Source organism: Clostridium sp. (genome assembly GCF_026168755.1).
In the GTDB taxonomy this organism is placed as follows: domain Bacteria; phylum Bacillota; class Clostridia; order Clostridiales; family Clostridiaceae; genus Clostridium.
Genome location: NZ_JAPFDR010000022.1, coordinates 1 through 46645, shown reverse-complemented (window position 1 = coordinate 46645; position 46645 = coordinate 1). Strand labels below are relative to the sequence as shown.

43 protein-coding genes and 1 pseudogene are annotated in these 46645 nt (G+C 27.3%); 14 read left to right on the top strand and 30 right to left on the bottom strand.

The window, feature by feature from the left end; translation table 11 throughout:
- Positions 1-134 precede the first annotated feature (134 nt).
- From cls to Q0Y03_RS09485, 7 genes are all read right to left on the bottom strand, one after another.
- Positions 135-1568, bottom strand: a complete 1434-nt coding sequence (gene cls, locus Q0Y03_RS09515; protein WP_297713589.1) for a cardiolipin synthase — start codon at positions 1566-1568, stop codon at positions 135-137.
- Between the two features lie 83 nt (positions 1569-1651).
- The gene (locus tag Q0Y03_RS09510) at positions 1652-2026 is read right to left on the bottom strand and encodes a DUF6262 family protein (RefSeq protein ID WP_133017094.1); all 375 of its coding nucleotides are present in this window, start codon (positions 2024-2026) and stop codon (positions 1652-1654) included.
- The gene (locus Q0Y03_RS09505) at positions 2026-4011 is read right to left on the bottom strand and encodes a tyrosine-type recombinase/integrase (RefSeq protein WP_133017093.1); all 1986 of its coding nucleotides are present in this window, start codon (positions 4009-4011) and stop codon (positions 2026-2028) included. The genes Q0Y03_RS09510 and Q0Y03_RS09505 overlap by 1 nt, the downstream gene beginning before the upstream one ends.
- Positions 4004-5131, bottom strand: a complete 1128-nt coding sequence (locus tag Q0Y03_RS09500; RefSeq protein WP_133017095.1) for a tyrosine-type recombinase/integrase — start codon at positions 5129-5131, stop codon at positions 4004-4006. The genes Q0Y03_RS09505 and Q0Y03_RS09500 overlap by 8 nt, the downstream gene beginning before the upstream one ends.
- Before the next feature lie 322 nt (positions 5132-5453).
- Positions 5454-6338 (bottom strand): carbohydrate ABC transporter permease, encoded by an 885-nt coding sequence (locus tag Q0Y03_RS09495; RefSeq protein ID WP_297713587.1) that lies wholly within the window; start codon positions 6336-6338, stop codon positions 5454-5456.
- Entirely contained in the window at positions 6338-7201 is an 864-nt protein-coding gene (locus Q0Y03_RS09490; RefSeq protein ID WP_297713586.1) for a sugar ABC transporter permease, read from the bottom strand. The genes Q0Y03_RS09495 and Q0Y03_RS09490 overlap by 1 nt, the downstream gene beginning before the upstream one ends.
- 19 nt (positions 7202-7220) lie before the next feature.
- On the bottom strand, positions 7221-8474 hold the full coding sequence (locus Q0Y03_RS09485; protein WP_297713585.1) for an extracellular solute-binding protein: 1254 nt from the start codon (positions 8472-8474) through the stop codon (positions 7221-7223).
- A 399-nt stretch (positions 8475-8873) separates the two neighbouring features.
- On the opposite strand from Q0Y03_RS09485, the gene Q0Y03_RS09480 reads away from it, so the two are divergent.
- Positions 8874-9731, top strand: coding sequence for an AraC family transcriptional regulator (locus Q0Y03_RS09480; protein ID WP_297713584.1), 858 nt, complete (start codon positions 8874-8876; stop codon positions 9729-9731).
- A 75-nt stretch (positions 9732-9806) separates the two neighbouring features.
- Here Q0Y03_RS09480 and Q0Y03_RS09475 read toward each other — a convergent pair whose 3' ends face one another.
- The 6 genes from Q0Y03_RS09475 to Q0Y03_RS09450 form a co-directional block, all read right to left on the bottom strand.
- Entirely contained in the window at positions 9807-12002 is a 2196-nt protein-coding gene (locus Q0Y03_RS09475) for an alpha-galactosidase (protein ID WP_297713583.1), read from the bottom strand.
- Positions 12003-12229: 227 nt separating this feature from the next.
- The gene (locus tag Q0Y03_RS09470) at positions 12230-12775 is read right to left on the bottom strand and encodes a nitroreductase family protein (RefSeq protein WP_297713582.1); all 546 of its coding nucleotides are present in this window, start codon (positions 12773-12775) and stop codon (positions 12230-12232) included.
- Between the two features lie 31 nt (positions 12776-12806).
- The gene (locus Q0Y03_RS09465; RefSeq protein WP_297713581.1) at positions 12807-13823 is read right to left on the bottom strand and encodes a phosphotransferase; all 1017 of its coding nucleotides are present in this window, start codon (positions 13821-13823) and stop codon (positions 12807-12809) included.
- Positions 13824-13848: 25 nt separating this feature from the next.
- Entirely contained in the window at positions 13849-14139 is a 291-nt protein-coding gene (locus tag Q0Y03_RS09460) for a Dabb family protein (RefSeq protein WP_297713580.1), read from the bottom strand.
- Between the two features lie 171 nt (positions 14140-14310).
- Positions 14311-16461 (bottom strand): ferrous iron transport protein B, encoded by a 2151-nt coding sequence (gene feoB, locus Q0Y03_RS09455; RefSeq protein WP_297713579.1) that lies wholly within the window; start codon positions 16459-16461, stop codon positions 14311-14313.
- A gap of 75 nt (positions 16462-16536) precedes the next feature.
- Positions 16537-16785: a FeoA family protein gene (locus Q0Y03_RS09450; protein WP_291679776.1), complete on the bottom strand. Its 249-nt coding sequence runs from the start codon at positions 16783-16785 to the stop codon at positions 16537-16539.
- 141 nt (positions 16786-16926) lie between these two features.
- On the opposite strand from Q0Y03_RS09450, the gene Q0Y03_RS09445 reads away from it, so the two are divergent.
- Entirely contained in the window at positions 16927-17403 is a 477-nt protein-coding gene (locus tag Q0Y03_RS09445; protein WP_297713590.1) for a metal-dependent transcriptional regulator, read from the top strand.
- 74 nt (positions 17404-17477) lie between these two features.
- Here Q0Y03_RS09445 and Q0Y03_RS09440 read toward each other — a convergent pair whose 3' ends face one another.
- The 3 genes from Q0Y03_RS09440 to Q0Y03_RS09430 form a co-directional block, all read right to left on the bottom strand.
- Entirely contained in the window at positions 17478-18350 is an 873-nt protein-coding gene (locus Q0Y03_RS09440; RefSeq protein ID WP_297713578.1) for an MBL fold metallo-hydrolase, read from the bottom strand.
- Between the two features lie 262 nt (positions 18351-18612).
- Entirely contained in the window at positions 18613-20424 is a 1812-nt protein-coding gene (locus Q0Y03_RS09435; RefSeq protein WP_297713577.1) for an FUSC family protein, read from the bottom strand.
- 138 nt (positions 20425-20562) lie between these two features.
- Positions 20563-21168 (bottom strand): hypothetical protein, encoded by a 606-nt coding sequence (locus tag Q0Y03_RS09430; protein WP_297713576.1) that lies wholly within the window; start codon positions 21166-21168, stop codon positions 20563-20565.
- Positions 21169-21347: 179 nt separating this feature from the next.
- On the opposite strand from Q0Y03_RS09430, the gene Q0Y03_RS09425 reads away from it, so the two are divergent.
- Genes Q0Y03_RS09425 through Q0Y03_RS09415 form a run of 3 tightly spaced genes read left to right on the top strand, consistent with a single transcriptional unit; the run spans position 21348 to position 22335 of the window.
- Positions 21348-21497, top strand: a complete 150-nt coding sequence (locus Q0Y03_RS09425) for a spore coat associated protein CotJA (protein WP_297713575.1) — start codon at positions 21348-21350, stop codon at positions 21495-21497.
- Between the two features lie 13 nt (positions 21498-21510).
- Complete coding sequence (locus tag Q0Y03_RS09420; RefSeq protein ID WP_297713574.1) at positions 21511-21759, top strand: spore coat protein CotJB; 249 nt, start codon at positions 21511-21513, stop codon at positions 21757-21759.
- 15 nt (positions 21760-21774) lie between these two features.
- Positions 21775-22335, top strand: coding sequence for a manganese catalase family protein (locus tag Q0Y03_RS09415; RefSeq protein WP_297713573.1), 561 nt, complete (start codon positions 21775-21777; stop codon positions 22333-22335).
- 90 nt (positions 22336-22425) lie between these two features.
- Here Q0Y03_RS09415 and Q0Y03_RS09410 read toward each other — a convergent pair whose 3' ends face one another.
- The gene (locus Q0Y03_RS09410; RefSeq protein ID WP_297713572.1) at positions 22426-23631 is read right to left on the bottom strand and encodes an NAD(P)/FAD-dependent oxidoreductase; all 1206 of its coding nucleotides are present in this window, start codon (positions 23629-23631) and stop codon (positions 22426-22428) included.
- Between the two features lie 295 nt (positions 23632-23926).
- On the opposite strand from Q0Y03_RS09410, the gene Q0Y03_RS09405 reads away from it, so the two are divergent.
- Positions 23927-25183, top strand: a complete 1257-nt coding sequence (locus Q0Y03_RS09405; protein ID WP_297713571.1) for a DUF1002 domain-containing protein — start codon at positions 23927-23929, stop codon at positions 25181-25183.
- A 211-nt stretch (positions 25184-25394) separates the two neighbouring features.
- On the opposite strand, the gene Q0Y03_RS09400 is transcribed toward Q0Y03_RS09405, so the two are convergent.
- Positions 25395-27032 (bottom strand): exosporium protein, encoded by a 1638-nt coding sequence (locus Q0Y03_RS09400; protein ID WP_297713570.1) that lies wholly within the window; start codon positions 27030-27032, stop codon positions 25395-25397.
- 191 nt (positions 27033-27223) lie between these two features.
- On the opposite strand from Q0Y03_RS09400, the gene Q0Y03_RS09395 reads away from it, so the two are divergent.
- On the top strand, positions 27224-27742 hold the full coding sequence (locus Q0Y03_RS09395) for an NUDIX hydrolase (protein WP_297713569.1): 519 nt from the start codon (positions 27224-27226) through the stop codon (positions 27740-27742).
- Between the two features lie 64 nt (positions 27743-27806).
- On the opposite strand, the gene Q0Y03_RS09390 is transcribed toward Q0Y03_RS09395, so the two are convergent.
- The gene (locus tag Q0Y03_RS09390) at positions 27807-28910 is read right to left on the bottom strand and encodes a DHHW family protein (RefSeq protein WP_297713568.1); all 1104 of its coding nucleotides are present in this window, start codon (positions 28908-28910) and stop codon (positions 27807-27809) included.
- A gap of 14 nt (positions 28911-28924) precedes the next feature.
- Entirely contained in the window at positions 28925-30301 is a 1377-nt protein-coding gene (locus Q0Y03_RS09385) for an MBOAT family O-acyltransferase (protein WP_297713567.1), read from the bottom strand.
- A gap of 266 nt (positions 30302-30567) precedes the next feature.
- Between Q0Y03_RS09385 and nadA the strand changes: the two genes are divergently transcribed.
- Genes nadA through nadC form a run of 3 tightly spaced genes read left to right on the top strand, consistent with a single transcriptional unit; the run spans position 30568 to position 33578 of the window.
- The gene (nadA, locus tag Q0Y03_RS09380) at positions 30568-31473 is read left to right on the top strand and encodes a quinolinate synthase NadA (protein WP_297713566.1); all 906 of its coding nucleotides are present in this window, start codon (positions 30568-30570) and stop codon (positions 31471-31473) included.
- A gap of 4 nt (positions 31474-31477) precedes the next feature.
- On the top strand, positions 31478-32761 hold the full coding sequence (locus Q0Y03_RS09375) for an L-aspartate oxidase (protein WP_297713565.1): 1284 nt from the start codon (positions 31478-31480) through the stop codon (positions 32759-32761).
- On the top strand, positions 32739-33578 hold the full coding sequence (gene nadC / locus Q0Y03_RS09370; protein ID WP_297713564.1) for a carboxylating nicotinate-nucleotide diphosphorylase: 840 nt from the start codon (positions 32739-32741) through the stop codon (positions 33576-33578). Before Q0Y03_RS09375 ends, nadC begins: the two co-directional genes overlap by 23 nt.
- Before the next feature lie 108 nt (positions 33579-33686).
- On the opposite strand, the gene Q0Y03_RS09365 is transcribed toward nadC, so the two are convergent.
- The 4 genes from Q0Y03_RS09365 to Q0Y03_RS09350 all read right to left on the bottom strand — a co-directional run bounded on the left by Q0Y03_RS09365 (position 33687) and on the right by Q0Y03_RS09350 (position 36913).
- On the bottom strand, positions 33687-34832 hold the full coding sequence (locus Q0Y03_RS09365; RefSeq protein ID WP_297713563.1) for a glycosyltransferase family 2 protein: 1146 nt from the start codon (positions 34830-34832) through the stop codon (positions 33687-33689).
- A gap of 133 nt (positions 34833-34965) precedes the next feature.
- The gene (locus Q0Y03_RS09360) at positions 34966-35658 is read right to left on the bottom strand and encodes a TIGR01906 family membrane protein (RefSeq protein WP_297713562.1); all 693 of its coding nucleotides are present in this window, start codon (positions 35656-35658) and stop codon (positions 34966-34968) included.
- 123 nt (positions 35659-35781) lie between these two features.
- On the bottom strand, positions 35782-36546 hold the full coding sequence (locus Q0Y03_RS09355; protein WP_297713561.1) for a hypothetical protein: 765 nt from the start codon (positions 36544-36546) through the stop codon (positions 35782-35784).
- Between the two features lie 214 nt (positions 36547-36760).
- Entirely contained in the window at positions 36761-36913 is a 153-nt protein-coding gene (locus Q0Y03_RS09350) for a hypothetical protein (protein ID WP_297713560.1), read from the bottom strand.
- Positions 36914-37250: 337 nt separating this feature from the next.
- Here Q0Y03_RS09350 and Q0Y03_RS09345 point away from each other — a divergent pair, with 337 nt between their 5' ends.
- Positions 37251-38435: an AI-2E family transporter gene (locus Q0Y03_RS09345; RefSeq protein WP_297713559.1), complete on the top strand. Its 1185-nt coding sequence runs from the start codon at positions 37251-37253 to the stop codon at positions 38433-38435.
- Positions 38436-38513: 78 nt separating this feature from the next.
- Here the strand turns inward: Q0Y03_RS09345 and Q0Y03_RS09340 are convergent, their stop codons facing one another.
- Positions 38514-38762 (bottom strand): hypothetical protein, encoded by a 249-nt coding sequence (locus Q0Y03_RS09340; protein ID WP_297713558.1) that lies wholly within the window; start codon positions 38760-38762, stop codon positions 38514-38516.
- 172 nt (positions 38763-38934) lie between these two features.
- Complete coding sequence (locus Q0Y03_RS09335) at positions 38935-39084, bottom strand: hypothetical protein (protein ID WP_297713557.1); 150 nt, start codon at positions 39082-39084, stop codon at positions 38935-38937.
- 334 nt (positions 39085-39418) lie between these two features.
- Between Q0Y03_RS09335 and Q0Y03_RS09330 the strand changes: the two genes are divergently transcribed.
- Positions 39419-41320, top strand: coding sequence for a glutamine synthetase (locus Q0Y03_RS09330; RefSeq protein WP_297713556.1), 1902 nt, complete (start codon positions 39419-39421; stop codon positions 41318-41320).
- 47 nt (positions 41321-41367) lie between these two features.
- On the opposite strand, the gene Q0Y03_RS09325 is transcribed toward Q0Y03_RS09330, so the two are convergent.
- Genes Q0Y03_RS09325 through Q0Y03_RS09315 form a run of 3 tightly spaced genes read right to left on the bottom strand, consistent with a single transcriptional unit; the run spans position 41368 to position 43501 of the window.
- The gene (locus Q0Y03_RS09325; RefSeq protein ID WP_297713555.1) at positions 41368-41910 is read right to left on the bottom strand and encodes a hypothetical protein; all 543 of its coding nucleotides are present in this window, start codon (positions 41908-41910) and stop codon (positions 41368-41370) included.
- 13 nt (positions 41911-41923) lie between these two features.
- Positions 41924-42544 (bottom strand): J domain-containing protein, encoded by a 621-nt coding sequence (locus Q0Y03_RS09320; RefSeq protein WP_297713554.1) that lies wholly within the window; start codon positions 42542-42544, stop codon positions 41924-41926.
- Between the two features lie 57 nt (positions 42545-42601).
- Positions 42602-43501: a DUF5685 family protein gene (locus tag Q0Y03_RS09315; RefSeq protein ID WP_297713553.1), complete on the bottom strand. Its 900-nt coding sequence runs from the start codon at positions 43499-43501 to the stop codon at positions 42602-42604.
- A 980-nt stretch (positions 43502-44481) separates the two neighbouring features.
- On the opposite strand from Q0Y03_RS09315, the pseudogene Q0Y03_RS09310 reads away from it, so the two are divergent.
- Positions 44482-44760: pseudogene (locus tag Q0Y03_RS09310) on the top strand (3D domain-containing protein); the annotation flags it as partial.
- 123 nt (positions 44761-44883) lie between these two features.
- Here the strand turns inward: Q0Y03_RS09310 and Q0Y03_RS09305 are convergent.
- Positions 44884-45387, bottom strand: coding sequence for a DUF4358 domain-containing protein (locus Q0Y03_RS09305; RefSeq protein WP_297713552.1), 504 nt, complete (start codon positions 45385-45387; stop codon positions 44884-44886).
- 277 nt (positions 45388-45664) lie between these two features.
- On the opposite strand from Q0Y03_RS09305, the gene Q0Y03_RS09300 reads away from it, so the two are divergent.
- Positions 45665-46459 (top strand): N-acetylmuramoyl-L-alanine amidase, encoded by a 795-nt coding sequence (locus Q0Y03_RS09300; protein ID WP_297713551.1) that lies wholly within the window; start codon positions 45665-45667, stop codon positions 46457-46459.
- Positions 46460-46645: the final 186 nt, after the last annotated feature.

Genomic DNA, 46645 nt, shown 5'->3' with positions numbered 1-46645 from the left:
TTAGGAGCTTCGAAGCTTTAGTAGATTTTATGGAAATAATAATATAAATTCTTAGTGAAATTATATTCCTTCCTGGAGATTATATAATCAATTTTTTCGGCATCACGGCATTCAAGCTCTAACGAACAATTTAGTTATAATATGTCGGAGAATAGTCTAGATAGTGATTCTTTGATCTTTACTACTCTACTTCTATTTTGATATTTTTCTAATGTTAATTCTTCACATTTTGATATATCTTTTTCGAATTCATTCTTTTGCTGTTTTGATATAGCTTCTGAATAAATAAAAGCATTAACTTCAAAGTTTAATTCAAAGCTTCTAGTATCCATATTAGCCGTTCCTATTGAACAAATTTCATCATCGATAACTATAGTCTTAGCATGAAGAAAAGCGTTTTTATCGTAATGATATATTTTAATTCCGTATTCTAATAATTCTCCAGCATAAACTAAATTTGCCCAATATACAAAGGGATGATCGCCCTTTCCTGGTATCATTATTCTTACATCAACTCCTGATGCTGAAGCTAATTTTAAACTATCTGCTATGCTTTTATCAATAATTAAATAAGGTGATTGAATATATAAATATTCTTTAGCTCTTTGAATCATTTTTAGATATGCTAACTTAATTTCATATCTATCACTTAAATTCGGCCCGCTTGATACTATTTGCATTCCTGTATTAGGTTCTCCAATATTTTCATCACTAACTTCCAATACATAACTTAAATCTACTTCTTCTTTGGTTGCATATCTCCAATCGGCTAAAAATCTTAAGTTTAAATCTTTTACTGCACTTCCCTTAAACTTAATATGAGTATCTCTCCAATATCCAAACTTTTCACTATTTCCTAAATATTCATCTCCAACATTGAATCCACCAATAAATCCAACTTTATTATCTATAACAACTATTTTTCTATGATTTCTAAAGTTCATGTTAAGATTAATAAACTTTAACCAAGACGGAAAGAACTCCCCAGTTTTTCCACCAACCGCTTTTAATTTCTTTAATACATCTCTGTTCAACAATCTACTTCCAACAGAATCATATAATAATCTGACTTCAACTCCATTTTTAGCTTTTTCTTCTAATATATCTAATATCTTTGTTCCTATTTCATCATTTTTAAATATATAAAACTCTATATTTATGCTTTTTTTAGCTTTATTAAGACTTTTAAGTAATTCATCAAAAAATTCTTTTCCATCTGAATACATGCAAACTTCATTATCATTTCTATATGGTGAATAATCTATAGTTTCTAAAGCCATTATCATATCAATATTTTCTACTGGTATTTGGCTTCTTTCTTTTACTTGTCTATTATATTTCTCTAGAACTTTTGCTTCTGCATTTTTAATTCCAAACATATTTGATTTATTCATTTTTCTTCCAACAAGTAAAAATACTATAAATCCTATAAAAGGTGCTATGTATAAAATTAATGTCCAAGCTATAATATTATTAGGAGAACGTCTTTCCTTAAATATCATATAAACTATGGTTAATAAGTTTATAATATGTATTAACACAGTTAAAAATTTAAACACTTTATTCATCTCCTTTGTATATCTCGTGTACATGCTTGTACACAGACGTAATTTACTTATTTTATACGTAGACTACATATAAACAATGTAGTCTACATTTTTTCATACAATTTACCTCTAAGAACTTCTAATTGTTCTTTGAGCTTTTTATTTTCTTGTTCTAATTCTTTTATTTTTTTATCTTTAGCTAATATAATAATATCCTTTGATTTAGAAGTTTTATCATACTTAGCTCTTTTGTTCATAGTTTTACTTAGTTGCTTCTGACGAAGCTCCTCGATTCTATTTTTAACTTCTTCATTGTTATAAAGATAAGTTTTAGATACTCCACTTAACTGAGAAACACTATTAAAGTTAATTTTTTGTTCCGATAACGAAAGTTCTCTAATAGCTTTATCAACTTTTTCTAAAGTTATTTTACTTTTCTGTTTTGCATACTCTCTTAATCCTTTAGTGCTTCCAGGCATCATGAATCCTCTCTTGACTTACCGTTTTTATGAACTAACTTTTGTTCCTTTATCTTTTGTAGGGTTTCTTCCAATACACGTAAATATTGACTATTCTTTTCAGCCCAAAGTTCTCTACCACATCTATTACTTATTTCAATTTGTTGCTTAACCTTTTCAATTTCTTCTTCATATTCAGGTATATTTTCAATCGTAGTACAGAAACTTGCACAAGTTAGGCAATGGTTCATCTGTTGCTTACAAGGCAATTTAGAGGCTTTAAAGCATACTCCAAAAGGCACTCTTACTGCATCTAAATTCTTTTTAACATATTCATATCTAATAAGATTTTCACCTTCAGTAGAAGATGTATCTACTTCTATAAGTTCATTATTCGTAGTGTCAACTTTAAACAGTTCTAAATCCTCTGTATTCTTCCATTTTTCATATAATACATTTTCCGAAACAGTAGCATAATGAACTGTCATTTGTAAACTTTGATGTCCTAAAATCTGTTGTATAACACTTATTCCCATACCTTGCTCTACATACTCTTTAGCTCTTGTATGTCTTAGAGAATGAAGTCTGAAATGATATAATTCACCATTAGCATCTCTAATATCTTTTTGAACAATTAACCTTTTAATTGTATTTAGTAAAGTTTGCTTCGCTAACGGTTTTCCTTTTAATTTACCTTCATAAGTGTTAAACAAATACTTCTTAGGATTATTTTCTTCTGTGCTTAATTCTTTTGCTTTATCAATAGATTTTTGAACCATTTCCGCAACTTTATCTCTTATAGGAATTTTAAGTTGTGCTATACCCGTTTTAGTTATTTCTCCGCAAAGATAGTAGTTATATTTTTCTTCTTTGTTATTCCATATTTGTTCTAAACAATTATCATATCTAAGATTTAATATATCAGTTCCACGCCAACCCGTTTCACGAAGTAAAATATAAATAGGTATAAACTGTGGTCTATCTAAATCCATAATATTACTATCTAATTGCTTTAAGATAGGCTCTGGAACAAACTTTGCCTTTTTTACTTCATCTTTATTTAGTTCTCTTTTAGGAATATCATCTTGAAATATAATAAATGATACTTCTTTTTGAGGAGCTTTGTCATATTGAGCTATTTGAATATATTCCAAAAACGTTCTGATATAAGATATAAACTTACTTTTATAAGTAGCATTTTTATCTTTATAATCATTATTAACCCAATATATATAGTTTTCTATATCTTGTCTTGATAGGCTTTCTATAAACCCATCTGTATATCCATTTGAATAAAATTTTTCAAAGAAATAATTCAAATTATTTAATATTTGAAAACAATGATTCCAACTTTTTTTAGTTATAATTGTTTTAAAATATCTTTTTACAGTTCCTCTATAATAGGCTGGTATTTTAGTAAAGTTAATAGAATTGTACGTTCCTGTAACCGCTCCACTTGCAGGAATTTTAGCACCTACAATGTTCTTTGAATACCATATATCTTTTTCAGTTTCTTCTCTATCATCGTAGAAATCTTTGATAAAATCTAAAACATATATGATATTATTCATTTCATAAGCGTTGATTTTGCCTTTGTCTGATATCTTAAATCCTACTTCTACAAGGTAATCTTTAAACTTAAATTTAAAATTATTTGTATCTACATCATTAAAACTTTTATATTTTGAATAATTCTTATTTAAGAAACTATTGAAATGTTTCAATGATGAAGATAAACAAGCTATATAAGAACTTTTAAGTAAATTATTTTTAAAACTATAAATAAAATAGAACTTTAATTCATTTTTTACCACTTCATTACTTATATTTGAAAAATTTATATATCTAATATTTCTTATTACTTTCCCAATAAAGAAATCTTTCGTAACATCCCACTTATCATTATTTAACCAATACCCATTATCTTGGCTAAGATATTCTATTATTTCATCATATTTACTTTGTTGATTACTCTTTATCTCTTGTAAATTTTTCACTTTATTCATCCCCTTCGTTATAAATATCCAAATCTAAATTAGGTCGAGTTCTATTGAACTCTTCGGTTATTTCTTCATCAGAAGGGTGTATATAAGTGTTTAAAGTAGTATAAATATTTTTATGTCCTGCTCTTATTCTTAATAGTTCAGGTTGCCATCCAGCCATTCTTAATAATGTCAAAGAACTGTGTCTAAACATATGTGGAGTAGCGTATATACCTGTTACTTTTTTTAACGTTCTAAATAAATTATCTACGTCAGTATAATTCATAGGTTTATATCTATTACTTCCACTAAGTTTGATAAATATATGGTTAGTTTCAACTTCTTCTGTGTGATATTCTGCTATATATTCCATAAACATATCTGCTAAATTTTGAGATATATCTATTCTTCTTGGACTTGATACTGTTTTTATTTCAGCATTATTTTCAAGTTCACCTCGGTCTTGTAAATCTATAACCATATCACTTATATCGAAGTCCTCTATCCATAAAGATAAGCCTTCGCCTATTCTCATACCAGTTTCATATAATAATGTTAATAGAAACTTATCCCTAAGGTTATTACAGGCTCTTATAAGCGTTCCTATTTCTTCTTTAGATAATGTCTTTGGCTTAGATTTAGGAACTTTCAGTTTTAATATATTACTTGTTACTTTCTTTTTCTCATGTGCTATTCCATATAAAAAACCTTTAAAGTTTCTACTTGGAGTAGATACAAAATTTTTAAGCCTATCTGATATATTATTGTTATATTCCTCATGTCTTAAAATATAATCATAGAAAGTTAACACAGTATTTATAACAATATTTACTGTTCGTGGACTTCTTGCTGTATCAGTAGGTCGTACTGGTATAACTTTTAAACTCTTATAAGGATTTTGTAACCAATTAACAAATAAAGCTAAATCATCTATTGTAACATCTTGAAAATTAATTTCTCGTTGTTCCAAATATTCAAAGTATAACTTTAAATGTTGACAGTACATTCTTAAAGTATTTCTTGAGTAGTTTGTATTATCTTTAAATCTAATAAATTTCAATACTGCTTCAATAGGTAATCCGTCACTATCTGCAAGATAATATCTTTCTTTACCTTCATCAGTTTTTACCTTTACTACTTCCATACTCATTCTTCACTCCTATAGCTATTTCTTTTCTAACCATAGTGTTTACTATCTTAACTACTTTTATTACAACTATTTATTCTGTACTCTTCGTTATTTTTCTCTATGAAAGTATTATTTAAATTTACTATAAATACGGTTTAGTTTCCTACACTATATTTCTTTATAAATTATTTTTAACTAAATATTATGTATTTATAATTTTATTACAGTATATATTAATTCATAGACTTTTATCAAATTTATAATAAAATAAACCTTTATTATCCAATATACTTAAATTCAATAAATATATTTTCTAACAAAGGTTTCATTTTAAAATTTACTTTATTGCACCCTTAGTTACCCCATTTATAATCCACTTTTGAGCGAATAAATAGAATACTAATAGTGGTAATAATGCTAAAAGATATGATGCAAATGCTACATTATAATTTGTCCCAAACTTAGATTGGAATATATATTGAGCTAATGGTAAAGTTGCTGCACTTTGATCACTTAATATTACAAGTGGCATCATTACATCATTCCAAGCCCAAAGAGCTGTCATAATTCCCACAGTTGCATGCATTGGTTTTAATAATGGGAATATAATTTTCCAGAAAACAGTCCATTGTTTAGCACCATCAACATATGCTGCTTCTTCTAACTCAAGTGGAATATTTTTTAAATAACCAACATAAAGCAAGGTATTCATAGATATCCCAAATACAATATAAAGAATTATCATACCAATTTTATTATCTAAATTGAAGAAACTTACTTGTTTAACTAAAGGTAACATTAACATTGAAAAAGGTACAAACATTGCACTTACAAAGTAGAAGTATACAAATTTATAAAACTTCTTATGCATGTTTCTTGCAATAGCATATGCAACTAATGAATTAGTAACTATAGTTACTATTACAGCACCTGCTGTTATAATTAAACTATTCATTATTGTATGAAAGAAATTAGTCATCTCAATTGCTTGTCCAAAATTACTAAAGCTCCATGTCTTAGGTAATGACAAAACATTCCCCATCATTTCTGATGGTTGTTTAAATGCAATAACAATAGTTATATAAAGTGGAAATAATATTGTTAATGAACAAACAATAAGTAATATTGTAATTGGCCAATTAATTTTTCCATAATCCTTTTTTATAAAAGATTTTCTCTTTATTTTTGTTGCATTACCAGATTTTAAACTTAATTCTGCCATTATAGTTGAACCTCCCTTTTTTCTAATATCTTAATTTGGAATAATGATATAGCTACAATAACTATAAAATATACTACTGAATTTGCTGATTGATATCCAAATTGACTTCCACCAAATCCAGCCTTATATATAAACATAGAAATTGATTCTGTTGACTGTGCAGGTCCACCACCTGTTAATGACATAATTTGATCAAATACCATTAAGAAGTTTTTCATACATAAAACCATATTTATTGTAAAGAATGGTGCAATTAACGGGAATGTAATCTTTCTAAATTGAAGCCATTTACCAGCACCATCAATTCCACTTGCTTCATAAACATCATCCGGAATAGTTTGAAGTCCTGAAATATAAATTATAGTATTAAAAGCTATTGATTGCCATGCAACTACAATTACTACACCTACCCATGCTAAACTTGTACTTCCAAGTATACTCTTACTAAGAACTTCACTTCCCATAACCTCTCCTAGTTTAGGAATTATAAATGTAAAAATATAATTAAATATATATCCTACAATTAGTCCACCTAAAATATTCGGTAAGAAATATAATCCCCTTAAAGTAGTTTTGAACTTTATCTTTGAATTTAAAGCTAATGCTAATGCTAAACTTATTATATTTACTATTATTGTTGTAACTATAGCAAATTTAAAAGTAAACATATATGAATTTAATACTCTTGAATCCGTAAATAAATCCTTAAAGTTCATTAATCCAACAAAATCAAAATCTCCAAATCCTCTAAAATTTGTGAAACTATACATTACCCCTTTTAATAATGGGAATGTGTGGAACAAGAAAAATACAATTATCATTGGTATTACTGTTCCTAAGAAAAACATATCTCTTTTCTTCATTTCTAATCACCCTTCCATACTATTCTTTAATATACTGTCTATTAGCCTTTAACCATTCCTTTTGGAAGTTATTTAAAAACTTTTCTTTATCTCCATCTAAAAGATATGTTTGTATCATATCAGATGCTGGTAATTCTGCTGGATAAAAATGATCTTGGAAATCTACAACTCTTGAATTTTCAAAGAACTCATCAAAAGCTTCAAATTTTGAATCTTCTTGTTTTACACCCTTAACTGCTGAAAATGCACTTTGTTCATCTATATAAGTTTTAGCATTTTCTTCTTCTAATAAGAAGTTTATAAATCTTATACTTTCTTCTTTATTCTTAGAATCTTTAGGAATGGCAAAATATACATCTACTCCAGAAACTAATTTATTTTCATCTTCATTGTTAGATGCAGGCATAGTAAACATTCCTAAATTTATATCTGGATTTACAGTTAAAATTGATGGTATTGCATAATTTCCTATAATATACATTGCAGCTTTACCTTGAGCAAATGCTGTATTACCATCATTATACCCAACACCAAAGTTATCTGAATGACCATAATCCATTAATTGAAGTATTTTATCTGCTGTTTCCGAATAAACCTCATTAAATGTTGTTTCATTATTGTTAACTCTTTTAAAACAATCAGCATCAGCCAATGTTCCTGATATATTATTCCATGCTGGAAGTGAAGTCCAACTATCTTTTAAAGTAAAATAAAAAGGTGTTATGCCATTATCTTGAACAGTTTGTGCTAATTCTAAAAATTCATCCCATGTTTTAGGAATTAATAATCCTAAGTCTTCAAAAATATCCTTGTTATATATAACTCCACTTGCATTTAATGCATAAGGTACTCCATAAACACCATCTACACTTTCAATCTCTAAATCCTTTAACATCTGATTATAAACTGGATCAATAACACTAAAATCTATTTTTCCACTTAAATCTTCTAATATGTTTGCATCTACAAAGTCTGCAAAACTTCTATCTGCAGATAATGATATAATGTCTGGGACATCCCCTTTTACTAATCTAGTTTTTAATACTGTTGTTGCATCCGGAGGTGCAGTAACAACAACATCTATATCTGGATTTTCAGCTTCAAATTTCTCTACAAGTTTATTATAAGTATCCACAGCTTCTATTTTATTACTAAAAAATACTATTTGTTTTTTAGACTTATTAGTTGCAGTATTGCTTGAGCATCCTGTAAATATCATTGTGAATATTGAAGTTACAACTAAAATTGTTGCTATCAATTTTTTCTTTCTCATTATTCTATCCCCTCACACTTTATATCGTTTACATATTTATATTTTAAAACTTTTTCTATCACTTCTAAATAGATTAATGTAACAAAAACATGTCTAAATGTTAGATTTGACATTATAATCAACTCTTTGCTTCCTATTTCTTTCTTATACTTATTATTTTCTAGCTATATTAATATAAAAGTTATTTAATAAATTATCAATCTTCTAAAAACACTAAAACATTTTCATTAAAAGTTTTATTTAAAATATTGAGCTTTTTTAATAACTATGCTGTAATTAACTTATTTTAAATACAATATATTACTTTCATTTGATATATTGCATTATATATTTTTTTAATTTAAAATTTATATAATATTATAAGCAAAATATGTTTAGATGTTATATTTAGGAGGCTTTATGTTAGATGTATACTTTTTAGAAAATACAAATAGAAATTTTAATGACTTATATCTTTGTTATTGTGGCTTAGAAAAATGTGCTCCCTTATATTCATTTGGTCCAGCAGTCAGACCAACCTATCTACTTCATTATGTTTTAGATGGACAAGGGTATTATTATGTAAATGATACAAAATATACAGTAAGTAAAAATCAAGGATTTTTAATTGAACCAAATGTTGTTACATTTTATCAAGCTGATAAGGATAACCCTTGGACATATCTTTGGATTGGAATTGATGGGGATAAAGCAAAACTTTATTTAAACTCTGCTGGATTAAATGAAAATCACTTAATTTTTACTTATGAAAAAGATGATTCATTAAAAGAATATGTATTAGAGATGCTAAAACATCATACAATGTCTGATTCTGATGCTTTTAAAATAGAAGGATTATTATATTTGTTTTTTTCTAAACTATGTGAAGATTGCAAAGAAATTTCTTCTATGAATAAAGAAGAAAATACTAACAATTACATAAACAAAGCTATTGAATTTATTCAAAATAATTATCATAACTCTATTAAGGTAACCGATATTGCTAATTATATTTGTTTAAATAGAAGTTATTTAACATCTATTTTTCAAAATAACTTAAATATGTCTCCTCAAAAATTTCTAATGAAATTTAGAATAACTAAAGCTGCTGAACTATTATATAACACCAATTTACCAATAACTAATATAGCTTATTCTTGTGGATATAGTGACCCTTTAGCCTTTTCTAAAGCTTTTAAAAAGATTAAAGGAGTAAGCCCTAAAGAGTATAGAAGTACCAAAAAAGAAACTACAGAAAAATTTCTATTATCTGAATAGAAAATAAAATGCTAATATAGCAATTTATTCTTTATCAATTTGCTATACTAGCATTTATATTTATTTCTTTAGTTACTAATTTTCTTGAATTTTTCTTAAAGCCCAGCTTTTTGCTTGATAATCACCATTAAGCTCTCCAATATCAAGTCCTATATACATAAGCTCATCTCCACCGAAAACTTCTCCAGTTTCACTAACTTCATATAATGAATTTTCATCTAAAGCCTTTAACTTTAGACTCTTTGGTAATACATTAGCTTCTGCATATTTCTTAACATAACTTACTACAAGATTATTTCCATCCTTAGATATATTCATCCAAGCAGTTTCATTACTATCAAAGGCACTCTTTAATCTATATAAATCTCCAAATTGAATAGTTTTTCTAATATTCTTATAGAACTCAACTTGTGATTTTACTTCTTGCTTTTCTTCATCTGTCATTTTTGTTACATCCAGTTCGTATCCAAAACTTCCTGCCATAGCCACTACTCCTCTTGTATGAAGAGGTGTTATTCTATGAACTTGATGATTAGGAACTGCTGAAACATGGCTTCCCATTGTACTAGTTGGGTATACTAATGAAGTTCCTTCTTGAATTTTTAATCTCTCTATAGCATCAGTATCATCACTTGTCCAAGTTTGAGGCATATAATATAACATTCCAGCATCAAATCTTCCACCTCCACCTGAGCAGCTTTCAAATAAAATATTTGGAAAATTAGTAGTTATATTTTCTAATATTTTATATAAACCTAACATATATCTATGAGCAATTTCTTTTTGTTTTTTAGCTGGCCATGCTGCTGAACCTATCTCTGTCATATTTCTATTCATATCCCATTTAACATATGATATAGGTGCTGATCTTAATACATTCGTAAGCATTTCAATTACAGCATCACAAACTTCATCTCTAGATAAATCTAATATAAGTTGCTTTCTTGCTTCTGATCTTAATCTTCCATCAATATGAATACACCAATCTGGATGTTCTTCATATAACTTGCTCTTTGGAGAAATCATTTCTGGTTCAAACCATAGCCCAAATTGCATTCCCATTTCATTTATATCTTTAACTAATGAATTTAATCCACCTTTAAGCTTTTCTTCATTTACAAACCAATCTCCAAGTGAGCAATCATCATTATTTCTTTCACCAAACCAGCCATCATCTAAAACAAACAATTCTATTCCAAGCTTACTAGACTCTTTAGCGATATTCTTGATTTTTTCATCATTGAAATCAAAATATGTTGCTTCCCAGTTATTTATAAGTATTGGTCTTTCCTTATCTCTATGAGTTCCCCTACACAGTCTTTCTCTATATAAATCATGATAAATGTGAGACATGCCAGTTAATCCATTAGGTGAATATACCATAACAACTTCTGGTGTTTGGAATTCTTCTCCTGCTTCTAAGTTCCAAGTAAAATCAAATGGATTTATACCAATTTGAGTTCTTGCATTACTATGCATATCAACTTCAACATTTGCTAAGAAATTTCCACTATAAACTAAATTAAATCCATAAACCTCACCTTTATCTTCCGTTGTATCTTTACTTACTAACGCTATAAATGGATTTTGAGCATGACTACTTGCCCCTCTTCTACTTTCTACACATTGTCCACCATTTCTTAATGGAGTTCTAATTATATGTCTTTCTCTAGCCCAAGATCCTGATAATTGAATTAAATCAAAATCACTATATCTAAAATCAACATTTGCACTTAAAGCTCTTAACACATCAACTTCTTCTTTACTATCATTTATAATTCTACAACTTCTTGTTATAGCATCATAATTTTCGAATACGGTATATGATAATACTACCTTTAACCCTGCTAATTCATCCTTTAAAGTTATTTCTAAAGTTTCTGCTTCATCTTCATTTTCAACATAAGTTGCTGGTAACCCTTGAAGCTCCTTCTTTCCTTTATATATTTCATGACTATAATATCTAAAATCTGTTACAGTTGTTCCATTTGCCAATTTTATTTGAATTGCTGGTGAACGTAAATCTGGATTTCCATAGCTTGGATACTCTTGCGGTATTACCTCTAAATGAAGTTCATCTATATTGTCTAAGTCAGCTAAAAAACTTCCACAAGGTCTTTTCTTCACTACATAATCTATTTTATTAGAATTAATCTTCCTTCCCCAATACAAATTAATTAAATGACCAGTTTCTAAAACTCTCATTACATAACTTGTTTTCTTTGACTTAATATGAAATAGTCTATTTTCTTTATTAAATATAATTCCCATATTATCCTCCTAATATATCCTTCTCTGCTTGACATAACGTTTTCATAATATACTATTATTATACTTATATACTGATATAAAAACTATGATTATTTGTTATTAATACATGTCTAAATGTTGTATAATGCAAATAAGATAATACATAAATTATATTACACTCCAATTTATGTATTATCTTATTTAAATCTAAATCATTATATATTTTTTAATTATGAAATGTTTAAACTCTACCTAACAATTAAGCTTCTTCCTGGAACTCTTTTTGGCTCAATACTTTGTTTTGCTGAATATCCTATAGATGCACAACCAATTATATCAAAATCTGATGGTATATGACATCTATCAAGTACCTTTCTTACTAAAGATGAATTACAAGTATCCCCTAATTGATTTATCCAACAAGACCCTAACCCTAAAGAAGTTGCTGCTAAAAATATATTTTCTAATCCTGCTGACCCATCTGTATAAAAATATTTATAATCTTTTTTTGCAGAAGCTATTATAAGAGTAGGTGCATTATAATAGAAATTATAATTTTCATTAGATCCTCTCGCTTCTCCTCTTTCCTTAAATACTTCTTTTACTGCATCATTTAATTCTTGTAAAATCTCCTTATTTTGAATAGCTGTATAATAACACCCTTGTTTATTCATACCACTTGGTCCACATAAAGCACATTCTAAGATTTCATTTAAAATTTCAGTTTCTACTTGTACATCTTTATAAGCCCTACAACTTCTTCTTGATTTAATATTTTTTATAACCTCATTCACCTAAATTCCCTCCAATTTTTACTTTCTATTTTTATATAAATAATTTAATTATTTTACTTTCATTTCCACTTACCCACTTGCATAAAGTAACTGCTTTTATAATTTGTTCCCTAAGTATTTCTGTTGCAGACATAAAACTATTACTGATTCCCTCATTATATCTAACAAGAAAATGTACAATTACATCTAATCTTCTAAGCATAATAAGCTTTGGTACTGCTTTTATTTCATCTATTGTCAAATTAATATTTTTCTTATATCCATCAATAAATCTTTTCATACACTTAAACTTAAACTCATCACTATTTTTATTTGAAATAGCTTCTGATAAACATATAGCTAAATCCATAGCTCTTAAATCTTTAGCAACAAATTCAAAATCTAATATCGCAGAAATATTATTATTCTCATCTTCTAAAACATTAGATGCATTAATATCACCATGAATTAATTGATGTGGCAAGTTTCTTAAATCTGGAATACATTCCTTAAATTTAATAAAATAGCTACTTAACTCAACTAACTCATTTTTTTCTTTATTAAAATCTTCAGGAGGCTTAATACAAAACTCTATGACTTTATTTAATGGGCATTTAGGATAAGATTTTTCTAATTCATAACATGGAGAATATATCGGATTTTTTTCAATATTAATCTCTCCTAGTTCTCTTGTTATTTCACCAACAACCCTTCCTAAACTATAAAATTGCTCAACAGTTTCTAAGTTAGGATTCCTTCCCTTAATCATCTTTGCCATTGATACTAATTTTCCATCAGAGCTTATCCCTATTGTACTACCATTTAAATTTATTTTCGGTTTAGGTATATTAAAACTTAAACTTCTTTCATCTAAAGCTTTTAAAACTGCATGTTCATAATTAACTTTTTCATTGTCATTATGACTTTCATATATTCTTAAAATAAACTCTTCATTATCTATAACTATGAATTTAGTTGTATTATTCATACCACTAGATCCTTTTTTCACATAATAATTTTCATTTTCAAAGTATTGCTTAACTATTTTATCGATATATAGCCTATCCATTTAATTCTCCTTTGTATGTCTTATTCTATACCTCATAATCCATACACATTCTATTACATGTAACACTTCTAACAAAGCTTGCAACTTTAACATGTTCTTCATGAACTTGATAATTATTTAATGCATCTACATTTTCAAAGATACTATTTAACATTATATCAGCATTACTTCCTGCTATTGGGTTAGTGATAACCTCAATTTCAACAATCCCTGGTATTTTATTTTTTAATTCTTCAAGTCCATTTTTTATTTTTAGTTTATCCTCTTCACTACCCTTCCCCTTTTGAAAATTCCACAAAATAATATGTTTAATCATATAGACCCTCTCCTCTTACAATAATTTATACATTAATTATACCAAATATGGTGTAACTTTTAAATTTAGCTTCAAAGAGATATATTAAGATAATAGAATATTTTCTTATAACATCTAAAAATCACACCAACTAATAGATAATATAATCTGTTAATTGATGTGACTTTTATCTTATGCCAATCCTAATAATCGTACAACGCTTGTAAACACAAAACAAATAATAACTCCCATTACCGTTGGAACTAGAAATGATACTGCTGTCCACTTCCAACTTTGAGTTTCTTTCCTTATAGTTAAGCAAGTCGTACTACAAGGCCAATGCATAAGCGAAAATAACATTACACATACAGCAGTAAGCCATGTCCATCCATTATCCACAAGTAAAGATCTTAATTCAGTAAAACTTTCTAACTCTAACATACTTCCTGTAGCCATATAACTCATAATTATTATCGGTACTACTATTTCATTAGCTGGAAATCCTAAAATAAATGCCATTAATATATATCCATCTAATCCTATTGCTTGTGCAAAAGGATTTAAGAAATTAGCACAATGTGTTAACAAGCTCATATCTCCAACTGTTACATTAGCCATAAGCCAAATAACTATTCCAGCAGGTGCTGCAACGCTTATAGCCCTACCAAGAACAAATAACGTTCTATCAAATATAGACCTAACTATAACCTTTCCTATTTGTGGCTTACGATAAGGTGGTAACTCTAATGTAAAAGAAGATGGAACTCCTTTAAGAATAGTTTTAGAAAGAACCTTTGACATCATTAAAGTCATGAAAACTCCTAAAAGAATTACCCCTACTAATAAAACAGTTGAGATTACTGACTTAAAAGGTCCTATAAACATTCCAGCAAAAAACATTGTTATTATAGCTATAAGAGTAGGAAATCTACCATTACAAGGCACAAAATTATTTGTAATAATTGCAATTAGTCTTTCTCTTGGAGAATCTATTATTCTACACCCAATTATACCTGCTGCATTACATCCAAACCCCATACACATAGTAAGTGCTTGTTTTCCGCAAGCGCATGATTTTTTAAAGAAATTATCTAAATTAAAAGCTATTCTCGGAAGATATCCCAAATCCTCAAGCAATGTAAATAAAGGAAAAAATATTGCCATTGGTGGCAGCATAACAGCAACTACCCAAGCTAAGGTTTTATACATACCTTGAACTAAAATTCCTTCAACCCAAGCTGGTGCTCCAATCCAGACAAAAAATTCACTTAACCTATCCTGTATCCAAAATAATCCATAAGATAAAAGTTGAGAAGGATAATTTGCACCAGTTATTGTTAACCAAAAAATAACACCTAAAAGTAATATCATTATCGGTATACCAAACTTTTTTGAAGTCAAAATCTTATCTACTTTTCTATCTGTAGCATTATACTCTTCCTTTCTAAAAGAAACTACACTCTTACTAATCTTTTCTGATTTCCTAACTATAACTGAAACTATCTCATCTCTAAGTACTTCACAATTTATTCCATTAGTGTTTAAGTATTCTCTTCCGTTTCTAATCCCTTCAATAACTTCTTTATCTTCAGTTATATCAAACCCCAAATATTTACTTATAGAATCTAATAACGAAGTATCATTTTCTAGTAATTTTAATGCAAGCCATCGTGAATTAATTTTACTTTTAATCATTTCGTTAAGTTTTCCTTCTATTATCGAAATGGCATTTTCAATTCTTTTATCATAGTTAATTTTAACTGGATTTGAAGTAACTTTATTAAATACAACATTATATATAGAATCCATCAATTCACTTAAACCTTGTCCCAAATTAGCACTAGTGCCTATAGTGGGTATCCCTAGTAGCAATGATAACTTAACTAAGTCTACTGTTATACCTTTTCTTTTAGCCTCATCCATAAGATTAACACAAACTATAACTTTATTAGTTATTTCTATTGTTTGAAGAACTAAATTTAAATTTCTCTCAAGACATGTTGCATCTACAACAATTACAGTAACATCCGGATTCCCAAAACATATAAAATCTCTTGCAACTTCTTCCTCCTCTGAATTTGCCATTAATGAATAGGTACCTGGAATATCAACTAATATAAACTCCTTATTCCTATGATTATATTTACCTGTGGCATTTGTTACTGTCTTTCCTGGCCAATTTCCCGTATGTTGTTTTAAACCTGTTAAATTATTAAATACAGTACTTTTCCCAACATTAGGATTGCCACCAAGCGCTACTATTTTTTCATCTTCGGATTCTTTAATTATCTTTAACTTTTCATCCATAGCATGAGCTCCTGTTGACTGTTTTGTTAGCCCCATATTTATTCCTCCAAATAAAAAATTTTATTAAAATAGTAATTTAATTTATTTTTTATAAATACTCTTAAAATAAGACTATATTTTTTCAACTAAAATTTGCGAAGCATCTTCTGATCTCAATGCGATTACAGCACCACGTATAAAATAAGCTATTGGATCACCTGATGGACTTTGCTCAAGTGCCATTACCTCAGTACCATTTATCAATCCAAGATCCAACAACCTTCTTCTTATTGCGCCATATGCAATAAGAGAATTAACTTTACACTTATATCCTAGGGGTAACTCACTTAATGGTATAACATTATTTAATTGTTTTTCCATTTTAATAACCTCCTTTTTGGTTTTCTATTTTTTTATTTAAGTTCAATGAAAAAATCTTTCCCTAGTCTAACATATGCACATAAATATCAATGTGCCACGTTATATGTAAAAATTTGTATTAATTTTATAGAGGTGATTCTTATAAGTAAAGATTTTCATACAGTAAAAGGATATGAGATGATAAATGCAGCCAATAAGTTACTAACTCCTTCCATGGAAGACTATTTAGAGATGATTTATAGATGTAGTTTAAAAAATACATATATAAGATTAAATCAAGTTGCACAAATGTTAAATGTTAAAGATTCATCAGCATCTAAGATGATGCAAAAACTTGGAAGCTTATCTCTAATAAAATATCAAAGATACGGATTAATAGTATTGACTGATAAAGGTAAGGAAATTGGGGCTTTTCTTTATGAAAGGCATAATATAATCGAAACTTTTTTAAAGAACTTGAGTCAAAGAAATGATGTACTTACAGAAACTGAATTAATGGAACATGTAATCAAATCAGAAACAGTTGAAGATTTTAAAATTTTTAATGATTTTTTTAAACAAAATCCATCTATATTCCAAAAATATTTAACCTTTAGAAATAATATTAAGAATACCTAAAACCTCTTTAGCCAAATTAATAAAAGCTGATAATTCACTTTAATTTATTATCAGCCCTTTATTAATATATTAAACTATTTTTGAATAAAATATATATTTTCCCCATCACTTTTAATACTTATATCTCCACTACTTGTATAAAATGTTTTTATTTTATATTTATCTAATAAAGAAATAAGTTTTCTATTTGGATACATAAGATAAGAGCAGGTTATAGCTGCATAGCTTGGTGAAACTGACTCTAAAAAATTCCCTGCTTCATCATTATATATTCCATGATGAGCCATTTTTAAAAAAGTGTAAGTACCAGTATCCTCTTTTATAAACTCTTTCATTCGTTCATCTTCCGCATCTGCTGCAAATAAAAATCTATATTTTCCATAATCAATTCCAACTATAATACAATAATCATTAGATTTCTCATAACTATCTTTAAGTGCTGGATATATTGTTATTTGGGCTCCATTTATATTGGTCACAATATTATTATGAAGCAATATAGGTTGTAGATTATTTCTCTCAACAGCTTCAATATAATTTTTGTATTGAACTGTACTTTTTTCATAATCAGCCTGAACTAAATTATTTATCTTAAAATTATCTAAAACAACAGGAGCTCCCCCAATATGATCTTTATCATTATGAGTTAAAATTAAATACTCTATCTCTTCAACACCTTTAAAATGTAAAAACTCTTCTATCTTTGCACTATTTTCATAAAATCCACAATCTATAACAATAAACTTTCCTTCACTCTCTATTAAAATAAAATCTGATTTTCCTGTACTTAATATATCTATTTCAAAAGGTAGTTTAATTGTAACATCTGCATCTATCCACCTTTTACTATCATTTTTAATTTTAAAAAAACTTATAATACTACAAATCATCACCAAAATAACTATAGCCACTCTGATTCTAGCCTTTTTTATTACAGTAATTCTCATATATATCACTTCTTAATTACAATTTTTTATTTATATTATTATACTCATTAATGTATATAACTTATACATTTAAAAAAATAACATTTTCAAAATTATGTTATTTATATAATCATTTTATTTTCATATAACTGCCATAAAGTTGACATATTCATATAATATAATCATATTCATAAAGAACAACATTAACCAATATAGTTGTGTTGTAATTAGTTAATATCATTCCCTTCACAAAAGGTATAGATTAGTTCCCCCTATTTCTAATCTATACCTTTTTTATTAATGTCTTTATACTATTATTAAAATCATCATATAATTCACTTAAATATTTAAATATATTTTCATTACATTTTTTCTTATAAACCATTAAAACCTTATATCCAATCTTAACTACAAACTCATTATTCTTGTCAATAAATTCAGAAATACTCTCATCACTATACTGTGAATTTCTAAGATATAATTTTTGAGTTAAAAGAGTAATATGTATTATTAAGTCTCTTATATAATTATCACCTTCACCTTTCCCTAAATACTCCCTACTAGTATCAATCAAATATTGATCATACCTTAATATTTTTTTTACTAATTGCATTATTCCATCTTTTAACCTATAAGGAAAAATATATTTATTAGCTAATAAAACTACTATTACTCCTATTATTACGTAAAAAATTCTATATATTAATAACTTATTTAAGCTTACTGATAATGATGAAATACAAATAGATGCCATAGCTGCAAATAATGAAATTTTATAATATTCTTTAAATCCATATAATAAATATAATGATATAACTAAAATTAAAATAGTTATCCATTGTGTATGAAATAAATGTATTACTATACCTGTAAATAAAATCGCTATAATATTTCCTTTTATTCTTTCCCTAGTTTTTGAAATTGTATCTTCATAATAAGGTTGCATAATTGACATTATGGTTATAATAGCCCATATAATCTTATAATACCCTAGTAATTCAGCTATAAATATAGAAAAAGTTAATGTTATTGCCATTCTCATTGCAAACTTAAATCTTATTGAAGATGGAACAAAATATTCTTTAAATACTACCCTTGGTTTATCTAAGTAGGTTCTTTCCCATTCTTTATAAATTCTATTTGCCTTCCCACTGTCTATTTCTTCAGCTTCTTTAATTTGCTCTACTATAGAAGCTACTATGAGCAATATTTCATTAACTAAATATGAACTTTTTTTATATTTTCCACTTATAAATTTACTTTTATACGTTACATCTTCCAATTTACACTTTTTCTTAGAATACTTTATTATTAATTCAACTAACGATAAAAAATCTAACATTTGTTCCTTAGATATTTTCTCTTCTTCATACTGTTCATATATATTTTTTAAATATATATTTAAATATTCTATGTTTAAATACAATTTAAACTGTATAGTTCCTAAATTAGTAGTAAGATATTTTTTATATCGTGTTATATACACCTTATATACTAAATCCATCATTATTTTAGAACAATTTTCTGTTAACTCTTCCTCATATTTGTGATCTATAATATTTTCAATTTGTTTTTGTATATTAAAAAAAGCGGAATTAACACTATTCCCCATTATTTCTTTGCCACTACTTCTTTTTATATGTGTTCCTAACATAATAACTAATGCTCCAAAAACTACAGCCAATAATCTATTAGGTAATTCATAAATTGAAACATTGGCATACTGGGTAAAAACATAAAGCATTATAAATGGTTTATAAAAAGTTGAATCATATGGCGATGATACAATATAAACCAGCAAAAATATTGCAACAAAATCAATTACAATTCCTGTCCATATATTTAATGCTGATATAAAAGCTATTAATACTATAATTAAATCTAATGCTAATATTCTAACTATTCTATTAAGAGGTTTTACATAAAAATTTTGTCTTCCTATAACAGTAGAAGTTAACGCTATAGGAAATGTTATCATTACATTTTTACTTCCAAATAGTATCCCAACTCCTAGCATCGTTATTACTGCAACAGTTCCATTTCTAATCATTGATGTAACATTTAAATTATATTTTCTAACAAGATAATTAAGCATTTTTCCTCACCTCTAATAAAACAATAAAATATTCTTTATTAACTTATCCTTATAAATACTTAACTATTCCTTAATATATATTATTTAAAGAAAAAAATAAAATGTAAAGAATATATATTGACTATTTCCTTTACATTTTTATTTTTTTTTCAAATCATCAATTTGCTTTTGTAATTCTTCAATTTGCTTAGTTAATGATTCTATAGATTGTTTTAATTGATATATATCATTATTAGATCGTGTTTTATTTTTAGAACTATTACTACTAGATTTTTTATTTGAAGCTACATTAGTTTGACTTTCATCACTTGAACTTGAACAAAAAGGATTAGCTGCATTTCTATAAATAGGATTATACATTCTTCCTGGTCCACCTTGATAATATTGTTGTTGAGCATTAAAAACTTCAATTGCTTGCCCTACCAATTGCAACCAGTTCCCAACTACATTTTGAATATTAAATGGCAAATTACCTGCCATAACATTTCCTAATAGCTCTCCAATTACTAATAAAAGTTGTGGTGGAATATCTTGAAATCCCCCCGGAATATCACTACATGCTTCTCTTTGACTTTTAGTAGCATTTGCATTAAAATTGCCAAATCTACAATTATTACATTCGTCATCACTTTCTTTAGAATTACTATTATCACTTTTATTACTTGTTTCCGAATTAAATGAGCCAATATAATCATTAAAGATTTTTATAAAATCATTAAAGCCATTAAATTCATTTTGAGGCATATTTCTCTCCAAAAAAACTATTCACTATCATAATACACTTAAAATTTTTATTTGATACATCATGAAAATATATACCTTATTCAAATACTTTAATAATATTTCCTTAATAACATAGTAACATAACATCAGCCCCTAACATATTATGTAATAAACAAACTTTTTGAAAGGATGAAATTACTATGAACAAATGTGAAAAAAATGATTATGCAAGAGTTTTTATTGCTCTACAAGAATATGAAAACCTTCTAAATCCTACAACTTCATTAAAGTTAGGTACTATCTTTAAAGATTTATATAGACCTTATGGTAAACATGATAAAAAATGCTAGGGAGGGTATTATTATGTGTGAAAATGACTTATTAAATGAAATAAAAAAATATCAATTTTATGCTGTAGAATTAAATCTATATCTGGATAACTTTCCAAGTAATAAAAAAGCAAGAAATGATTATAAAATAATTTCTAAAAGACTTGATGATTTAATAATGGATTATGAGAAAAACTTTGGTCCATTAAGAAATTTTGGTTCTGCTTACTTTGAAAATCCAGTTGCTTGGGTATCATCACCTTGGCCTTGGGAAAATTATTAAGGAGGTTTATAATTTATGTGGTATTATGTTAAAACTTTAGAATATCCTATTAATTTAAAATGTAATGACTTAAGAATGGCTAAATTCCTTATGTCTCAATATGGTGGACCTGATGGTGAATTAAGTGCAGCTTTAAGATACCTAAATCAAAGGTATACTATGCCAACTGGAAAATCAAAAGCTTTATTAACTGATATAGGTACTGAAGAAATGGCCCATGTTGAAATGATAGCTACTATGATTTATCAATTAATGTCTAATGCTTCTTTAGAAGATTTAAAAAAAGCTGATTTAGCAGCTCATTATACAGACCATGGCAGAGCTTTATATTATGCTGATGCACAAGGTAATCCATGGACAGCAACTTATATTCAAGCTAAAGATGATGTAATAGCTGATCTTCATGAAGATATGGCTGCTGAACAAAAAGCTAGAGCAACTTATGAATGGCTTATAAATTTAACTGATGATCATGATATTAAAGAAATTCTTAAATTCCTAAGGCAAAGAGAAGTTGTTCATTTTCAAAGATTCGGTGAAGCTTTAATGGATGTTCAAGATCATATTAAATGCTAACTTAATTTTAAATTTTACAATATAGAAGTTAAGTAGATAAGTTTTAATACTTATCTACTTCTTTCTTTTTTACCACTAAATCTAATTATTTTAAAAATCTGATCCAGCCAAGTATCCAGTTGAAAATGCCATTTGAAGATTATACCCTCCAGTTTCAGCATCAATATCTATAACTTCTCCAGCAAAATATAAATTCTTAATTATTTTAGATTCCATAGTTGAAGCATTAATTTCCTTTACCTTAACACCACCTGATGTAACCTGTGCAGCCTTTATAGATAAAGTTTCCCTAGCAGTAAGCTTCATTTCTTTCATATATTCTATTATTTTATTTTCATCTTCCTTCTTTAAATCACTAGCCTTAACTTCTGTTAAATCTAACATTTCAAATACTACTTTTAAAAAGTTTTGTGGTAAAACTCCCTTTAAATTATTTAAAACAGTTTTATTTGGATTGCTTCTTATTATTTGAGAAATTTCATCCTTAGACTTATCTTTTAAGAAATCTAAAGCGACTTCTACTTCACCTTCATTTAAAGCTTTGTTCACATATGAGGAAAGTTTTAAAACTGCTGGGCCTGATATTCCAAAATGAGTAAATAACATATCACCAAACTTTTCAATTTTTTTCTTTTTAAGTTTAGCAGAAACTACTACATCTTTCATAGCAATACCTTGTAGTTTTTTCACAAATTCTTCTTTTATAACAAGTGGTATTAAAGCTGCATGTATTGGTGTTATTGTATGTCCATTCTTTTCCAATACTTCATACATAGCTCCATCAGATCCAGTGTTTGGGAAACTCTTTCCCCCTGTTGTTATTATAATCTTATCACCTAGTATTTTTTCACCATAAGATGTTATAACTCCTTTAATAGTTTCATCTTCAACTACTAAGTCACTTATCATAGTGTTATATCTAACTTTTACTTTATTTTTTTCTAAATCATTTCTTAATAATTCTATAACCTCATCTGCCTTATCGCTTTTTGTATATACTTTTTCATCAAGCTCAACCTTATATTCAAGCCCATTATTACTAAAGTATTCTAAAAGCGAATAATTTGAAAATGTATATAAAGCACTATATAAAAACTTCTTATTATTTACTATTTTATCGAAAAACTCCTCTATGTCTCTATTATTAGTTATGTTACAACGACCTCCACCAGTAAGTCTTAGCTTCATACCAATTTCTTTATTTCTTTCTATTAACGTAACATCATTATTTTTTGCTGCACTAAGAGCTGCCATAATACCAGCAGGTCCTCCACCAACAACTATAACTTTAGCCAAACTTGTCACCTCACTAAATTTCCTTTGTTTATTCACTCATTATATCATACTTTATAATTGTCTCCATAAGATTAAACTATAAAAATAAAATGTACTACATCCAACTTTTAGTGAATAATTAATTTTATTATAAAAGTCTTATTCAGAAAATTTTTAAGAAATTGTTCGTTTGATTTTAATAAATCAATCAGATATAATTTATAAAATAGGTAATACATACTGCTTTAACTATCTAATTCCATTGGGTAATTTTATTACATCATATTGAAATAATTTATTTAAAAAGGAGATAATTATGGGATTAAAGAAAAGAATTTCAGCATTACTTATATGTGGTGCAATTATTTTAGGAAATGTAAGTACCGCTTACGCTGATGGTGCTAATGTAGTAACTTTAGGGACAAACCTATCTGCTGAACAAAAACAAATAGTTTTAGATTACTTTGGAGTAAAAGAAAATGAAGTAGTTATATTAGAAGTAAACAATCAAGAGGAAAGAAAGTATCTAGAAGGAGTGGCTACAGAAGCACAACTTGGTACAAGAACTTATTCTTGTGCATATGTGCAACCAACTTCAAAAGGTAATGGCCTTAATGTTAAAACTGTAAACTTGACTTATGTTACATCTTCAATGATAGCTAGTACACTTACAACTTGTGGAATTACTGATGCAAACGTAATTGCAATGACTCCACTATCTGGAGGAGTAAGTGGTACTGGAGCTTTAACTGGAATAATGAAAGCTTTTGAAGATGCTACTGGGGAACCACTTGATGAAACAAAAAAAGAAATTGCATCTGAAGAATTAGTTATAACTGGTGATTTAGGTGAAGATATTGGACAAGACAAAGCTACTGGTGTAATAAATGATATCAAGACAGAAATAATTAAAAATAATACTCAAGATACTATACAAATAGCTGATACAATAAATAATGTTACTAATAATTACAATGTTACTTTAACATCTGAGCAACAACAACAATTAGAAAGCCTAATGGCTAAAGTCGCAGAACAAGATTATGATTATAAGGAAATGAAAGATGCTTTAAATAGTGTTAAAGATGTTGTTAATGAAAAACTTAATGAAATTGGTGAAAAAGTACCAACAGGTTTAATTGATTCTATAAAAGAATGGTTTACTGGAATTGGTGATTGGTTTACTGGTTTATTTAATAGTAATGATAAAGATTTAGGTATACTAGAAACAACTAATGATGACCTTTTAGGTGATAATGTTGTAGTTGATGCTACTGATAAAGATGCTATAAAGTTACCAACTGCTGAAGAAGCTCAAGGTTTCTTTAATAAAATTTGGAATTGGTTTACTAGTTTGTTTAATAATGACTCTGATACAAATGAAACTGAAAATAATGAAAATTCTACAGAACAAGTTGACTCTCCAGTTATAGAAGGCTCTGAAAATACAGATTCAACCACTCCAATTGACGGTAACTCAAATACAGAAGATACTACAAATTCTACAGATGAAAATATGGATTCTCCTCAAGATCAAACTAATTCAATAGATAGCGAAAATATAGATAACTAATAATTAATTCTCTCTCATGCTAATAATTCATGAGGGAGATTTTTAGCTCTATTTATGTATTTATTAATATTCTTTAGCAAGAAATCCATACTATCAAATCCAATTATATAATCTTAAACTACTAGCAATCTATGATACATAAAACAAAGGACTACTAACATTAAAGCTAATAGTCCTATTTTATACTATATTATCTAAATAAATAGCCTATTTATGCTAATCTAACTATTGTTATTGTAGCTGCATTAACTATAACACTCTTAAGGTCTTGAGTTAAATTAGTTAATCTTACAATATAATCATTCTCTGGGCTTATTATTACACCAAGTGAAATACTATTATTATTTACATCTCTTGAAATTGATGCTATATGCCTACTACCAGGAACAAGCTCATTATTAACATTTGTTAAACCAAAAATAATATTTCTACTATTCATATATGATCCACAAGAACTTTCATCAATTGAATAAGATACTGTATATTTAACAAAATATGATTTACTTCCATCTAATTCTATATCAGTACCATTTTTAACATGATTTATATTGTCCCCTGTAATTTCATTTTCTTGAAAACTTACATTATTTCCATATGCTACAGTTTGATTATTTCCAAGTTCACTAAATATTACTCCATAATCACTTATAGTTCCTGCTGGCCCTGTTGCTCCTGTTGCACCAGTTGCCCCGGTTGGTCCCATTGGTCCTATTGGTCCTTGTGGTCCTGTTGCTCCTTGTGGTCCTCTTTCACCTTGAACACCTTGTATTCCTTGAACACCTTGTGGTCCTGTTGCACCTGTTGCTCCTGTTACACCTTGAATACCTTGTGCTCCTGTTGCTCCTTGTGGTCCTCTTTCACCTTGTATTCCTTGTATACCTTGAACACCTTGTGGTCCTGTTGGCCCTATTGGTCCTTGTGGTCCTGTTGCTCCTTGTAAACCTCTTTCACCTTGGATACCTTGTGCTCCCGTTGCTCCTTGAATACCTTGTGGTCCGGTTGCTCCTGTTGCCCCTGTTGCTCCTGTCGCCCCAGCTGCTCCTGTTGGCCCTGTTGGTCCTTGGACCCCTTGTATTCCTTGAACCCCTTGTGGTCCTGTTGGTCCTATTGGTCCTTGAATACCTTGTGCACCTGTTGCTCCTGTTGCCCCAGCTGCTCCTGTTGGCCCTGTTGGTCCTTGGATACCTTGTATTCCTTGAACACCTTGTGGTCCTGTTGGTCCTATTGGTCCTTGGACACCTTGTATTCCTTGTGCTCCTGTTGCTCCCCTTGGTCCTGTTGGTCCTTGTGCTCCTGTTGCACCTGTTATTCCTCTTGGTCCTATTGGCCCTTGTGCTCCTGTTGCTCCGGTTGCCCCTTGTACACCTTGAACACCTTGTGCTCCAGTTGCTCCTGTTGCTCCAGTTGCTCCTGTTGCTCCTGTTGCCCCTCTTGGCCCTATTGGTCCTTGTGCTCCTGTTGCTCCTCTTGGCCCTATTGGTCCTGTAACCCCTGTTGCTCCTGTTGCTCCTCTTGGCCCTATTGGTCCTGTAACCCCTGTTGCTCCTGTTGCTCCTCTTGGCCCTATTGGTCCTGTAGCCCCTGTTGCTCCTGCACAACCTCTTGGTCCCCTCGGTCCTCTTGGTCCTCTTGGTCCAACGCAACAACATTTACGTTCGTCATCACAATATTCATCTTCATAATATTCATCATCATAATATTCTTTAGATGAATACTCCATATTTTCATCTATATCATCTGAAAATAACTCGTCGTTTTCATATTCATTCATTTTACTTCTGCTTACTCTGCCTCTTCTTGATCTATTCCTATTATTAGGATTATCCATTGATTTATTATAGTAACGCATTTTATCCTCCCAATTACATACTAAATTTGTCATTTGATCTGTCTACACTTTCATTTTATGTCGATATTTTTTTATTGTTACATACTATTTATATAAAATATCCCATAATATTACTTTTAAACTTTATGATATAATATTTAAATAATATATTAAGTATAAATTACTATAAAATTATATAAGGAGGCCTGTTCATGAAATTTTATGAAACCACTCTTAAAGAAACTTCAATATACAATGGTAACTATTTAAATTTAATAAATGTTGAAGTTGAATTACCTAATGGAAATTTATCTAATAGAGATATAATTAAACATCCAGGAGCTTGTGCTATAATTCCTTTTATAAATGAAAATGAAGTTATATTAGTAGAACAATTCAGAAAACCTTTAGAGAGAACTCTTCTTGAGATTCCAGCAGGAAAGCTTAATAAGAATGAATCACCTATAACTTGTGCCCATAGAGAGTTAGAAGAAGAAACTGGATATAAAGCTAAAGATATGATTTATCTGGGAAAAATCGCTACTGCACCTGGATTTTGTGATGAAATAATTCACTTATTTAAAGCTACTAATTTATATAATGGTAAAAAATCATGTGATGAAGATGAATTTACAGATATAAAAAAATTTACATTAGATGAAATTAAATCACTTATAAAAAAAGGTGAAATAATCGATACAAAGACCATTAGTATTTTATCTTATTTATAATTTATAAATAATTTACGCAGTAACATTTAAAAAGTAATTAATACTTTTATTGTTACTGCGTAAATTAATACTTAATCCTTAGTACATTATTATCTGTAGCTAAATTTATAAAATTATATACAATTAAAATATCTTCAAAATCATTCTCTTGTAAATAACTACTTAATTTACTACTAAAATGCCTTAAATCTATAACATGAACCTCTTCATAATTTTGAGTCAAAAATGGAACTAATGAATTTCCAAAAGAATCTTTTATAACTAATATTTTTTTATTATTTTTAATATCTTTATTCTTTATTATTGTTAATGGATTATTTCCATATAAAAATAACGAATACTTATCCCTTAAAGTCTCCTTCGAATAATCATATATAGAATCATATATTTTATCCCCCACTATTTCCATCGTTAAATTATTAAAATCATAATAAGTCATAATATCTGGCTCAATATTAAAAGGCTTTGCTTTAGAATAATATGTACCATAAAAATTAGACAATTCTACTTCTTTAAAATTTTCTAAATTAACTTTATTTCCATTAATTGAGTCAATAAACTTACAATAAGCTAAATAAGCTCCATATGTTGTCCAGTGATGATCTGTTTTATAATAAATATAGCTATTTTTATTATCTAATAATTCTTTCATCACATCTATATTGTTACTAAAAGTTGAGAAATTATATATTTTATTAATTAATTCTTCTTGCAGAATTATGGGTGATCCCATTGGTAAATTTTCTTTATATATTTCATATGAACTTGGTATAATCATTAATGAAACTTTATCATAATAGGTTTCTGCAAAATTATTTATAGCCCCAACATTATTTTTTAATTTTTCTTCGTCTAATGAATCAAATTTTTCAAATAGTTCTTCATCATTTCCATATATTATTCCATTATTCTCAATTTTACCCAAAATATATTCATTCATTGATTTTAAACTTATCCAATTATCTCTTAAGGGAAATTGATCATTAATATAACTTTCATAATCTTCTTGAAAACTTCCATCTAAAAAATTTTTTATTGTAAATTTAACATTTGTTTTTAATTTTCTATTCTCTAATTCTGAAAACTCTTTATCACCGCTAATTAAGCTAACTATTGTAAATAATATAATTACTCTAACAAAAGAATATAATAAATAATTTTTCTTCATATAATCACTATCCCCTAAAATCTAAAATATAAAAATGGATTATATGTAGCATCAACTAAATAAGCTATACATAACAAAAATATACTCATTAAAATAAATGTATTTAATACATCACTTTTAATAACTCTATTATATATTTTTTTTACTATAGGAGTTGAAAATACTGCTGCAATTATAAAAGTAATCCCGTAATTTCTTATATAATATATCCATTGACTATTTTTACTTATGCTAAACATTTCTTTCAACAATATTTTTAGTTGTCCTAAATCCACCACTGCAAATATTGCCCATCCAAACAATATAAAAAATATTGAATATATATGTGAAATTATTTTATGCTTTTTTAAAAACTTTAATAAAACAGCTTTCTCTATACTAATTAAAATAAAGAAGTATAATCCCCATAATATAAAATTGTAACTAGCTCCATGCCAAAATCCAGTTAAAAACCATACTATAAAGAGATTTATATATAATCTTAATCTTCCTACTCTGTTTCCCCCCAAAGGTATGTATACATATTCTTTAAACCAAGATCCTAATGTAATATGCCATCTTCTCCAAAATTCTGTTATACTTTTTGATATATAAGGATAATTAAAATTTCTTGGAAAGTTAAATCCTAATATCTTACCAAGTCCTATAGCCATTAGTGAGTAGCCACTAAAATCAAAATATATTTGAAGTGCAAATGCTAAAATAGCCATCCATGCCATTATTGTTCCTACTCCATCAAAACCCTTTCCTTCAATTTCAGACCAAAATGCACCTATATTATTTGCTATAAGCACCTTACTTCCTAATCCAAGTATAAATAACTCTATCCCCTCTTGAATTTGTCTTATATCTATCTTTCTATGTTTTAACTCAAGATTTATATCAGTATATTTAACTATAGGTCCTGCAATAAGCTGTGGAAATAAACATACAAATGCTCCAAAATTAATAATATTTTTTTCTGCCTTAACTTTTCCTAAAAATACATCTATAGTATATGACATAGTTTGAAATGTATAAAAACTAATACCTAATGGCAATGTTATACTTACATATTTTAGCGATAACCCCAAAATATTATTTATATTTTCTATAAAAAAGTTAAAATACTTAAAGAAAAATAACATTCCTAAATTAAATGCTATTGATATAGATAAAAGCATTATACATATATTCTTATTATTTCTATTTTTCTCTATTCCCCTACTAACCAAATAATCTACAACTATGGATGCTATCATTATCAAAAAATACTTAGGTTCACCCCAAGAATAAAACATTAAACTTACAAGTAGCAAAGTTAAATTTTTTAATTTATTAGGAGTTAAAAAATATATAATCATTGCTATAGGCAAAAACCTAAATATAAATAAAATACTACTAAAAACCATTTTCTTCTCTCTTTCATTTCCCCCTATTTCCCAATATTTTCATGAGCCTCAGAGGCATTTTTTTAATATTTTTCTCTTATTAATTAGACTATATTCACTACTAATTTGTTCCTTATGCCATTTTTTAATACACATTCTGTAAATATCTGTATTAACCTCAGAGGAAGTTTGTCTCGTTCTAATACTGTAGTCATATTGTATTATGTATATTTTTATGATAACCTTGTGTATATACACAAGTAAATATTATTAAGGGAAGTGTAAAAATGAATTTAAAAGAAGAAATACTAAAATTAAAAGAAGAAAAAAATGCACTAATAGTTGCTCACCTTTATCAGTGTGATGAAATTCAAGAAATTGCTGATATAGTTGGTGATTCCTACTTCTTGAGTAAAAAAGCTATGGAAAGTAATAAAGACTTAATAATCTTTTGTGGAGTAAAATTCATGGCTGAAAGTGCAAAAGTTCTTTCTCCAAATAAAAAAGTACTTATTCCATCAAATAGTACAACTTGTCCTATGGCTGATATGGCTTTAGTTAATCGACTTGAAGATTTGAAAGACAAGCATCCTAATGCCAAGGTAGTTAGTTATATTAATTCTAATTTAGATATAAAGGCTTTATCTGATGTATGTGTTACTTCATCATCAGCTATTGATATATTAAACAATATAGATTCTGATGAGATAATTTTCTTACCTGATCGAAATTTAGGTGGGTATTTGGCTGAACAACTACCAAATAAAAAATTCACTTTATACCCTGGTTTTTGTCCTACTCATGAAAGAATTGAAAAAGATGAGATTATTGAACTAAAAGAAAAATATCCAAACTATCCTATATTAGTTCACCCTGAATGCAATAAAGAAGTTCGTGATTTAGCTGACTATATTGGAAGTACATCAGAGCTTATTAATTATAGTGCTTCTTCAAACGCTGATGGATTTATTGTGGTAACTGAAGAAGGCGTATTCTATGAAATGAAATTAAAAAGTCCTAATAAAACTTTTATTCCTACAAAAACAGGAATGATTTGTCCTAATATGAAAAAGATATCTCTTAATGATTTATATAATTGTTTAAAAAATGAAGAATTTGAAGTTCATATTGACGAAGAACTTAGAGTTAGTGCTCTTAAAGCTCTAGAAAATATGCATCTTTTATCTGTGTAAAATTATGAATTATGATGTTTTAATAGTTGGTACAGGTATTGCAGGCCTTTATACTGCTCTTAATTTAAGAGATGATATTAGGATATTAATGATAACTAAAAATACCTTTAGAGATTGTAATAGTTATCTAGCTCAAGGTGGAATCTCAACCTCCCTTGGCATTTTTGATGAAGAAAGTTATTTTAATGACACAATGAAAGCAGGAAATTATCATAATGATACTAATGCAGTTAAATTACTAATAAAAAACTCTATTAAAAATATTAATACCTTAATTAAAATGGGAGTACCTTTTGATAGAATCGAAAGCAAATTAAGATATACAAGAGAAGGTGGTCACAGTAACTTTAGAATAGTTCATGTTAAAGATGAAACTGGGAAATGGGTTACTGAAACTCTATTAAATATCGCTACTAATAAAAAGAATATTACTATGATGGAAAATACAACCTTAATAGATTTAATCTCTAAAGATAATATTTGTTATGGTGGAATTTTAAAAGACTCCAATAATACTTATAAAGTAAATAGTAAGTTTACCATCTTAGCAACTGGAGGTATTGGTGGAATATTTAATTCTACAACTAATATAGAATCTCTAACTGGAGATGGTCTTAATATAAGTCTAAAAAATAACATTGAAATTAAAGATATGGAATATCTGCAACTTCATCCTACTGTTTTATATGAACCCTCTGCTAAAGGAAAAAAATTACTATTGTCAGAATCTTTACGTGGCGAAGGTGGAATAATTTTAAATCAAAACAAAAAAGAATTTATTGATTCTTTGCTTCCTAGAGATATTGTATCTACTGCAATATTAAAAGAAATAGAAAAAACTCCTAATACTCCTTATGTTTATTTAGATATGACTAAAAAATCAAAGGAATTTTTAATGAATAGATTTCCTTTTCTATATGACGAATGCTTAAGGAGGGGTTATAAGATGGATAAAGATCTTCTTCCTATAGCCCCTGCCCATCATTACTGTATGGGAGGAATTAAAGTTGATTTATTTTCTAGAACGTCAATGGATAATCTTTATTCCGTTGGTGAAGCTAGTTGTACTGGAGTACATGGAAGTAATAGACTTGCTAGTAATTCACTACTAGAAGCCTTAGTTTTTGGTAAACAAGCTTCTGAAAACATTAATTCTAAAATAAATGAAATAAAATTTAAAGAAATTATTGAAGATCCTAAAACATATGCATTAGATTCTTATGAAGAATTAATAAACTTTTTAAAAAGAAAGGTTGATAGTAGATATGCTAAATTATTTAATTGTTGATAAAATAATAAAAAATGCCCTAGAAGAAGATATTCCTTACGGAGATATTACAACTTTATCTATAGTTGCTAAAGATTCTAAAGCAAAAGCTTCTCTAATTGCTAAGGAAGATGGAATCATTTGCGGATTACCTGTGTTTGAAAGAGTATTTACCATATTAAGTGGAGTTGAATTTGTCTCATTCATTGAAGAAGGTTCAAGAGTAAAGAGTGGTGATACTATTGGTGAAGTTAAAGGTAATTCTCTTAACATTTTAATGGGTGAAAGAGTTGCTTTAAATTTACTTCAAAAAATGAGTGGAATTGCAACATTAACTAATAAATATGTAAATGAACTTAAAGGTCTTAATACAAAACTTTTAGATACAAGAAAAACTACAGCTAATCTTAGAATACTAGAAAAATATGCTGTTAAAGTAGGTGGTGGAAATAATCATCGCTTTTCTTTATCAGATGGAATTTTAATTAAAGATAATCATATTGGATATGCTGGTAGCATAAAAGAAGCAATCAGGCTTACTAAAGAAAACTCATCATTTGTTAGGAAAATTGAAGTAGAGACCGAATCTAAAGAAGATGTAATAGAAGCTCTTGAAGCTGGCGCAGATATAATTATGCTTGATAATATGTCTCCTTGCCAAGTTGCTGAAATGGTTAAATTAATCAATGGACGTGCCCTTACAGAATGTTCAGGAAATATTACTTTAGATACTGTAAGAAATTACGCATTGTCCGGTGTAGATTTTATTTCCTCAGGTGAACTAACTCATTCGGTAAAAGCATTCGATATTTCTCTAAAAAACTTCATGCAATTATAGAATTTTAAAAAAGTAATTATATTCTCCAAAAGAAGACTATATAAACTTCTACAGGAATTATAATTACTTTTTTTATTTATCCATCCTATTAAACCAATTAATCTTACTCTATAAATATTTAGTATAATCACTTAATTTTAATGGATACTCTAATTTAGGAGCTTCTATTTTTAATTCTTTAAAATCTCTTTCAAATAAGTTTCTATTATATAAAATTTTTTCTGTTTCTCCATTAAATGTTGCTGCTAATTCATTAAAGAAATATGAACATTTTATTTGACCTAGATTATAATAACAAACACATAATTGTAAACTTGGTATCCATGTATAATAGTCTCTATTTGAAAGAGCCATATTATAACTATCTGGCCTTGAGTCCAATGCTACTCTATACCAAAATGAAGCCTGTTTAAAACTCTGTTTTTCCATATAATAATTTCCTAAGCTACAAGCAATTTCAGCTGTTGGAGTATCTATCTTAAAGGATTCAAATGCAATATCAGGTATTATATCCTTATTATCTATTATATTTAATGCATTTATAATCTTTAAATATGCTCCCTTCACATCCTCTATCCATCCTTGCTTAGTATTTATAAACTTTCTATATTGTTCTATGGCCTCATTATAATATTTATTATCAAATAATTCATTAGCATAATAATACATATCTCTTGGAGTAAATTTTTTGTTGTTTTTCTCCATGTCTTTAAATATTTGAAGGTTTCTATCTGTATAATCTTTAATTTTACCATGTTCAATAGCAAAATCTCCTTCAACACCTTTACCATAAACCTCTAAATATTCATGAACATTTCCTATCCAAACAAATCCACGTTTTCTTTTAACTATTCTATTTCTTCTCAATGATGTAGTAACCTTACCATCATTATTTCTAGCTAGTATATACTCTGCACTAACATAATCACAACTATTATCCATATTTTCTAAAAGTAATTTTATTTTTCTAATATCCTCATCTTTTATATAATCATCGCCATCTAGCCACATTATATAATCACTAGTTGCTTTACTAAATGCAAAATTTCTTGCTGCTGAAAAATCATTTATCCATTTAAAATCATATATTTTAGAATTAAACTTTGATGCAATTTCCTTTGTTTCATCCTTAGAACCTGTATCTACTATTATAATTTCACTTATAAATGATTTTACTGAATTTAAGCATCTCTCAAGAGTTTTTGCTTCATCCTTCACAATCATACATAAGCTTAAAGAAACCTTTCTCTTCATGTATCTCCTTCATTAAAATAAAAATTAATGCACATATTATAATAAGAAATCTTATTACAACATGTGCATTACTACCTAATTATTTAATTCTAGTTAAAAAACCCCTCTAAGGATACCTTTTCAAAATTAAAATCTAATACCTAGATACTTTCTCATTGAGACATTTTTTATTTATGACTTTAATAGTTATAGATGATATTATAATTATTCCTAATATTATAGCTCCATATATCATAAATAAATCCTCAGGTAACGCATTTATTATAGGATCCATATTCTCATCAAATATCCAATAATCATTTTTAAAAAATATTTTATGAAATATTATAAAGGCTTTTGAAAAATCTATAATATATGCTGATACTAATACTATAAAAAACATGATTAAAATATTTGATCCTGAATTAAGATTACCTATAATTTTTCTCATAAAACATTTCTGATTCTTAACTTTACAAACAATAGCATAAAGTAAATTAACTATTATAAAAATTAAAGATATAATAATTAATGAAATAAAAATTCTTTTAACTTCATAAAAATGTATTTCACCATAAGAGCTCATAGAAAAGTTTTCAAATTTCAATGTTTTTATAAATGGATTCTGAAGATAATTTACTAATGTACTATAATCACTCATTAAATTTTCTCCTGAAACACCAGTAATATTAACCAAATCATACTTACCTATAATAAACTTATATATAAAACTAAGATTTAATGATATTATCGTAGCAATTGATATAATTGATATTGCAGTAAATATACCGATTAATATTCTAAAAATACTATTTAAATATATTTTATCTTCACTATATTTTCCCATAACTCCTCCTTAAAACTTATATTAATTTTAGCATATTAATACTTATTTGTAATATACTTTATTGAAAATATAAAAATAGCAACTTTAAATTAAGTTGCTATTTTTTTCATAAAGAATATTTATTTAATTTATAATTTCTAAGAAATACTTATCCTTAACTTTCCTATCTCTATTATCAAAAGGATTATTTATAAGAGCCTTACAATATAAGCTAGGATAATTTCTACTTAAATACTTCATATATTCGGCCCATTCTATTGTTAAATACTTATATACATCCATTAAGTCTTTTTCTATATGTTTTATTTCATATTCTTCGATATCTTTAGAATATCTTGTATCCAACTCTTCTTTTAAATGCATTATAGTCATTAACATTTCTGTAAATGTCTCATGCTCTAATAAACTTCCATTAGAAATTAAATTAATAAGTAAATCCTTATTATTATCTAATCTATTTCTTATATCCTTTAAATTTATCTTATCTATATTTATTTCATAATCATACTGAAGAATATCCTCATGTAATTTTGAAAAAGATTTATCACACCATGTATCAGCAGTTATAGTTCTATGATTCGCCATAACTCCATGTGCATCTCCCTTTACTATATCAGATAATAGCTTTGTTCCAAGTTCAGTATAAAATAATCCTATAAGCATATTCAGCTTTTCTAATAAATGTTCCTTTTCTCTTCTTTCAATCATTTTATCTATTACTATAGTAGTAAAAAATACTTCTAATGGAATAAAGGCTATATCTGCAACTAAGAATATCATTGTATGATGTACATCATTAAAAATTAAAACATGTATATAATGTAAAATTACAGATAATAATACGAGTCCACTGCCTATTAAAATTGTTTCTTTTGTTCTCTTCTTCAAATTTTTCCTCCTTTTTACTCTATATAATCTTTTGTTTTTATTAAACTATTTTACTAATATTTTATAGTATATCAGCTTGATTTACTGTAGTAAAGGCTTATATAGTTAAAGCATTAAAAGTACTGATCCAAATTACGCTATAAAAATTAAATTTGAACATATAATTTTTAAACTTTTCTTTGAATCAGTTTTATTAAGTTTTATTTTTTACAAACTATATCATATCATCCTCTTCTGAAAAAGCTGAAAATACCCTTGAAGGATCAATTCCTAATTCCTCACAAGCCTCATTTAAATTACATCCTGTCTCATCCATGTACTTTGCTACGTAAGCGTTAACATCAATTTGTGAATAAACCTTTTCCATGATACATTCCTCCCTAATCTTTCAAATTAATACTTTTTTTAAATTACATCATATATGATCTAGTAATTTCTTTTTATTATATATTTTCATTAATTAAAATATTACTATATTATCCTTCCCCCTTAAAATTTAGTATATTTCATAAAAATTCTGATAATTATGATTATTCTATATATTGTTATTTTTTCCTTCTAAATAAAGTTATTTTTTTATTTTTATATTATTCTATAAAATTTACAAAACTAACATATAAGTAAATTTATCCATTCTCCCTTTTAATATTATGCTATAATATATCCTATATAATAATTACTTTAACTTTAGGGCGGTGAAGCATTTGAAAATAAATCTTGATAAAAACCTATTAAAATATTCACTATATGTTACTTTAACAGCTATTGCTATTTACTTAGCTTTAACTATCATGTCAAATATAGGTGCAATTTTCACTACTACCTTTAATATTATTGGAGCTGGGCTAAAATTAATTAAGCCATTGCTTATTGCTATAGTTATAGCATATCTTCTATATCCTTTAACAAAAGCTATAGAAAATTTTCTTAGAACAAATACTCTATATAAAATAAAAAATCAATCTGTTAGAAGAGTAATTGCTATTGTATCATCTTATCTTTTAATAATTGGAATTATATTAGGCCTAATTTGGGGTGTTTATTTCATGATTGGTGGACAATTATCTAAAAATACAACACTAACAAATATAATGTCAGATATATCTTCATATTTGAATACTAATTCATTTTCTACTTCATCTATAGAAGATACTTTAAAAAATCTCAATATACCTTTTATTGATAACTTAGAACCTTATATAATTCAAATAGTTACTTCTCTTCAAAAATATATTATGATTAATCTTGGAGCTATGACTTCTAATGTTATGTCTATAGGTAGTAGTATTGCTTCTTTCTTTATTGCTATTATCATAAGCATTTATATACTTAAAGATTCTGAATACTTTATTACCCTATGGAAAAAACTATACTATTTAATTTTTAGAGAAAGTCATATTGGGAAAAAATTTTCAGAAATATTTATACTAATAAATGAAGTATTCTCAAAATTTATCCGCGGGCAATTATTAGAAGCATTTTGTGTTGGTATATTATCAGCAATAGCTTTATCCATAGTTGGTATAGATTATGCCATTGTAATAGGTCTTATTTCTGGTATTTGTAATATGATTCCGTATGTTGGTCCCCTAGTCGGTACTATTTTAGCTGCAGTTATGGGATTATTAAGTGGTAAACCTATAAAAGTTATTTATGCTATTATTGCTATGCTTGTTGTACAACAAATTGATAATAATTTATTGGCTCCTAAAATAGTTGGAGATAGCGTCGGTCTTCATGCTGTATTTACTATGATGGCAATTTTAATTGGTGGCAATGTGGGTGGATTATTAGGAATGTTACTTGCGGTTCCAGTTGCAGCTTCTATAAGAGTTTTATTTAATAAATGGTATGAAGGATATACAAATTCCAACTTAACAGAAAATTAAATATTTATCTATAAAACAAAAAAGCCTGAAATTCAGACTTTTTTTGTTTTATAATTATGTTATTTTCCTAAATAAACTCTATAGTACGCAACTTAAAAGCATAGTAGCTATTCCACCTATAATTACTGTTTGTCCTATTTTTATGTTATCAAGCCTCATAATAGCATATAAAAAACCACCTATAACTAAAAATACACCTGCACCTAATATTACATCAAAATATTGATTTAAATAACTCCTAGAAAGAAGAGCGCTAATAAGCATTACCACTAATGTAATTACTACCCCATACCTTTCTTCTTTAACCCTTTCCTTACATTTATTCACTTTTCTCCCCATCTCCTTTATTACCTACCTCTTATTTTATTATCTAAAAACTATTAATTAAAATGTATACCACAGCACCATTTTACCATATTTTTACAATAATTGGAATACATATTATTTTTATTAATAAAATAAAAATCTCACTTAATTAAATGAGATTTATTTTATATATTTAGTTAAATATTTTAACCACTGTTTTTTTTCCATTACATTTCCATCTAATTCTTTCTTTACATTTATCACAAGTTATAATTCCATTAGCTTCGCAACCTGGTTCTTCAAAAATTATTTCCCCACATTTGGGACATACAACCTTATCCATAATTAATCTCCTCTTATTGTTAAATTTATATAATAATATTATTAATCATATATCTATTATTATACAATTATATTATCTAATTTTTAAAATATATCTTTTGAATTATTGTAAAACTATGTTATAATTTGCAAATAGGAATAATTTTCAAATAAATGTTATACTTTATTATAATATGATAATAAATGTATTGACATATTTGATAAATTTGTAATAAAATCACTATAAAGAATTTACGAATGTTTTTCTTTTTACTACCAATATTATTCGACTCACAAAAAGAAAGGATGTGAATTTATTTCGTAAATATTATATTTATATTTCGAAATTAAAGCTTATGATTGATAATTTACTTTACACTATACCTAAAGAAAATCACACAAAAGAGCAAGTAAGAGAAATTCTATCTAAACACCCAGAAATAAAATTTGTATCATTTGTTGGTATTGACCTTTCTGGAAATGATACTGATGAAAAGATTCCTGTAAGTTTATTTTTAGATGACTTAGATTCGTTTCTACATGGAGTTGCTGTCCAAACAGATGGATCATCAGTTGTTTTACCTGGAATTGCTACATTAAATAATGCAAAGGTAGATATGATTGCTGATTTAAACTGCAAATGGTTTGTTGATTATAATTATGATTTTATTGATCATTCAACTAATAAACCTGTAGGTACTTTAAGAATACCTTGTTTCTTATATCACGATAATAAACCTGTAGATTCAAGAAATATCTTAAATAATGCAGTTAAAACTTTTAAAGATAACTTATGGAATATTTTCGAAACACATCCTGAAGTGTTAGATATTTATAACATAAAAAAAGATGATATTGATGAAATAGTTATAACTTCTGCTACAGAATTAGAATTTTGGGTTAGAACTCCAAATACTGATGCTGAACTTGAAGAATTATCTACTTCTCAAGTGCTTCATGAACAATATTGGACAAGAACTAAAGGTAAGGTTCGTACAGCTCTAGAAGAAAGCTTATTATTGATGGAAGCTTATGGATTTGAACCTGAAATGGGGCATAAAGAAGTTGGTGGAGTTAGAGCTAAGCTAGATGCTTCTGGTAATTTTAATCATGTTATGGAACAAATTGAAGTTGATTGGAAGTATTCTGATGCAGTACAAGCTGCTGATAATGAATTATTTATAAAAATATTAGTTCAAGAAACTTATAGAAGATATGGATTAGATGTTACATTTATGGCAAAACCACTTGATGGTGTTGCTGGTTCTGGTATGCATGTTCATCTAGGAGTTAGCTTAAAACTTAAAAATGGTAAGAGAATAAACTTATTCCATACTACAAAAGATCACTTCTTAAGTGTTCTTGGTTATGGTTCATTAATGGGTATTCTTAAAAATTATGAAGTTATGAATCCATTTATCTCTTCAACTAATAACTCTTTAAAAAGATTAAAACCTGGATTTGAAGCTCCGGTTTGTATAGTTACTTCTCTTGGATTATCTCCAAGTAATCCATCTAGAAATAGATCTATACTTGTTGGACTTATTAGAGATTTATCTAATCCTCTAGCTACAAGATTTGAATTACGTTCTCCAAATCCTCATTCAAATGCATATATAACTATTGCTGTATGCTATATGGCTATGCTTGATGGTATTCTTTATGCAGTAAATAATAATAAAACTGATGATGAATTACTAGCAGAGCTTTCTAAGGAGTATGGTGAAGAGGCAGGTTACTTAGAAAAGAATAGAAAATACAGAGCTGAAGAAGATGTATTTGAAGACTTCACTGAAGGAGAAAGAAATAAATATTTTAGTAAAGCACCAGCTACAATTTATGAAAATATTAGTGCTCTAGACAAGTATCCTGAAAAAGTAGAGGTTCTAAAAAGAAATGGTGTATTAACTGATCAACTTATTAACAGCTTTAGAATGGCAACTATTAAAAGATGGAAAATGGAAATATCTCATAGAATAGTAAATAAGTTCACTGCTGAAATAAGAGCTTCTAAGTGCCTTCATAATTCAAACAAAGCTCTTGACTTAGATTTAACTAATTGGATGAGAATTCATGAGTTAAGACTTTATATAATGAAAGATACTAATTCTACTAAGAGTCTTTTCACAAGACTTAAAGATGCAATTAATGAAGATAATTTATCACTTGCTTCTGATCTTTATTTAGAATTAGAAGATAAAATGAGCTTATTAAGACATTTATACTCTTCTTATAAGAAAAACTTATTAGATATTTAACGTAAAAAATGAACTGCTACTTTTAGCAGTTCATTTTTTACATTTCTCTATATATTTTTATGTATTCTCTCCATATAGAATGTAATAATCATAGTCATTGCATAATCATAAATTAGGAAAACTGGTTGTGCTACTATCCATAATATTATAGATGAAATAGTTTTACTTGAAGTATCAAAAAATCTAGATATTAACACTTCTAATCCTTCTATTATATTTATTCCTAAAATATTCTGCATTATTATAAAACCAATTATAAATGCTATATTGAAAAATACCAGCTTAAGTGCTATTTCTAGCTTCTCTTTTCTTATTCTTTCTATAAAATATTTAATTATTCCATATACTCCAAAGAACATAAAATATAAAAATGATATATTAATTGGAACTAAAAAAAAAGCAATTAAACTAGATGATATATACACAAAAATAGATGTCTTAATATTACTTCTTATAATACACACCGGTATTAAAGATGATGCAATTGTTAATATTGCTAATGTACTTATTGGTAATATTGACGTTGAATATAATACTATAGTAGTTAATGCAACTAAAATACCACCAAGAGCTATATCCTTAGCCTTCATAAATCTCCCCCTATTAACAGCAGCCTATAAGGTCTCCACCAAAACATTCACACAATGAATCTAAGCACCATAAGTTCATACAACAATCACAAGTATCCATAGTTCCATTTGATGTTCTATATGTTTGACTATACCCTCTACCTCTTGATTGCAATTGGCTTAATGCTTGCCTATACTCAAAATTATTAGGATCCATCGCACATGCTCTTTGTATATTATTATAAGCTGATTCAAACCAACCTTTCGCCATCATAACATTTCCATATAAATAATACCATTCTGCATCTCTTTGCTTTATAGCATTAAGCTTTGATTCTGCAACCGATATATTTCTCATTTGAATAAGACTTCTTACCTCTGCATAAATAGCTGTATTACTAGTATATGAATTATATCCAGTATTATAACTTGCATTATATCCATTTGATGAAGAATTATAACTTGTATTTCCCCCACCATTTTTTAGCATATCATATGCCTTATTTACCTCAGCTAATTTTTCTTGAGCTAAATCCTTAAGTGGATTATCTCCATATTGATCTGGATGATATTGCTTTACTAATTTTCTATAAGCTGATTTTATTTCTTCTTGAGAAGCTCCTGGCTTTACTCCTAATACCTCATATGGATTCATTTTAAACACTCTCCTTATCATCTGCTACTATTATAATTCATAAATCTTAAATATATCTTAATGTTTATTTTTCTTATCCTTGCAGTTACAATTATTTATTATTTTTTCGTATTTATCCATCATACCAAGACTAATTATATTTTCTAATATAGCTTTATTCCTCTTTAAAGGTAATTTATCTAAAGCATATTTGCAATTATATCCACAATTTAAAATAGTAAATTCCATTCTTGGCTTAATTTCCTCTAATAACTCTTCATAACTCTTATTATCTTTATTATATAAATAATTTATCGGATTAAATTTATTTTTCTCTATATCTTCCTTTAAATCATCTAATGCATCTATTAAATATATCCATTTTCCAAGAGCATATCCTAAATCATAAAGATTATATCTAAGCTCATCACAATCATTATCAACCTTTTCTGGATATAACTCTAAAATTTTAGCTACTATTAAACTAAAAGGATGTGAAATCTCATCTATTGATGAAAATTCTTTATTTTTCTCTAAATTAGATAGCATATTTAAATTTTCTTCTATTATATCATTAATCATAGTAACATTTCTGTTAAATTTTCGTTTATATGGGGATAAAGCTACACTTTCAAATTTACTTTTTAAGCTATTATCATCATTCACGTCATCAATAACCTTATAATATACTAATGATACATTCATAGCCGCTGTATATTCTAATGCTTTATTATTTATAATCATAGGCTTATTCTTTAATGGATGAGCCATACATTTTTTAAATTCAATATTAGGTTCTTCATTATGTAATGCATCTAAAAGTAAACCTAAAAAGGCCATATCATAATTTAAAGCTAACCTTGGAATATTCCCAAAATTCTCTTTAATATGCATACATACACCACAATAATATCCTCTAAACATTTCATATTCTCTTATTTTAAGTTCAGGCTTAAGTGGAGTCACATAACCAAACAAATAATCACTCCTTTAAATTTCTTATTTTCATATAAACTTAGTATAGTTTATTTGCTAATATTAATCAATTTCTACTACTAATTTGAATATGTATACATAAAATAAGAAATATCTCTATAAGATCTAAATACTTTGATATAACTATAACTTAATCAATATTATATTTATCCCTAAACTTTTAAATATCTTCTCTTAACTTATCTACTTCATATTGTAATAAAAGTTTATCATCATCAGCTACTGCATTTATATTAGCTTTAACTATGAAATTAAATGATAGTATAAAATTTAATTTACTCTATTATAATATTAAAGGTTATATATCCATATTTATACTTTTTGTTTTTCTTGAATTTTATTTATTAATATGCTTCAATCCCTTTTATTGAATGTGTTAAGAGCACTTTACCATTATTTCCTATTTATTTTTTGGAATTTCGCTCCTTGTTATATTTATCCATAATAATTTGACAGTATTTTTGATGTATAGTATAAACTACTTGCAGGACGAAGGAATTAAATTCAGAATCTTGGAGGTGTATTTTCTGTTTAAGAAAATTTTTATTTTAACAACTTCACTTTCTATATCAATGTTTGGTATAAATGAATTTTATGCACATGCAAGTGCTTTAAATAATGAAAATAAAAAAGTTGTTAATGTTAGTTATTTAGAAAAACTTAATAATATTGATAATAATGATATAAACTCAAATAACGTTTCAACTAATGACGGTACTGCTGTACTAATTAGTTCTGATGAAGATATAATTCTTACTAACATTACTACTAATAGCAATGTGAATATTGAATTTACTTCAACAATTGATAACATTATAAATGATGTTTCTATCTATAATAAAAAAATAGAAGAACAAAAAGTTACTGAAGCTTCAAATGAAGCTGATGCTGAAGGTAATGTTAAGACTGAAACTATAGCTGAAACTCAAGAAGCTAGTACTTCATATAAAGCTACATATACAATGGAGGCTACTGCATATGCTGGAGATACTATTACAGCCACTGGTGTTACCCCTGTTCGTAACGCAAATGGACTTAGTACTATTGCTGTAGACCCATCAATAATTCCTTTAGGTTCAAAGGTCTATATCCCTGGATATGGTGAAGCCATTGCTGAAGATACTGGTGGAGCTATTAAAGGTCATAGAATTGATTTATTTTTAAATTCTGAAAATGAATGTATTAACTGGGGAAGACGAAATGTTACCTTACATGTCCTTGCATATCCCGGAGAATGGTAAAATTAACAAAGAAACTAACTTTTAAAAAATGCAATAAAATTAAAAATATATATTACTAAAATAACTTTATTGTATAATATAAAAAGGAGTATCTTTATTTCAATATACTCCTTTTTATTTAAATTATTTTATTAATTCTTCATATGTTGATTGTGCATCTGAAGCTACTTCACTATTTAATATAAATAATGAAACTAAGTTTCCATCAACCTTAACCTCTGCACTTTCAGCAATTTCTTGTTCTTGTGGATAAAAAGCATTTCCTATTTTATCTTGTAAAACCTGTTCTACTGAAGCTTTCACAGCATCTACTTTACCTTCTTTAGCCTTAACAACCATAATAAATCCAGGACCTGGAGAAATTTGAGTTTCTAATATACCGTAATCTTCTACATCATCTAAATTTAAATGATATATTTCTGATGCCATAGTATCATCAATTTCAGCTGCAGCTCTTACATATCCTTTTTCATTTAACTTTTCAACTACATCCTTTGCTGATACTGACGATGTCTGTTGCTCATTTTGCTCAGTTGATGATGAATTACCAACATTCTTATTTCCGCATCCAGTTAAAGTTGCTCCAATCATAATTGCTATTAACGTACTTACTAATATCTTTTTCATTTTTATAACCTCACTTTATTCTTTTGTTATAGTAATTATTTTATCATTTCATTAGACTCTCCTCTTATTTAAATTGTTCCCAATAGTCCAAATTTTTTTCACTTTATTTTATTCCAATTATTTACATTTATTATTATTTTCATTATACTTATATTAAGAAGCACCTTCTAAATTTAAATTGAAATAAAATCTTTATTAATCTAATTATCACTTTAGTAATTTCAACTAACTAAATAATAGTTAATTAAACTTTAGAGTTTCTATTTTATGAAATGAGGTGATTTATATAGACCATAATAATTTTGACTTAAACACAAGACGAAAATTACTTCATGAACGAAAAAGACAAAGACAAAAAATGGTTAGGACAACAATATTATCAATTCCACTATTGATTCTATCAATAAGCATAATAGTTATTATGTCAAATAGAAACAATACAGTTGCGACCTTTAATTTAGCTATACCTAAAACCGAAGAAAAGCAAATTTATACTGTTTGCCTAGATCCAGGCCATGGTGATTGGGATTATGGTGCAATCAGTCCAAATGGTACTGCAGAAAAAGATATAACACTTGCTATTTCCTTAAAGCTAGGAAAACTACTAGAAGAAGATGATAGCTTTAAGGTTATTTATACCCGTGCAACAGATACTATGGATTGGATAGAAACAGCTAATGATAGTTTAAAAGAAAGAATTAAAATCTCTAAACTATGTAATGCAGATATATTTGTTTCTATTCATTGCAACTATAGCTCTGATTCTAATGATGTTTTAGGCGTTGAAACTTGGTATAATCCTTCTAATGATAGTAGTCTAGAATTAGCAAAATACCTACAACAATCTTTAATAGATTTAGAGTACACTAATAATAGAGGTCTAAAGTCATATGTTCCTGGTGAAGAGCTTGCAGTTTTAGAATTAAATACTTCAACATCAGCATTAATTGAATTAGGATTTTTAACAAACTCTTCCGATGAAAAATATCTTACTTCAGATCTTGGACAATCCAACTGTGCCAATGCACTTTATAAAGCAATTGTTGAATATAGAAATGACACTAATGAATAATATTGTTCGTCACGTGGAGACGAAAAATTAATGATATAACCTCCAAGAATTGTGTAATTTGCGTTAAGAATTTATATTGTTTTTTCCAGAAAAAGAGCTAAAGCTTCGAAAGTCATTTCATTCCCTCAGCTTCTTAACGCTCTTTTTCTTCCAAAAACAATTAAATTCTAAAACTTAATTACAATA

What these genes read in the sequence shown, in the direction of transcription:
- cls (WP_297713589.1), bottom strand. Translation starts at nt 1,568, where the DNA reads ATGAATAAAGTGTTTAAATTTTTAACTGTGTTAATACATATTATAAAC.
- Q0Y03_RS09510 (WP_133017094.1), bottom strand. Translation starts at nt 2,026, where the DNA reads ATGCCTGGAAGCACTAAAGGATTAAGAGAGTATGCAAAACAGAAAAGT.
- Q0Y03_RS09505 (WP_133017093.1), bottom strand. Translation starts at nt 4,011, where the DNA reads ATGAATAAAGTGAAAAATTTACAAGAGATAAAGAGTAATCAACAAAGT.
- Q0Y03_RS09500 (WP_133017095.1), bottom strand. Translation starts at nt 5,131, where the DNA reads ATGGAAGTAGTAAAGGTAAAAACTGATGAAGGTAAAGAAAGATATTAT.
- Q0Y03_RS09495 (WP_297713587.1), bottom strand. Translation starts at nt 6,338, where the DNA reads ATGGCAGAATTAAGTTTAAAATCTGGTAATGCAACAAAAATAAAGAGA.
- Q0Y03_RS09490 (WP_297713586.1), bottom strand. Translation starts at nt 7,201, where the DNA reads ATGAAGAAAAGAGATATGTTTTTCTTAGGAACAGTAATACCAATGATA.
- Q0Y03_RS09485 (WP_297713585.1), bottom strand. Translation starts at nt 8,474, where the DNA reads ATGAGAAAGAAAAAATTGATAGCAACAATTTTAGTTGTAACTTCAATA.
- Q0Y03_RS09480 (WP_297713584.1), top strand. Translation starts at nt 8,874, where the DNA reads ATGTTAGATGTATACTTTTTAGAAAATACAAATAGAAATTTTAATGAC.
- Q0Y03_RS09475 (WP_297713583.1), bottom strand. Translation starts at nt 12,002, where the DNA reads ATGGGAATTATATTTAATAAAGAAAATAGACTATTTCATATTAAGTCA.
- Q0Y03_RS09465 (WP_297713581.1), bottom strand. Translation starts at nt 13,823, where the DNA reads ATGGATAGGCTATATATCGATAAAATAGTTAAGCAATACTTTGAAAAT.
- Q0Y03_RS09460 (WP_297713580.1), bottom strand. Translation starts at nt 14,139, where the DNA reads ATGATTAAACATATTATTTTGTGGAATTTTCAAAAGGGGAAGGGTAGT.
- feoB (WP_297713579.1), bottom strand. Translation starts at nt 16,461, where the DNA reads ATGGGGCTAACAAAACAGTCAACAGGAGCTCATGCTATGGATGAAAAG.
- Q0Y03_RS09450 (WP_291679776.1), bottom strand. Translation starts at nt 16,785, where the DNA reads ATGGAAAAACAATTAAATAATGTTATACCATTAAGTGAGTTACCCCTA.
- Q0Y03_RS09440 (WP_297713578.1), bottom strand. Translation starts at nt 18,350, where the DNA reads ATGAGAATTACTGTAATAAAAAAGGCTAGAATCAGAGTGGCTATAGTT.
- Q0Y03_RS09435 (WP_297713577.1), bottom strand. Translation starts at nt 20,424, where the DNA reads ATGCTTAATTATCTTGTTAGAAAATATAATTTAAATGTTACATCAATG.
- Q0Y03_RS09430 (WP_297713576.1), bottom strand. Translation starts at nt 21,168, where the DNA reads ATGCCTCAAAATGAATTTAATGGCTTTAATGATTTTATAAAAATCTTT.
- Q0Y03_RS09425 (WP_297713575.1), top strand. Translation starts at nt 21,348, where the DNA reads ATGAACAAATGTGAAAAAAATGATTATGCAAGAGTTTTTATTGCTCTA.
- Q0Y03_RS09420 (WP_297713574.1), top strand. Translation starts at nt 21,511, where the DNA reads ATGTGTGAAAATGACTTATTAAATGAAATAAAAAAATATCAATTTTAT.
- Q0Y03_RS09415 (WP_297713573.1), top strand. Translation starts at nt 21,775, where the DNA reads ATGTGGTATTATGTTAAAACTTTAGAATATCCTATTAATTTAAAATGT.
- Q0Y03_RS09405 (WP_297713571.1), top strand. Translation starts at nt 23,927, where the DNA reads ATGGGATTAAAGAAAAGAATTTCAGCATTACTTATATGTGGTGCAATT.
- Q0Y03_RS09400 (WP_297713570.1), bottom strand. Translation starts at nt 27,032, where the DNA reads ATGCGTTACTATAATAAATCAATGGATAATCCTAATAATAGGAATAGA.
- Q0Y03_RS09395 (WP_297713569.1), top strand. Translation starts at nt 27,224, where the DNA reads ATGAAATTTTATGAAACCACTCTTAAAGAAACTTCAATATACAATGGT.
- Q0Y03_RS09390 (WP_297713568.1), bottom strand. Translation starts at nt 28,910, where the DNA reads ATGAAGAAAAATTATTTATTATATTCTTTTGTTAGAGTAATTATATTA.
- Q0Y03_RS09385 (WP_297713567.1), bottom strand. Translation starts at nt 30,301, where the DNA reads ATGGTTTTTAGTAGTATTTTATTTATATTTAGGTTTTTGCCTATAGCA.
- nadA (WP_297713566.1), top strand. Translation starts at nt 30,568, where the DNA reads ATGAATTTAAAAGAAGAAATACTAAAATTAAAAGAAGAAAAAAATGCA.
- Q0Y03_RS09375 (WP_297713565.1), top strand. Translation starts at nt 31,478, where the DNA reads ATGAATTATGATGTTTTAATAGTTGGTACAGGTATTGCAGGCCTTTAT.
- nadC (WP_297713564.1), top strand. Translation starts at nt 32,739, where the DNA reads ATGCTAAATTATTTAATTGTTGATAAAATAATAAAAAATGCCCTAGAA.
- Q0Y03_RS09365 (WP_297713563.1), bottom strand. Translation starts at nt 34,832, where the DNA reads ATGAAGAGAAAGGTTTCTTTAAGCTTATGTATGATTGTGAAGGATGAA.
- Q0Y03_RS09360 (WP_297713562.1), bottom strand. Translation starts at nt 35,658, where the DNA reads ATGGGAAAATATAGTGAAGATAAAATATATTTAAATAGTATTTTTAGA.
- Q0Y03_RS09350 (WP_297713560.1), bottom strand. Translation starts at nt 36,913, where the DNA reads ATGGAAAAGGTTTATTCACAAATTGATGTTAACGCTTACGTAGCAAAG.
- Q0Y03_RS09335 (WP_297713557.1), bottom strand. Translation starts at nt 39,084, where the DNA reads ATGGATAAGGTTGTATGTCCCAAATGTGGGGAAATAATTTTTGAAGAA.
- Q0Y03_RS09330 (WP_297713556.1), top strand. Translation starts at nt 39,419, where the DNA reads ATGATTGATAATTTACTTTACACTATACCTAAAGAAAATCACACAAAA.
- Q0Y03_RS09325 (WP_297713555.1), bottom strand. Translation starts at nt 41,910, where the DNA reads ATGAAGGCTAAGGATATAGCTCTTGGTGGTATTTTAGTTGCATTAACT.
- Q0Y03_RS09320 (WP_297713554.1), bottom strand. Translation starts at nt 42,544, where the DNA reads ATGAATCCATATGAGGTATTAGGAGTAAAGCCAGGAGCTTCTCAAGAA.
- Q0Y03_RS09305 (WP_297713552.1), bottom strand. Translation starts at nt 45,387, where the DNA reads ATGAAAAAGATATTAGTAAGTACGTTAATAGCAATTATGATTGGAGCA.